Here is a 57,671-nt window from a genome sequence, read left to right as displayed (position 1 = left end):
GCGCACCCTTTCCATCATCAAGCCGGACGCCGTCGCCAAGAACGTCATCGGTGAAATCTACGCCCGCTTCGAAAAGGCTGGCCTGAAGGTCGTCGCCGCCAAGTACAAGCAGCTGTCGCGCCGTGAAGCCGAAGGCTTCTACGCCGTGCACCGCGAGCGTCCGTTCTTCAACGCGCTGGTCGAGTTCATGATCTCCGGCCCGGTGATGATCCAGGCCCTGGAAGGCGACAACGCCGTCCTGGCCCACCGCGACCTGCTGGGCGCCACCAATCCGAAGGAAGCCGCTGCGGGCACCATCCGCGCCGACTTCGCTGAATCCATCGATGCCAATGCCGCCCACGGCTCGGACTCGGTTGAGAATGCCGCGATCGAAATCGCCTACTTCTTCGCCGCGACCGAAGTCGTCTCGCGCTGAGAGTGATGCCGTGAACGAGGTCGTACAGCCAACCGCCATCCCATCCGTGCTCATCCCGAGCGTGGCTGTGGCCAAGCAGAACCTGCTCGACCTCGATCGCCAGGGTCTGGAGCGCTTCTTCGCCGAGACCCTCGGCGAGGCGCGCTACCGTGCCCATCAGGTGATGAAGTGGATCCACCATCACTACGTCACCGATTTCGATGAAATGACCGACCTCGGCAAGGCCTTGCGCGCCAAGCTCAAGCAGCATGCCGAGGTGCTGGTCCCGAACATCGTGTTCGACAAACCCTCCAACGACGGCACCCACAAGTGGCTGCTGGCGATGGGCACCGATGGCAAGAACGCCATCGAGGCGGTCTACATCCCGGACAAGAACCGCGGCACGCTGTGCGTGTCCTCGCAGGTCGGCTGTGCGCTGAACTGCACGTTCTGTTCGACCGCCACCCAGGGCTTCAACCGCAACCTGTCCACCGCCGAGATCATCGGCCAGGTGTGGGTGGCGGCGCGGCACCTGGGCAACATCCCGCACAAGCAGCGTCGTCTCACCAACGTGGTGATGATGGGCATGGGCGAGCCGTTGATGAATTTCGACAACGTTGTGCGCGCCATGAGCGTGATGCGTGACGACCTGGGCTATGGCCTGGCCAACAAGCGCGTGACCCTGTCCACCTCCGGCCTGGTGCCGCAGATCGACCGGCTGTCGGCCGAGAGCGACGTGTCGCTGGCGGTGTCGCTGCATGCGCCCAACGATGCGCTGCGCGAAACCCTGGTCCCGCTCAACAAGAAGTACCCGATCGTCGAGCTGATGGCCTCGTGCGCACGCTACCTGCGTGCCAACAAGCGCCGCGAATCGGTCACCTTCGAATACACCCTGATGAAGGGCATCAACGACCAGCCCGAACACGCCCGCCAGCTGGCGCGGCTGATGCGCCAGTTCGACAACGCCGTGCAGACGTCGCACGCGGGCAAGGTCAACCTGATTCCCTTCAATCCGTTCCCGGGCACCCGCTACGAGCGCTCCGGTGACACCGAGATCCGCGCCTTCCAGAAGATTTTGCTGGATGCGCAGGTCCTGACGATGGTCCGGCGCACCCGTGGCGACGACATCGATGCCGCCTGTGGCCAGCTCAAGGGCCAGGTGATGGACCGTACGCGTCGCCAGGCCGAGTTCAACAAGACGCTCCAGGATGGGAAAAGCCGGGATGCCGCTGCCTGATTTCCGATTGCCAGCCGTTGTCTTCATCGCGCTGGCATTGGTCGGCTGCGGCAAGGAAGGCAAACGAGCACCCAGCGCGCCGCTCGGCGTGGCGCCCACCTACGAAGTCCGTGACAACGCGGCCACGCGTCGGCGATTCAATTACCAGGATCAGATGACCCTGTCAGACCGGGCCTATCAGTCCGGCTCGCTGGCGGCGGCGGAGAAAGGCGCCCGCGCGGCGCTCAAGCTGGATGGCAACCGGCCCGAGGCCTATCTGATGCTGGCCACGCTGGCGGCCCGGCGTGGCGAGGATGCCAACGCCGGCGGGCTCTACCGCAAGGCCGCCGAGCTGGCGCCCGAACGCGGCGATGTCCTCAACAATTATGGCGCCTGGCTATGTACACATGGCCGCGCAGCCGAGTCGCTGGTCTGGTTTGACCGCGCGCTTGCCGCGCCGGGCTATGCCACGCCGGCCTCGGCGCTGGCCAACGCCGGCGGCTGTGCGCTGGAGGCGGGCCAGTCCGAGCGGGCTGCCCGTGACCTGCGTGCCGCCCTCCAGGTCGACCCGGGCAACGCCTATGCGCTGGAGTCGATGGCGCGCAGCGAGTACACCCAAGGCCGCTATTTCGAGGCGCGGGCCTTCTCCCAACGTCGTCTTGCGGCTGCACCGGCCACACGTTCCGTGTTACAACTTGCCTCTGAAATCGAGGCGCAGTTGGGTGACACGGTTGCATCCGGTCGCTATCTGCAGCGAATTCGCGACGAATTTCCGCAGGATGCGGCTCCTAATTCCCGGGGTTGAAGCATTGTGATTGATGACCAGACTGTGAACGCTTTTGATGCCGCTGCCGGCTGTGGGGTCCGTCTCCGCCAGGCGCGGGAAGCGGCAGGGCTGACGCTTGAAGCGGTAGGGCAGCAGTTGCACATGCCGGTCCAGGTGGTGAGGTCGCTGGAAGCCGAGCAGTGGGACCGCCTCGGCGCCCCGGTGTTCGTGCGCGGCCAGTTGCGCAGCTACGCGCGCCTGCTGAAGATCGATCTGGGCGATGTGCTGGAACAGGCCCGGATCGGGCCGGTGGTGCCGCCGCAGCTGATCAGCCACACCCATACCCCGCGGGCCAGGCGCATTGCCGAGAGCCTCGGGCGCCGCGTGCTCTATGTGGGCATCACCGCCGTACTGGCGGTGCCGGTCTGGTTTGCCACCCGGGGCCACTTCGACGGCAGCGCCAACACCCCCAATACTGCGTCGCTGGATGTGATCCCGGCGGCCGTCCCGGTGGGCGGCGGTGCCGTTCCGGCAGAAGCGACCCCGGCGGCGCCGGCGCCTACCAGTGCCACCACCGGCACCCCTTCGGCGCCTTACCTGGCGTCGCTGACCCCGGTGCCGCGTCCGGCCGCCACCGCGGCGGTGCCGACCGGCGCGCTCAACCTGCAGTTCAAAGGCGACAGCTGGGTCGATATCGCCGCCCCCGACGGCAGCACCGTGGAAAAGGCACTGATCAAATCCGGCGAAGCGCGCAGCTTCACGCCGGGCCAGGTGGGCCGCATGGTGCTGGGCAATGCGTCGGCGGTCGAGGTTCAGCAGGCGGGCACTATCGTCGATCTTTCGCCGTACCAGCGAGCCAACGTGGCACGCTTTACGGTATCCTCTGACGGCTCCGTGGCCCCAGTTCCGCACTGAGTCGCGTTTCCCAATCCAATTCAAACAGCTCCTCCTTACGGGCGGGGCGAGAGTACGCATGGCGATCGACGACCTGCTCGACGAGCACGAACAAAGTGAACGCGTCCGCGGCTGGCTGCGGAAGAATGGTGTCAGCATCCTCGCCGGCGTGGCGATCGCAATCGGCGGCATCGCCGGTTGGCAGTGGTGGCAGAAGGACCACAGCAACCAGCTGGCCGGCGCCAACGTCCAGTACCAGGCGGTGCTCAAGCACCTGCAGGACAAGGATCTGGCCCAGGCGGCCAAGGGCGTGAAGGCGCTCGACGACGGCAAGGCCAATATTTACTCGGACCTGGCGGCGCTGCAGCTGGCCAAGGCCCAGGTCGAGGCAGGCAAGAACGAAGACGCGCTGGCAACGCTGCGTGCGATCAAGGCCGACCCGGAATTCCAGCCGGTCATCGAGCAGCGCATCGCGCGGCTGTTGCTGGCCACCGGCAAGACCGATGACGCGATCAAGGCGCTTGGCACCGCCAGCGACAGCACGAGCCTGGAAATCCATGGCGATGCACTGATGGCGCAGGGCAAGCGTGATGCGGCCCGGCAACAGTATGAGAAGGCGCTCAAGACGCTGGACGTGGCAGCGCCGCAGCGGCGCCTGCTTGAAACCAAAGTGATGGATGCCGGTGGCACCGTCACCGATGCTGCGGAGTCGGTGTAATGAAGCATATGGTCATGATCAAGCGCGTTGCCACCCTGGTTCTGCTGGGCGTGGCGTTGTCCGGTTGCACCACCGTCAAGGGGTGGTTCGCCGGCAAGGATGCAGCAGCCAAGAAGGCGCTGGAACCGGCTGAACTGGTGAAGTTCGAGCCGACCGCCAAGGTCGACCGGCTCTGGAGCGTCAACGTCGGCAAGGGCGAGAAGCGCATCGGCGTCCGCCAGGGCCCGACCGTGGCCGATGGCCGCGTGTATGCGGCGGCCATTTACGGCGGCGTGCATGCCATCGACCTGCAGACCGGCAAGAAGGTCTGGACCTGGGAGCCGGCCAAGGAAAAGAAGAAGCCCAAGCTGCGCCTGTCCGGTGGCCCCGGCGTGGGTGACGGCCTGGTGGTGATCGGCACGCTGGACGGCCAGGTGATTGCCCTGGGTGCCGAAGACGGCGCCGAGAAGTGGCGTGCCAAGGTGCCCGGCGAAGTGATCGCCGCCCCGGCAGTCGGCCAAGGCATGGTGTTCGTGCGCAGCAACGACGGTCGCGTGACCGCCCTGGATGCCGACAACGGCACCCAGCGCTGGTTCAACCCGCGTGAGCTGCCGGCGCTGACCGTGCGCGGCAATGCCGCCGTGGTCACCGGCCCGGGCGTGCTGTTCGTCGGCAACGACGATGGCAGCGTGTCGGCCCTGGCGATGACCGACGGCCGCACCGTGTGGGACCAGATGGTCGCCAACGGCGAAGGCCGTACCGAACTGGAGCGCATGTCCGACGTGGACGGTGCCCCGGTGCTGGAAGGCAACACGCTGTTCGTGGGCAGCTTCAAGAACCAGACCATGGCGATCGAAGGCCCCACGGGCCGTCCGCTGTGGACGCGTGATCATGGCGGCGCCGGTGGCGTGGCCCTGACCTCGGGCAATGTGTTTGTCACCGACAACAAGGGTGGCGTGTTCGGCCTGGACAAGAACAGTGGCAGCGCGATGTGGTCGCAGACCGCCTTGGCGCGCCGTTCGCTGACCGGGCCGGCGGTGCAGGGCGACTATGTCGTTGTAGGCGACTACAAGGGCTACCTGCACTGGTTGCGGACAGATAACGGCGAGCTTGCCGCTCGCGCCAAGAGTGGCGGTGACGCGCTCCTGGCGCAGCCGGTAACCGCTGATGGGATTCTGCTGGTGCAGAACGTTGATGGAAAGCTGACCGCATTCCGGTTGGCACAATAAGGAGTTACCGCGATGCTGCCCTTGGTCGCCCTGGTTGGACGGCCGAATGTCGGCAAGTCCACGCTGTTCAATGCGTTTACCCGTACGCGCGACGCGCTGGTCCATGACCAGCCCGGCGTGACCCGGGACCGTAATTACGGTGTTTGTCGTCTTAACGAAGACCACCCGTTCCTGGTGGTCGATACCGGCGGTATCGCCGGTGAAGAAGAAGGTCTGGCCGGTGCTACCGCGCGCCAGGCCCGCGCTGCCGCCGCCGAGGCGGATCTGATCCTGTTCGTCGTCGATGCCCGCGAGGGCCCGATGGACGACGAGATCCTGTCCTGGCTGCGCAAGCTGGCGCGTCCGACCCTGCTGTTGATCAACAAGATCGACGGCATGAACGAAGACACCGTGCGTTCGGAGTTCGCCCGTTACGGCTTCGGCGAAATGCTGACCGTGTCGGCTGCGCACCGCCAGGGTCTGGACGACCTGCTGGACGAAGTCGTGGAGCGGCTGCCTGAAGAGGGCACCACCGAGACCCTCGACACCGATCCGAACCGCATCCGCATTGCCTTCGTTGGCCGCCCCAACGTGGGCAAGTCGACGCTGGTCAATCGCCTGCTGGGCGAAGAGCGCATGATCGCCTCCGAAGTTCCCGGTACCACCCGCGACTCGATCGCGGTGGACATGGAGCGCGACGGTCGCGAGTACCGCCTGATCGACACCGCCGGCCTGCGTCGCAAGGCGCGTGTGGAGGAAGTGGTCGAGAAGTTCAGCGTGATCAAGACGCTGCAGGCGATCGAGCAGTGCCAGGTCGCCGTGCTGATGCTGGACGCGTCCGAAGGCGTGACCGACCAGGACGCCAGCGTGCTGGGTGCGGTGCTCGATGCCGGCCGTGCGTTGGTCGTGGCGATCAACAAGTGGGATGGCCTCACCGACTACCAGCGCGAGCAAGCCGAAGCGCTGGTGTCGCGCAAGCTCGGCTTCGTGCCGTGGGCCGAAGTGGTGCGCATCTCGGCCAAGCATGGCTCGGGCCTGCGCGAGCTGTTCCGCTGCATCCACGCCGCGCATGCCTCGGCGACGCACGAGTTCAGCACCAGCGAAGTCAACAAGGCGCTGGAAGTGGCCTACGAGACCAATCCGCCGCCGGCGATCCGTGGTCACGTGTCCAAGCTGCGTTACGTGCATCCGGGCGGCTCCAACCCGCCGACCTTCATCGTGCACGGCACGCGCCTGAAGGATCTGCCGGAGTCGTACAAGCGCTACCTGGAGAACTTCTTCCGGAAGCGTTTCAAACTGGTCGGCACCCCGGTGCAGTTCATCTTCCGCGAGGGTGTGAACCCGTACGAAGGCAAGAAGAACGTGCTCACCGAACGTCAGGTCAAGCGCAAACGGCGCCTGATCAAGCACGTCAAGGGCAAGTGATCCAACGAAGAGCCGGCGAAAGCCGGCTCTTTTCATTGCGGCGCTGCCGGCAGCTGGGCACGCGCGACGGTAGTGCCGGTCGCTGGCCGGCAACCGCGGCACACCCGCCGCGCGCGCCCCGGTGCGCGATAATCCCGGCATGCGCCCCGTCCCCGAACTCACCCCCGCCCAGGCCCGCGAACGTCTCGCCCGTGGCGCCTTGCTCATCGACGTGCGCGAAGCGCACGAGCGTGCCGCCGGCATGGCCGAGGGCGCGCTCGGCATCGCCAAGGACGCGCTGCTGGCATCGCCCGCTACGCACCTGCCCGCCATCGATCGCGAGGTGGTGTTGATCTGCCAGAGCGGCAGGCGTTCGCTGGATGCCGCAGGCGCCCTGGCCGAACTGGGCTATACGCAGCTCGCGTCCGTCGGCGGCGGCACCACCGCCTGGCGGGCCGACGGGCTTCCCCTGGTGCAACCGCTGCAGACCGACGCCGAGCGCGACTTCAACGAGCGTTACGCGCGCCACCTGTTGCTGCCGCAGGTCGGTGTGGCAGGCCAGCAAACACTGCTTAAATCGCGTGTGCTGGTGCTCGGTGCGGGTGGACTGGGTGCTCCGGCCGCCTTCTATCTGGCGGCGGCCGGGGTAGGGCACCTGCGTATTGCCGATGACGATGTGGTCGAGCGCAGCAACCTGCATCGCCAGATCCTGCACACCGACGCCAGCGTCGGCATGCCCAAGGTGCTGTCGGCACGCGACCGCCTGCTGGCGCTCAATCCGCACCTGGACGTGGACGCCGTGCAGGTGCGTGTCAGCGCCGACAACGTCGATGCACTGCTGGATGGGGTGGACGTGGTGCTGGACGGCTCGGACAACTTTCCGCTGCGTTACCTGCTCAACGATGCCTGTCTCCAGCACCGCATTCCGCTGGTGTATGGCGCGGTCGAGCGCTTCACCGGCCAGGTCAGCGTCTTCGACGCCGGCCGCCAGCGTGGCCAGGCCCCGTGCTACCGCTGCCTGTTCCCGGAGCCACCGCCGCCGGAATTCGCGCCCAACTGTTCGGAAGCCGGCGTGCTGGGCGTGCTGCCGGGGATGGTCGGCCTGCTCCAGGCCACCGAGGTGCTCAAGCTGTTGCTGGGCATGGGCGAGCCGCTGGTCGGGCGGTTGCTGAGTTTTGATGCGCTGGGCATGCGTTTTCGCGAGACCCGGCTGCGCCCCGATCCGGCGTGTCCGCTGTGCGCGCCGGGGAAGGCGTTTCCCGGCTACATCGATTACGCCGCGTTCTGCAGCGGCCCGTAGCGCCGGGCTCTGCCCGGCTGCTTTTCGCGCGTTGCCGGCCAGCCGGGCAGAGCCCGGCTCTACGTGATTGCGGCGACCCCGTAGCGCCGGGCTCTGCCCGGCTGCTTTTCGCACGTTACCGGCCAGCCGGGCAGAGCCCGGCTCTACGTATCGGGTCCGCCAGCCGGGCAGAGCCCGGCTCTACGAGATTTCAGGACGATCCTGGCCGTCACCCGGCCCATCGTTCTGTTTTCGGCACGATCATGCGCAACATGGATGCTATTGCCGCCCGGCGCTTTGCCCTATCGTTGAGCCCTCTATGTAGTCCGGGGAAACAACCGCATGGCGGTCGAAGCAGGTGCCAGTGAGCTGGTGAAAGTCGTGGCGCTGCTGGGCGCGGCGGTGGTGATGGTGCCGCTGTTCAGGCGTCTGGGCCTGGGCTCGGTGCTGGGCTATTTCGCCGCCGGCCTGGCCATTGGCCCATTCGGCTTCGGCTGGTTCTCCGACCCGCAGGCGATCCTGCACACCGCCGAACTCGGCGTGGTGATGTTCCTGTTCGTGATCGGGCTGGAAATGCGGCCCTCGCACCTGTGGGGCCTGCGCAACGAAATCTTCGGGCTCGGCACGCTGCAGATCGTTGTCTGCGGCGCGGTGCTGACCGGCGTGTGCATGCTGTTCGGGTTCCCGGTCAACGTGGCCTTCATCGGCGCCTTCGGCTTCGTGCTGACCTCCACCGCGGTGGTGATGCAACTGCTGGCCGAGCGCGGCGACATCGCCTTGCCGTCCGGGCAGAAGATCGTCTCGATCCTGCTGTTTGAAGACCTGCTGATCGTGCCGCTGCTGGCCGTGGTGGCCTTCATGGCCCCCGTGCAGGCCGACGCCGGCGACAGCTCGCGCTGGCTCAGCGTGGGCATTGGTGCCGGCGCCATCGTCGGCCTGGTACTGGTGGGCCGGTTCCTGCTCAACCCGTTATTCCGCATCCTGGCCGCGGCCAAGGCGCGCGAAGTGATGACCGCCGCCGCGCTGCTGGTGGTGCTGGGCGCGGCGCTGCTGATGCAGCTGGGCGGGCTGTCGATGGCGATGGGTGCGTTCCTGGCCGGCGTGCTGCTCAGCGAATCCACGTTCCGCCACCAGATCGAAGCGGACATCGAGCCGTTCCGCGGCATCCTGCTGGGGCTGTTCTTCCTCAGCGTGGGCATGGCGCTGGACCTCACCGTGGTGGCCAACAACTGGCCGCTGATTGTGTCGGGCGTGTTCGCGCTGATGCTGGCCAAGGGCGTGTGCATCTACATCGTGGCGCGCATCATGGGCAGCGACCACCGCCAGGCGCTGGACCGCGGCGTGGTGATGGCGCAGGGCGGCGAGTTCGCGTTCGTGCTGTTTTCCGCGGCCGCGGCGGCCGGCGTGATCGGGGTGGAGGTCAACGCCAACCTGACCGCGATCGTGGTGCTGTCGATGGCGCTGACGCCGCTGTTCGTGCTGCTGCACGACAAGCTCATGCCCGACCGCGAAGTGTCGCTGGATGGCGTTGAAGAAGCCGATGGCCTGTCCGGCAGCGTGTTGATGATCGGCTTCGGCCGCTTCGGCCAGGTGGCCAGCCAGTCGCTGCTGGCGCGCGATGTGGACGTGACCATCATCGACAACGACGTGGACATGATCCACAACGCCGAGCGCTTCGGCTTCAAAATCTACTATGGCGACGGCACCCGCCTGGACGTGCTGCACGCCTCCGGTGCGGGCTCGGCGCGTGCCATCGCGGTGTGCGTCAACAACGCCCAGGACGCCGACCGCATCGTGGAACTGGTCACCCATCAGTTCCCGCAGGCCAAGCTGCTGGTGCGCTCGTTCGACCGCGAGCATTCGCTGCGGCTGATCCATGCCGGTGTGGACTACCAGATCCGCGAGACCTTTGAATCGGCGTTGCAGTTCGGTCAGGTCGCCCTGATGGAACTGGGCGCCGACCAGGACGATGCGCGCGAGATCGCCGAGCAGATCCGCGAGCGCGATGCCGAGCGTTTCGAGCTGGAAATGGCCGGCGGCAGCCTGCGCGCCGGGGCGCACATGGTGTTCGGTACGGCGCTGCCGGGCGTGCCCACGCCCACGCCGTTCACCGCGCCCAAGCGCAAGGCACGCACGCTCAATGCCGACGAAGTGCCGGAAGAGGAATGACGCGCCGGTGGGCGGGGCGGGCCTAATCGGGGACAATGGCGTCCCCGCCGCCCCCGCCTGCCGCCCTCGATGAGCTCACCGACCCCCGCACCTGCCGTTCCCGCCCGCATCCTGGATGGGCGCCGCATCGCTGAAGACCTGCTGGACAGCCTCAAGGTCCGGGTGGACGCCCGCCTGGCCGCCGGTGGCAGCCGCCCGGGCCTGGCCGTGGTGCTGGTGGGGGGCGACCCGGCCTCGACCGTGTATGTGCGCAACAAGCGCCGCGCCGCCGAGAAGGTGGGCATCGAGGCCTTCGATTACGACCTGCCGGCCGGCACCAACGAAGCGCAGCTGCTGGAGCTCATCGACCAGCTCAACAACGACCCCAAGATCCACGGCATCCTGGTGCAGCTGCCGCTGCCGGGCATTCCCGATGCCAGCCGCCTGATCCACCGCATCGACCCGCGCAAGGACGTGGACGGTTTCCACCCCGAGAACGTGGGCCACCTGGCCCTGCGCGAATTCGGCCTGCGCCCCTGCACCCCGCGCGGCATCGTCACTCTGCTGGGCCACACCGACCAGCCGGTGCGTGGACGCAACGCCACCATCGTGGGGGTCAGCAACCATGTCGGCCGCCCGATGGGCCTGGAGCTGCTGATTGCCGGCTGCACCGTGACCAGCTGCCACAAGTTCACCCCGCGCGACGTGCTCGAGCGCAGCGTGCGCGACGCCGACATCCTGGTGGTCGCGGTGGGCCGCCCGGGCATCGTGCCGGGTGAATGGGTGAAGCCGGGCGCGGTGGTGATCGACGTGGGCATCAACCGCCTGGATGACGGCCGCCTGGTCGGCGACGTTGGCTTCGAGGCCGCCGCCCAGCGCGCCAGCTGGATCACCCCGGTGCCGGGCGGGGTAGGGCCCATGACCGTGGCCACGTTGATGCAGAACACCTTGGAAGCGGCCGAAGCTGCGGTCTGACCGCCCGTGCCGACCCCGGTCGGCGCCTCGCCCGGATGCCCATGCGGCGCGCCACCGTGCCGACCAACGGTCGGCACCTACCGTTGCGGCAATCCCCGGGCGGTACCCAGCGGCAACCCCCGGTAGAGCCGACCGTTGGTCGGCTGCCGTTGGCGCAGTGGCGCATCGCTCCCCGGTAGAGCCGACCGTTGGTCGGCTGCCGTTGGCGCGGTGGCGCATCGCTCCCGGGTAGAGCCGACCGTTGGTCGGCTGCCGTTGGCCCAGTGGCGCATCGCTCGAAGGGCAGCCGACCAACGGTCGGCTCTACCCGTCCGCCGGCGCGACACAGCGTCGCACCGGCCCCCTGCCCAAGCGGGCCGAATCAGGGTAAAATGTCGCGCTTCCCCACATCTCGGGTATGCCGATGCTGCGCATCCAGGCTGAAGCTCTCACCTACGACGACGTCTCGCTCGTCCCCGCACACTCCACGATCCTGCCCAAGGATGTCAGCCTGGAAACCCGGCTGACCCGCGACCTGCGGCTGAAGCTTCCGATCCTCTCCGCGGCCATGGATACGGTCACCGAAGCACGCCTGGCCATCGCCATGGCCCAGCTCGGTGGCATGGGCATCATCCACAAGAACCTGACCGTGGAGCAGCAGGCCGCCGAAGTGGCCCAGGTCAAGAAGTTCGAGGCCGGCGTCATCCGCGACCCGATCACGGTCGGCCCGGAAACCACCATTCGCGACGTGCTGGCCCTGACCCAGGCGCGCAACATCTCCGGCGTGCCGGTGGTGGACGGCGGCGGCCAGCTGGTCGGCATCGTCACCCACCGTGACATGCGCTTCGAGACCGAGCTGGACGATCCGGTCCGCCACATCATGACCAAGAAGGATCGCCTGATCACGGTCAAGGAAGGCGCCGCATCGGAAGAAGTGCTGCAGTTGCTGCACCGCAACCGCATCGAAAAGATCCTGGTGGTCAACGATGATTTCGCCCTGCGTGGCCTGATCACCGTCAAGGACATCCAGAAGAACACCGACTACCCCAACGCCGCCAAGGACACCGCCACGCGTCTGCTGGTGGGTGCTGCGGTAGGCGTCGGCGGCGACACCGATCGCCGCGTCGAAGCGCTGGTCGCCGCCGGCGTAGACGTGCTGGTGGTGGACACCGCGCACGGCCATTCGCAGGGCGTGCTGGACCGCGTGCGCTGGGTCAAGAAGAACTTCCCGAACGTGCAGGTCGTGGGTGGCAACATCTGCACCGGCGAAGCCGCGCTGGCGCTGCTGGACTGTGGCGCGGATGCGGTCAAGGTCGGCATCGGCCCGGGCTCGATCTGCACCACTCGCGTGGTCGCCGGTGTCGGCGTGCCGCAGATCACCGCGATCGACCTGGTGGCCGAAGCGCTGCAGGACCGCATCCCGCTGATCGCCGACGGTGGCATCCGCTACTCCGGCGACATCGGCAAGGCGCTCGCCGCCGGTGCGTCCACCATCATGATCGGTGGCCTGCTGGCCGGTACCGAGGAATCGCCCGGCGAAACCGAGCTGTTCCAGGGCCGTTCCTACAAGAGCTACCGCGGCATGGGCTCGCTGGCCGCGATGGAGAAGGGGTCCAAGGACCGCTACTTCCAGGACGCCTCCAGCGCCGACAAGCTGGTGCCCGAAGGCATCGAAGGCCGCGTGCCGTATCGCGGCCCGGTGGGCGGCATCATCCACCAGCTGATGGGCGGCCTGCGCGCCACCATGGGTTACGTGGGCTGCGGCACCGTCGAAGATATGCGCAGCAAGCCGAAGTTCGTCAAGATCAGCGGCGCCGGCCAACGTGAGAGCCACGTCCACGACGTGCAGATCACCAAAGAGCCGCCGAACTACCGCGCCTGATGCGGCATGAGCAAAGAGGAACGAGGAAGCTGATTCCCGTTCCTCTTTCTCTATAGGTCGCCGGTTTTCGTATTCGTTTCCTGTTTTCTTTCCTGCATCGCCCAGGGCGCCATGACCAACATCCATAACGACAAGATCCTCATCCTCGATTTCGGTGCCCAGTACACCCAGTTGATCGCGCGCCGCATCCGCGAGCTCGGCGTGTACTGCGAAATCTGGGCGTGGGACCACAACCCGGCCGAGATCGCCGCGTTCGGCGCCAAGGGCATCATCCTGTCCGGTGGCCCGGAATCGACCACGCTGCCGGGCGCGCCTGCCGCGCCGCAGGAAGTGTTCGACAGCGGCCTGCCGATCTTCGGCATCTGCTACGGCATGCAGACCCTGGCCGCCCAGCTCGGTGGCGCCACCGAAGCGGCCGACCAGCGTGAGTTCGGCCATGCCGAAGTCAACGTCGTGCACCCCGATGCGCTGTTCAAGGGCCTGAGCGATCACGGTGGCGAGCCGAAGTTGAATGTCTGGATGAGCCACGGCGACCACGTCTCCGTCGCCCCGCCGGGCTTCACCGTCACCGCCGTGACCGATCGCATCCCGGTGGCCGCCATGGCCAACGAAGAGAAGCGCTGGTACGGCGTGCAGTTCCACCCGGAAGTGACCCACACCCTGCAGGGCCAGGCGCTGCTGCGCCGCTTCGTGGTGGACGTGTGCGGCTGCGAAACCCTGTGGACCGCCGCCAACATCATCGACGACCAGATCGCCCGCGTGCGCGAACTGGTGGGCGATGACGAAGTGATCCTGGGCCTGTCCGGCGGCGTCGATTCGTCGGTCGTGGCCGCGCTGCTGCACAAGGCGATCGGCGACAAGCTGACCTGCGTGTTCGTCGACACCGGCCTGCTGCGCTGGCAGGAAGGCGACCAGGTGATGGCGATGTTCGCCGAGCACATGGGCGTCAAGGTGATCCGCGTGAACGCCGCGGACCGCTACTTCAGCAAGCTCGAAGGCGTGAGCGACCCGGAAGCCAAGCGGAAGATCATCGGCAACCTGTTCGTGGACATCTTCGATGAAGAGTCCAACAAGCTGAGCAATGCCAAGTGGCTGGCGCAGGGCACCATCTACCCGGACGTGATCGAGTCGGCCGGAAGCAAGACCGGCAAGGCGCATGTGATCAAGAGCCACCACAACGTGGGCGGCCTGCCGGAACACATGAAGCTGGGCCTGGTGGAGCCGCTGCGCGAGCTGTTCAAGGACGAAGTGCGTCGCCTCGGCGTCGAGCTCGGCCTGCCGCGCAGCATGGTCTACCGCCACCCGTTCCCGGGCCCGGGCTTGGGCGTGCGCATCTTGGGCGAAGTGAAGCGTGAGTACGCCGAGCTGCTGGCCAAGGCCGATGCGATCTTCATTGATGAGCTGCGCAAGGCGGATCTGTACGACAAGACCAGCCAGGCGTTTGCCGTGTTCCTGCCGGTGAAGTCGGTGGGCGTGGTGGGTGATGCGCGGGCTTATGAGTGGGTGATTGCGCTGCGTGCGGTGGAAACCATTGATTTCATGACGGCGCATTGGGCGCACCTGCCGTATGAGTTCCTGGGTACGGTGAGTAACCGGATCATCAATGAGCTGCGAGGGGTGTCGCGGGTGGTTTATGACATCTCGGGGAAGCCGCCGGCGACCATTGAGTGGGAATGAGTTGAAAGAACGAGGGCGCCGAGAGGCGCCCTTGTTGTTTGAAGGGCCGGCCCATCAGTTGAGCCTAATGAGTAGGCCTAACTGGGGCATTGACGACCATCGGGCGCTGATACAATGTGGCGGGTAGCCAGTTCGCTGAGATCCTGCCTCGTAGAGCCACAGCTGCGAAGTATGAAGCCCTTCGCGCTGACAGCCGAGTTCTGGGGAGGGCTGGATTAATGGCATCGAGAACAGGAGGAGGCGCGATGGAACGGATGTGGATGGTTCGCGGCGATGGCGGCACCTTGTATGACGCTTTCCGTGAGCGCGGTGTGGTGGCTGTGGGCTGGAATCAGCTGGCTGCGCATGCCAAACCCGGCGTCGGTCGAAAACAGCTGATCGGCCTCTATCAGGCAGCTGAGCCCCAGGCCAAGCACGGCACGGTAGTGTCAGGCGCTTCTCAGGTCTGGCGCTTCGTCAATGACATCCGAGATGGCGATTGGGTTATTACCTATTCTCCTCCAAATCGCCTGTATTCGATCGGTAGGATTGCTGGTCCGGCTAAGCATCATGCCGACTGGACAGAGCAGGGCATGCCTTTAGCTCGAGACGTTCAATGGGGCGCGCAAGAATTGCCGCGCGATCGTTTGGGCACTGGGACGAAGAACAGTCTTGGTTCCACCTTGACGTTGTTCGAGGTGCCGAGAGTTGCTGCTGCCGAAGTTCTCGCCGCTCTTCAGGGGCGCCCAGCCCCGATAACCGATGATGAGTTTGGGGAGGTAGTGGCAGACCCCTTGGCTGACATCGACTCTCAGGCGGTGGAGCGAATCAAAGATCGCGTCAACGAGCTTGACTGGGACGATATGCAGCAGCTGGTGGCCGGAATCTTGCGCGCCATGGGCTACAAGACCCAGGTCTCTCCTCCCGGTTCAGACCGAGGCAAAGACATCGTGGCTTCGCCGGACGGCTTTGGCTTCGAACATCCGCGCATTGTCGTGGAGGTCAAGCACCGCAAAGGGCAAATGGGGAGTCAGGAAATCCGCAGCTTTCTCGGCGGCCGCCACAAGGATGATCGTGGTCTGTACGTCAGTACCGGCGGCTTCACCAAGGACGCGCAGTACGAAGCGGATCGGGCATCCATTCCGCTGGCCATGTGGACGCTGGACCATGTGGTGCGCGCCCTGATCGAGCACTACGACGCTACCCACGCGGAAACCAAACGAATTGTGCCGCTAAAGCGGCTTTACTGGCCTGCCTGACACTGGAGAAAGAGCAGGTAATTCCCATAGAACGGAATATTGAACAATGCATCGGAAGATCCGGTGTCATTGACGGCCGATAAATGAGGGGCTGCTTGAAGCGCTGAGCCAGCAGGGCAGTATCTTCCAATGCTATACGCGATTTACTTCCGATGATTCGGCGGCCTTGAACGACAACGATTAATCCTTGCACAAACCCGTCGCGAAGCAATCAGCGGCCAACAGGCGAGAGGACAGTGAGACTCCGGCAAGGAAGACAGTCATAACGCAACACGGGACAAAAACATGAAACCCATAGAACAACAATTCTTCAACGATCTGGAAAAGAAGCTCTGGACTGCCGCAGACAAGCTGCGCTCCAACCTCGACGCCGCCGTGTACAAGCACGTCGTGCTTGGGCTGATCTTCCTCAAGTACGTCTCCGATGCCTTCGAAGAGCGGCAGGGCGAACTGCGCGAACAGTTCACCGACCCGGATCATGACTACTACATGGATCCGGGCGAGTACGGCGGCGCAGGCACCCAAGAGTACGAAGAAAACATTGCCGCTGAGCTGGAAGTGCGCGACTACTACACCGAGAAGAACGTGTTCTGGGTCCCGGTGGAAGCGCGTTGGCAAACGCTACGCGATTGCGCGCAACTGCCGCCCAAGGCGGCGCTACCGTGGAGCAAGCCGGGAAAAGACGAGCCCGAGGAAATGCGTTCAGTCGGCTGGCTGATCGACAACGCCATGGAAGCCGTCGAGCGCGAGAACGCCCGGCTGAAGAACGTGCTCAACAAAGACTTCGCCCGCGTGCAGCTCGACTCCAGCAAACTGGCCGGGTTGATCAGCCACTTTTCGGATACCGACTTCAGCGCCAAGGAGTTCAAGGGCCAGCCACTGGACCTGAAATCCAAGGACATCCTCGGCCACGTATACGAGTACTTTCTGGGGCAGTTCGCCCTGGCTGAAGGCAAGAAGGGCGGTCAGTACTACACGCCAAAGAGCATCGTCACCCTGATTGTGGAAATGCTTCAGCCATTCAACGGTCGCGTCTACGACCCGGCCATGGGTTCGGGCGGCTTCTTCGTGCAGAGCGAGGAGTTCATCGAACAGCACGGGGGCAAGGCTGCCAATGGCAAGAGCGGGCAGATCAGCGTCTACGGACAGGAGAGCAATCCCACCACCTGGCGGTTGGCCGCGATGAACATGGCCATTCGTAGTATCGACTTTAACTTTGGCACTGGCCCGGCCGACACTCTGCTCAACGACCTGCACCCGGACCTGCGCGCCGATTTTGTCATGGCTAACCCTCCCTTCAATATGAAGGAGTGGTGGAACGAAAAGCTGGCGGCTGATCCACGCTGGATCGTCGGCACGCCGCCGCACGGTAATGCCAACTTCGCTTGGTTGCAGCACATGCTCTGGCACCTAGCACCGACCGGTAGCATGGCACTGCTGCTGGCCAACGGCTCCATGAGCTCCAATACCAACAACGAGGGCGAGATCCGCAAGCGGCTGATCGAAGATGACTACGTGGAGTGCATGGTCGCTCTGCCGGGCCAGTTGTTCACCAATACTCAAATTCCGGCCTGCATCTGGTTTCTGAGTCGCGACAAGCAGAACGGTTTCGCGCTTGACAAGAAGAAGCGTGACCGGCGCGGTCAATACTTGTTCATCGACGCCCGGCAGATGGGCGGCATGGTAGACCGCGTGCTACGGGACTTCACCTCGGGTGATATTCAGAAGATCGCCGATGCCTTCCATGCCTGGCAACAGGGCGAAGGGTACAAAGATGTGGCTGGCTTCTGCTACTCCGCCACGCTGGACGAAGTCCGTGGGCATGAGCATGTGCTTACGCCTGGGCGCTATGTGGGCGCGGTGGAGCAGGAAGATGACGGCGAGCCCTTCTCGGATAAGATGCGGAGGTTGACGGCTCAACTGGCTGGGCAATTTGTGGATGAAACCAAGCTTGAGGCGGAGATCAAGAGGAATTTGGCGGGATTGGGGTATGGGATTTAACGTGAACTCGAATGGCTGGCCGACAAAAGCACTTATCGATTGTACCGCTGACGGTGTGATCTCATACGGCATTGTTCAGCCGGGCCAAAATACAGAAGATGGCGTTCCAATTGTCCGAGTTAACAACTTCAAACAGGGGCGGCTGGACGTTTCCGATGTACTTCGCGTTGCGGTCAGTATTGAAGAAAACTACAAGCGGACAAGGCTGCGCGGCGGTGAAGTTTTATTGACATTAGTTGGCAGCACCGGCCAGACAGTCATAGCAGCACCAGAGCTTGCTGGCTGGAACGTCGCTCGTGCTATTGCAGTTATTCGTCCTGCTGATGATGTGGGTGCAAAATGGATAAGTATCTGTTTGCAGTCAGTCGAGACTAAGCGGTTTCTGGATGAGCGGGCGAATACTACTGTTCAGAAGACACTCAATCTTGCTGATGTAAAGCGCATACCGATTCCTGTTCCGACGGAACAGGTCAGGCGTCCTATCGAGTCTCTGTTCAGTTCGCTTGACGAAAAAATCGATCTCCATCGTCGCGTCAACCAAACGCTCGAGGCCATGGCGCAAGCCATCTTCAAGTCTTGGTTTGTCGATTTTGATCCGGTCAAAGCCAAGATCGCCGCGAACGAACAAGGCCAAGACCCGCTGCGTGCGGGCATGCGAGCCATTAGTGGCAAGACCGACTCGGAGCTCGATCAGATGCCTCGCGAGCACTACGTCCAACTCGCCGCCACTGCTGCGCTGTTTCCCGATGAAATGGAAGAGTCGCAGATAGGTGAGATTCCGAGGGGCTGGAAAGAAGGAGTGTTGGCCGACGTTTGCCATTTAAATCCTGAAAGCTGGAGCGCCAAAGCTCTACCAAATAAGGTTAATTATGTGGATTTGGCAAACGCCAAGAGTGGCGAGATTCTGGAATTTCAAGAGATAAGCGGAAAAGATATACCTAGTCGTGCTAGAAGGGTGTTAAGGTTCGGAGATACCATTATTGGTACGGTTCGTCCGGGAAATCGGTCATTCGCCTTAATTGGAAGGAATAACCTAACTGGTAGCACCGGGTTTGCTGTGCTGCGCCCGAATGCTGAGGAATGGCTGGAGTTTGTTTATATTATGGCAACCTCTGAATCAAATATTGATCGATTGACTCACCTTGCGGACGGTGGGGCATATCCGGCTGTTCGCCCTGAAGTTGTGGCGCAAGAACGGGGGGGTATTCCGGATCAAATGATCGTGCAGGAATTTCATAAATACGTTCATCCGTTTTTCGTCAAAATTACTGCGAATAGAGAAAGTGCGGAAACTCTAGCTGAGCTCCGGGTGGCGCTTCTCCCGGAATTGCTCTCTGGCAATCTTAGTTTTAAGTGCGAGGAAGGTTGATGATTGATTCGGGCCATCAAGAAGACCTTCTAAGTGAGGCAGTTAAAATTCTCGAAAAGAAATACGAGGAAGGTGATGACTTTAACTCATTCTTCGATGAGGAAGGTCCACTCTATTTGGGAGAGTATGCTTATGAGCGCAGTAGGGCCCTTTTCTGGCTTGATCGTGAGGCGTATGAAAATGAACGAAGAGTTTGGGAGAATAATTCATACCAGGAATTGCACAAGGAAGTAATTGACCTTATCAGTGTTAGTGGGCTTGTTGCGCCATTCCAGGATTTGCTAGCTGCTGTGGAACGTGGGCGAGTCGTTCCATTCGTAGGTGCTGGTATGTCGAGGCCCATGGGGATGCCTCTTTGGGCGGAAGCGCTTGAGAGGCTTGTGGAGCGAGTTCCAGGCGCTGATAAGGATCAAGTGCTAAAACTCATTGAGGACGGATGCTATCTCGACGCTGCTCAATGCCTCTACGAATGCGATTCTGTTCAGGTTAGAAATTTCATCCGCACTGCATATAGAAGGAGTAAATTGAATCCGTCGGAATCAATGAAACTTCTTCCTCGCATTGGTAAGGGGTGCGTAATAACAACTAACTTTGACGATGCGATAGAGCAAACCTATCATCTGGAGGGGATGGAATTTCGTGCATACATGCACGGCACACAAGAGCACAATTTCTTTCCTCGACTAGCTAGGGGTGAGCGTTGTCTTCTGAAGCTACATGGCGATGCAGATGATCCCGCTACGCATATTCTTACGCAGGAGCAATATACCGACGCTTATGGGGCTCCATTTGATTTTCAGAAGCCGCTTCCAAAAGCATTGCGACAAGTGTTTATCTCTCAGTCACTACTTTTTTTGGGTTGCAGTCTAGAGCAGGATCGGACTCTAGAGCTTTTGGAGAATTCAATTGYAACGGAAGAGTATGTGGTTCCAAACCATTATGCAATTATTCCGGGGCTTGCTAATGATCGGGAGAGGGCGATAAAGGAAACTCGCCTGCTTGCATTGAATATTCAGCCACTGTGGTATCCAATTGATCAGCATGAGTATGTGGAGCGATATCTGAAGCTGTTGGTTGATGCGGTGGAAAAGCGTATTTCCTTCGCTGGATAGTGGGTGGGCGTGAATATTTCCGCCGAACTAAGAGCGCCTCGGTAAGGGTATGGTTATGAGTATAAATGAACGGCAGTTAGAAGAGCTTTGCGTAAGCTGGTTCAGCGAGCTTAGCTGGAGCTACAGCAATGGCCCTGATGTTGCTCCAGATGGCGACCGGCCCGCTCGTTCTGACTACGGTCAGACAGTGCTGCGAGAACGCTTGCTGGCTGCTCTTGCACGCATTAATACCCATATTCCCTTGGCCGCCCTGGAGGAGGCAGCGCATGAGCTGCTGACTGTGAGCGAGCCATTGTTGATAGCCCGCAACCGTCGCGTGCATCGTCTATTACTTTCTGGCATCCCCGTCGAATTCTCTGTGGATGACGAAAAGCGCACCGACCTGGTCAATCTGATCGACTTCGCCAATCCTCGCAACAACGACTTCCTTCTGGTCACCCAGTTCACCGTGACCGGCACCAAACAGCCGCGCCGCCCCGATCTGGTGGCTTTCGTCAACGGCCTGCCGCTGGCGGTCATCGAGCTGAAGAACCCGGCCAACGAGCAGACCGACATCTGGGATGCCTTCAACCAGATCCAGACCTACAAGGAAGAGATCGGCGACCTCTTTAACACCAACGTGGCGGTGGTGGTCAGCGACGGTTTCACGGCGCGTCTGGGCTCGTTGACGGCCAACCAGGAGCGCATGCAGCCCTGGCGGGCGATTGCCAATGAGGACAACCGGCCGCTGCTGGAGTTCGAGCTGGAAACCATGGTGCGTGGCTTCTTTGAGCCTGCACTGTTCCTGGACTATGTCCGCCACTTCGTGCTGTTCGAGCAGGATGCCGATCAGATCATCAAGAAGATTGCGGGCTACCACCAGTTCCATGCCGTGCGCGAGGCGGTGAAGGCCACGGTGATCGCCGCCAGCAACCCGAACAAGGGTCTTCTGGAAGTGCAGGAGTCGCGTGCCACCTATGGTAAGGAAGTACAGCCCGGCAGTCGCAAGGCCGGTGTGGTGTGGCATACGCAAGGCTCGGGCAAGAGCATCACCATGGCCTGCTACGCGGGCAAGCTGTTGCAGCAGCCAGAGATGAAGAATCCAACGTTGGTGGTGGTGACCGACCGCAACGATCTCGACGGTCAGCTTTTCGGCACTTTCTGCGCCGCTGAGGACCTCCTTAGGCAGGCGCCGGAGCAGGCCCGCAGCCGCGAGGAGCTGCGCGAGATGCTGGCTTCGCGTGAGGCCGGCGGCATCATCTTCACCACGGTGCAGAAGTTCGCCCTTCTGGATGATGAGGCGCTTCACCCGTTGCTGTCGGATCGCAGCAATATTGTTGTAATCTCCGACGAGGCGCACCGCAGCCAGTATGGCATGAAGGGGCGGTTGGATACCAAGACCGGAAAATACGTGTTCGGCTATGCCAAGCACATGCGCGACGCGCTGGCCAATGCCACCTTCATCGGCTTTACCGGCACGCCCATCGCCCTGGAAGACAAAGACACTCGGGCAGTGTTCGGCGACTACGTCAGTATCTACGACATTCAGGACGCGGTGGACGATGGCGCCACGGTCCCAATCTTTTACGAGAGCCGTCTAGCTAAGCTGGACGTGAACCAGGCCGAGATCGACGCACTCAATGCCCAGGTAGATGAGGTCATCGAGGACGAGGAAGACATCAATGCCCGCGAGAAGACCAAGAGCGATTGGGCGGCGCTGACCAAGCTGGTTGGTGCGCGACCGCGTCTGGATCAGGTTGCTGCCGATTTGGTGCAGCACTTCGAGACTCGCACGGCCACGCTGGAAGGAAAGGCGATGATCGTGTGCATGAGCCGTGACATTTGCGCCGAGCTGTACGATGCTATAGCTGCCCTGCGCCCCGACTGGCACGATGCCGACCCGGAGAGGGGCGTAATCAAGGTAGTGATGACCGGGTCGGCAGCGGACAAGTCCTTGCTGCAGCCTCATCTGTACAGCCAGCAGGTGAAGAAGCGCCTGGAAAAGCGCTTCAAAGACCCGGCAGATCCGTTGAAGCTGGTGATTGTGCGCGACATGTGGCTGACTGGCTTCGACGCGCCTTGCTGTCACACCATGTATGTGGACAAGCCCATGAAGGGCCACAACCTGATGCAGGCCATCGCCCGCGTTAACCGGGTGTTCCGCAACAAGCCCGGCGGATTGGTCGTAGATTACATCGGCATTGCCAACGAACTGAAAGCGGCGCTCAAAACCTATACCGAATCCAAGGGCAAGGGTGATCCTGCGCACAGCGCGGCGGAGGCCCTAGCTGTGTTGCTGGAGAAGCTGGACATCGTGCGCGGGTTGATGCACGGCTTTGATTACAGCGCGTTCGAAACAGGTGCGCTGCAGCTTTTGGTGCCAGTGGCCAACCATATCCTGGGGCTGAAGGACGGCAAGCAGCGTTTCCTCGATGCCATGCTGGCAGTGAGTAAGGCGTTTTCCCTATGCAGCACGCTCGATGAAGCCGCAGCCTTGCGCACGGAGATTGCCTTCTTTGCCGCCGTCAAGGCCGCCATCGTCAAGTTCACCACGGTGGATCGCAAGCGTTCCGATGCGGACAAGAACAGTGCGCTCAAGCAGATTCTTGATAACGCCATCGTAGCCGACGGGGTGGCGGATATCTTCGCGTTGGCTGGCCTGGACAAGCCCAACATCGGCCTGCTTTCAGACGAGTTCCTGGAAGACGTGCGGCAGATGAAGAGCTGCAATCTGGCGGTGGAACTGCTGGAAAAGCTGCTGCGCGACGAGATCAAGGCGCGGACGCGCAACAACGTGGTACAGGAGAAGAAGTACGGCGACCGACTGCTGGAAACCTTGCGCAAGTACCACAATCGGGCGGTAGAGACGGCGCAGGTCATCGAGGAGTTGATCCAGATGGCCAAGGACTTCCAGGCGGCCCTAGACCGCGAGGCGGCACTGGGACTGAGTCAGGATGAGATAGCCTTCTATGATGCCTTGGCCAACAACGAAGGTGCGGTTCGGGAGTTGGGTGACGACACTCTAAAGAGCATTGCCATCGAGATCACGGAGAAGCTGCGCCATAGCACCACGGTGGATTGGCAGGTGCGTGAGAGCGTCCGCGCTAAGTTGCGGATTCTGGTGCGACGCACCCTGAAGAAATGGAAGTACCCGCCGGTAGGTGAGGATGCCGCGATCGAACTGGTACTGAAGCAGGCGGAATCACTGTCAAACGCGTGGTCGAAGTAGGCACACCATTAAAGAAGCAGGGCGCCGATGGGCGCCCTTGTGATCTAGCGAGGGGGAGGGGGCTCACTCCGGCCTCACCTCCCGACAGGCCCACTCAGCCAATCCCCGGTAAGCCAGAAACAGCCCGTCAACGGTCCCCTCATCCAGATGCCGCCCCAGCTCCGCTGCAACCCGGCGGCGGTCCGTTGAGTGCAAGACCTCCAGCACCGTCAGCAGGCCAGCCATTGCGCGCTCGATCCAGGCCCGGCTCACGCGGCGCCTGAGTGACACGTTGTTCTCCGGCCAGGGCTGGCCGTCGGCGCCCTCGCAGCCGCGCATGGCTCGGGGATGCCGAGCAGGGAGTTTAGGTCGGGTAGTGGAGTGTATTTGTCGATGGGCTCAACAACGATGTACGAAGAGAAGGTGTCGGATTCGTTCACGGCGTCGGTTTCCTTGGCTGTGCTTAACAGCGCTACCGAGTCAAGGAGACGCAATCGCCCAAGCCGCAAGCGAATAGCTTGAGGGCCTCCTTTGCACCAGCTTTTGATCGGCGCAGGACCGCAGCGGTCGTTAGTCAGTAGCGCAGCCCAGCCACAGGTTCAAACCCGACACTGCCAGCGAGCATCGCGCACTCAACCAACGCCATCCTCAACCGCACTCGCATTCCTAACCAACAGTTCAATCATCGCCCGCGCCGCCGCCGACTGACGCCGATGCGGCGCATAGATCACCGAGAACGGCCTTGACCGCCCGCGCAGCTGCGACAGCACTTCCACCAGCTGCCCACGTTGCAGCCGCTCGCGCACGATGAACTCATAGCTCTGGCAGATGCCAATCCCCTGTTCGGCCAGCGACACCACGCCCAGCACATCGTCGGAGGTCTCGATGGACGAACGCGGCAGCCAGTCCACGTCGCGCCCACCGTCGCGGAACACCCACGGCGCCAACCGCCCGGTGCGCGGCATCAGGAAGGGCAGGCACAGGTGCTGCTGCAGGTCCTCCAGCGTCTGCGGGGTGCCGCGGCGCCGCAGGTAGTCTGATGCGGCCACCAGCACCAGCGGGGCGTCTTCGAGCTTGCGCGCTACCAGCCCGCTGTCCGGCAGTTGGCCCAGGCGGATGGCCAGGTCGAAACCTTCGGCCACCAGGTCCACGTTGCGGTTGGTGATGTTCAGTTCCACCTGCACCTGCGGGTACTGCTGCGCAAAGCGCGCCAGCACGGGCGGCAGGCGGTAGTGGCCATAGGTGGTGGGCACGCTCAGTCGCACGCGGCCGGCCAGCGCACCGTCCTGGGCCAGTACGTCGCGCTCGGCGTCGTCCAGCAGGCCAAAGGCGGTGCGCACCTGTTCCCGGTAGAGCCGCCCGGCGTCGGTCAGGCCCACGCGGCGGGTGGTCCGCTGCAGCAGCTGCCGGCCCAGCCGCGCCTCCAAGCGGGTGACCGCGCGGCTCAGCACCGAGGGCGTGGTGGACAGCGCCACTGCGCCGGCCGTGAACGAGCCGTGCTCGACCACCGCCAGGAACACCTCCACATCGCCCAGCTAGTCGAACTTGCGGCTCATTTGGCTCTCCGGGGAACAGATGTTTTGCGATGGGGCCAATTTATCGCCGCTGGGGCGATGAATAAAGTGGCGGCCATTCCCCGATAGGAGCTCCCCATGAACCTGATGACCCGGCTGGCCGCAGCGCTGGCCCTGACCCTGGCCGCCAGCGGCGCGCATGCCGCCAACGTGCTGGTGGTGCTGTCCGACGAAAACCACCTGGACTTGAAGGACGGCAAGGTGCTGTCCACCGGCTTCTATCTCAACGAGCTGATGCAGCCGGTCAAGCTGCTGCTGGACGCGGGCCACGAGGTGACCTTCGCCACGCCGCAGGGGCGGGCGCCTACGGTGGATGCGTCCTCGGTAACGGCGGCGTACTTCGGCAACGATGCCACGCAGTTGAAGATGCACAAGGACCTGCTTGAGAAACTGGCCTTGACCTCGCCGACGGCGTCACCTGTGCTCAGCCTGGCGCGCGTCGAGCAGCAGGGTTACGCGCAGTTCGATGCGGTCTACATCCCCGGCGGTCACGCGCCAATGCAGGACCTGCTGAAGAGCCCGGCGCTGGGCCGGTTACTGGCCGATTTCCACCAGCGCAACAAGACTACCGCTCTGGTCTGCCACGGGCCGATCGCGCTGCTGTCCACACTGCCCGATGCGCAGGGCTTCGTAGCGACGCTGGAAGCCGGTGCCCTCCCGAGCACGCCGAAGTGGATCTACAGGGGCTACCAGATGACGGTGATCAGCAACCAGGAAGAAGAGCAGGCCAAGCCACTGCTGGGCGGCGGTGAAATGAAGTTCTACCCGCAGACCGCGCTGCAGCGGGCAGGTGCGCGGTTCAGCAGCAACACCACGCCGTGGACCGCCCAAGTGGTAGTGGACCGCGAGCTGATTACCGGGCAGAACCCGGCTTCGGCGTTGGAGGTAGGGCAGCGGTTGGTTGAGCGGTTGAAGTAAGCCTGTTCGTTCTGAGCGCGTGTGCTTGCGGAGAATTCCGCGCGAACTGCGCGGGATCTCCGCCAGTTGGTGAGGCGCGTATCCCGGACGCCTTCATTGCCGACGGGGGCAAGAGGCCAGGGTGGGGCATGCGCTGATCGGCTTCCCGGCCGCTACACTGACCGTCTACGCCCGATGGAATCTCGCCCATGTTCACTGGAAAAGTCGCGGTGGTTACTGGCTCCACCAGCGGTATCGGTCTTGGCATTGCTACTGCGCTCGCGCGGCAAGGCGCTGACATCGTGCTGAATGGTTTTGGCGATACCGCGGAGATCGAACGCATCCGTTCCCGCCTGGCGACCGAGTTTGGCGTACGGGTGGCGCATGATGGCGCCGACCTTTCCCGTGGTGAGGCGGTGCGGGAAATGATCGCCCATGCCGTTGAGAAGATGGGGCGCATCGACATTCTGGTGAACAATGCCGGCATTCAGCACACCGCCTCGATCGAGGAGTTTCCCGTGGAAAAGTGGGATGCGATCCTCGCGCTGAATCTATCGGCGGTGTTCCATGCAACGGCGGCTGCCTTGCCCTACATGAAGCAGCAGGGATCCGGCCGCGTGATCAACATCGCGTCGGTGCATGGACTGGTTGCGTCGGTGAACAAGTCTGCTTATGTGGCGGCGAAACATGGCGTGGTGGGATTCACCAAAGTGACGGCACTGGAGAACGCGGGCACGGGCATCACGGCCAATGCGATCTGCCCCGGTTGGGTGCGAACGCCGCTGGTCGAGCAGCAGATCACCGCGTTGGCGGAACGGGAGGGAACGGATAACGCGTCCGCCGCGCGCGCACTGCTGGCCGAAAAACAGCCCTCGCTGCAGTTTGTTACGCCCGAGCAGCTTGGGCAAATGGTGGTCTTCCTGGCCTCGGACGCCGCTGCTCAGATTACCGGCACGGCACTTCCGATGGATGGTGGCTGGACAGCCCGCTAACTGGCCGGCTGTGCCCGCCGCTGCAGCATTGGCAGTGCCGCCAAGTTTGCTACCTGTGCCGTAATCCATGCGTATCAGTTGCAGCATCATGCCAATGCCGGCGGCCGAACAGGCTGATGTGACGATGCTGCCTTATAGAATTCCGCCATCAGACGCTACAGTTCGCGGTTCCACCCTTACCTGCAAGGAAGCACGATGCCAGAGCTGGATTACCGCCCCTTCTACCGCTTGTTGGCTGCTGAAGTGCGCGCCTCGAGGGACGTCAGCCGGTCCATGCAGACGCTGTTGGACTGGGGCGACCAGCGCATCCCGCACCCGTCCTGGGCGGCACTGAAGGAACTTGATTGTTCGGTTGAGAGTGCCGGCATGGGCAAGTGGCTCACCCGTGTGCTGCGGCGGGCACCGTGCCCATTCCCGGTGCGCGCGATCTACTTCGGGCTTGGCGAACGTGCCACCCGCGACCGCGTGGAATTTGCGGACCTGTATTTCGGTCTGTTGAGTCACTACGAACCGGAGGACAAGGCCTGCGAGTGGTTGTGGCGCAACCCCAGCCACTATCCCGACAAGGCCTACCTCGGCTCGGCGACCCTGAAAGCGGCCGGCGTGATCTGCAACGAGGACGAGGTCACCGGACTGGGCACGCCCGGCCATATAGTGTTTGCGTTGGCGTTCGCAACGTTGCTGCTCCGGGCTTCGCTGGACGGAGGCATCCATCAGCTGCTGGGTGCGGTGGAGCCGGTGGGCGTGGTCGTGGGCCTCGATTCGGGCGACCTGTTCCGGCTCGGGGAGCTCCATAGCGATGGGTTCCAGCCGACAGAAGGTGCAATGACGTAGTCAACGTGGGGAGCGCGGCCGGCACCGGATCGACACAGCTCTGCGAAGGCGTTGCCGCGTGGTCGCCTGGCTCAGTGGGGCGTATCCCGCGCAGGTCGACAGAACTCGGCATCGTCTGCGCAAGCACCGTGCGCCACAGACGGCCTCTCTGGATGTCAGCGGCCCCTTGACTGTATGCCTACCTACTAGTAGGGTGCGTCCATGAAAGACGCACTCTCCCCCAAAGCCGCCGAAATCGTCAGCCACACCCGCACTCTGCTCGAGACGGGCGGCTACAACGGTTTCAGCTACGCCGACATCGCCGTGCGCGTGAACATCAGCAAGGCCAGCATCCACCACCATTTCCCCAGCAAGGCCGAGCTTGTGCAGGTGGTGGTGGCGCTGTATCGCGCCGAGGCGCGCGAGGGGCTGGCCGTGCTGGACCGTCAATTGGACGACCCGCTGAAGGAGCTCAACGCGTATGTGGACTATTGGTCCACATGCATCCGCGGCGGAACGTCCTCGTTCTGCATCTGCGCCATGCTTGCCGCCGAGCTGCCGTTGCTGCCGGCGCCGATCGTGGAGGAGGTGCGCGGGCACTTCGATGACCTCACGTCTTGGCTGACCGCCGTGCTGCAGAAGGGAGCCGCCAGTGGCCAGCTTCGCCTGCAGGGGCCGGCCGCCGACGAGGCCCGGGCCTTCATGGCCTCGGTGCATGGGGCGATGCTGGCCGCGCGTGGCTTCGGCGATCCACATACCTTCCATACCCTGGGCCAGCTGTCGATAGCCCGGCTGGTCAAGACAGCCTGATTTTTCGCGGGGAACGACGCATTCCGTGTCGTTCCCTTTTATTTGCCTCATTGGCCTACCTACTAGTAGGTTTGCTTTTTCTCCGAATTTCCCGATCACCCGGCAGCACCCTTAGCCACCGACCTCCTGAGGCTTTCCATGAGTCATCCACTTTCGCTCCTCGGCGTCCTCCATACGGCGCTCAGCTTGGTCCCCCTGGTGGCCGGCATCTACGGCTTCATTCGGCATCGCGCCATCGACCCGGCCACGCGCTCGGGCAAGGTGTATCTGCTGGGACTGGTGCTGTCGGTGGTCACCTCGTTCACCGTCTCCAGCACGGGCGGCCTCAATCCGGGGCACGCCTTCGGCGTCGTCATCCTGCTGATCGCCTTCGGTGGGGTGCTGGTACCCCGGCTGGGGTTCCTGGGCCGGCTCAGGCCCTACCTGGCCACCTTTGCGCTGTCCTTCACGTTTCTGCTGTCGCTGGTGCCGGGTATCAACGAAACGCTGACCCGTCTTCCGGTCGGGCGTCCGATTGCAGCTGCGCCGCTGGCGCCAGTGATCCTGCAGACGCTGCTCAGTTTTGCGGGAGTGTTCGCGCTGGGGTTTGCCGCGCAGTGTTGGCGGATACTCGCGCGGAAGCGGGCAGCCTCAGTCACCTAACGGCCGGACCGCCGCCGAGTGAATGGATTCGGTGACTGCGATCCCCATCATGTGCCGTCGCTCGTAGAGGTTTGGTCTGAATGGACTTTCGCCCTTCCGGAAAGCAGGCCTGATGCTTGCAGGATCGAAATTATCTGTGCCGTGACGGCGGCCACATCTGCTGTCGCATCTATCACGTGGCAACGTTTCGGGTCGCGTGCGGCTGCCTCGAGAAGGCCGCGCCGAATGCGATCAAAATCCCGATGTGCTTCGGCCGGGTCTTCGTCACGATGGAATGATTCACCATTCCTTCTGAGTGATGCGGCAATTGGATCGATGTCAAGAATGAAGGTGAAGTGCGGCATGGTAGGACCGATGACGTCTTTGGAAACGACATCAAAAAAACGCTCAGAAACGTCATTCTCGAATGTCTGAAATGCGAATGTTGAGTCGACAAATCTGTCGCAAACGACCCATTTTCCCGCCTCGATCGCCGGGCGAATCACGCTTCTGACATGGTCGTAGCGAGCCGCGCATACAAGCAATGCCTCTTCGTAGGCGGTGAGGCGGTGGGCGCGTTTCGCGACAAGGATAGCGCGGACATCTTTGCCTATCCGACCTCCATCGGGCTCCTTGGCGGCGATCACGGTAGCGCCGGAGGCACGTAGTACCTCAACAAGCCGGGACGCCTGGGTGGTCTTTCCGCTTCCATCGATTCCTTCAAAAGTTACAAAACGCATCACGAATGCCCTATAAGTTCACTTGGTCAATCGCAAGGATTGCATGAAATGTCTGAAGTTGTGGTTTTCGTCTCTGCTGGCATGTCTTCACCAAAAAAACGGGACCACGCTTTGGCAAGACGACAGTTGTATTTGAACTACGGGGCATTGTCCTTGGCGACTACGCTTAGCGCAGCTGGGTACCCAGCCGTGCTCGTGCATGGTGAGCATGAGACACCGGAGAGTGTTTTACGTGGACTCATCAGCTCTGGAAGAATTCCGACCATTTATCCTCTTATGCTGTCCATCCCTAGCTTCTACGCACTCAGTTGGGCACAGGAGTTCTGCAGGCTGCTGCGAAACAAGCTTCCTTCCTGCAGGATCATTGTGGGTGGGCGTTGGGTGGTGGGCCCCGATCCGAACTGGTTACGCACAAAGCTGCCAGAAGCCGATGCCTTTGCCCCAGGGCTTGCAGAGCCATACATCAAAGATCTGCTGACCTCGACGCCTGTGATGGGGCGCCCGCAAGTGCCCCGACCGGATTCGCCTCTTGACCATACGCTGGTCGACGGATTTTTACGGTACCAACCAAGTGTCGAGGCTTCTCGCGGATGTGGCATGCGATGTGGCTTCTGCGAGGAGCGAGACATCCCGGTGGACAAGCTGGGCCCAGCAGGGAAGACGTGGGCGACGATGAAGGCGGTGAGGGAACAGTACTCTGGCGGTGAAATCAGGCCATATCTGCAGGCGTCCATGTTCCTTCCCAGCGTGCGATGGGCCAACGGCCTAGCTGAACAGGTTGTTCGCGATTCTTGCCGAATGCAGTGGCGGACAGAGAGTCGAGTGGACGTACTGATGGAGGAGACAATCGGCGCGCTTGCAGCAGCAGGATTGACTGTGTTGGATCTTGGGTTGGAGACGGCTTCTCCTCGGCAGATCTCCGCGATGAAGAAGTCACCGAGACCAGATCGTTACCTGGAGCGCGCTTCCCGTCTATTGAAGGCGTGCACGCGCTTTGGAGTGCAAGCGAAGGTCAATGTGCTGATCTATGGCGGTGAAACCAGCAAAACACTGGACGAGACAAGAGTCTGGCTGGATGAACATGCAGGAGACATTGCCGGTGTTTCCGTAGGGCCAGTAGTTGCCTACGGCCCGCCCAAGACGGCCGACCCATTTTTGCAGGAGCTGGTTGGGCTGGGTGCTTCTCCCATAGACCCTGATAGTGCACATCAGACTGGGATTACACGCATACATCCCAGTTCGGAGATAGATGCGGATGAAGCTGAGAGTTTAAGTCTGGATATGTCTCGCCGATACATGAATGCTGATCAGTATTTTCGTCTGAAGAGCTTCTCGTACTATGCAAGAGACTACGGGAGGGCAGAATTCGATCAGGACGTAGCCCGCTCGGCCCCTTCGCGGCTTCCATTCCGCAGCTGAGATGGGCAGTTTGGTTCTAAACGGACAACAGGGAGGTACGCATGGACACCAGTAAGACTATCAAGGACCCCATCCACGGGGCCGTCAAGTTTGAAGGCCCCGCGGAGCTGGAGCTGAAGAATTTGCTTTCGGACAAGTATTTTCAACGTTTACGAAGGGTGAAGCAGCTTGGCTTCTCCGATCATGTGTTCCCATCCGCAACCCATTCTAGGTTCGCGCACTCGCTGGGTGTGTACGGTGTAGCCAAGCGGCTGTTGTCGGTCGTGGAGCCAAATGCGAGAAATGGAAAGTGGAGTAGAAAGGGAAAGGCCTGCCTCGCTGCTGCGTTGTTACACGATGTGGGGCATGGGATGTTCAGTCATGCGTTCGAGAGCGCTATGAAGATGTTCATCGACGCACGGCCTACCGTGGGGGCCAAGTTTAAAGATGCGGTTAGCCACGAAAAACTAAGCCGACGAATCGTGACAGAGTCAAGTGTGGCGGACATCCTTCGGCGTATGGAGGACGACGATTTTCCTGAAGAAGTTGCAGCAATGATCGACAAGCGCGACAAAGCCTGCATTTACACATCAATTGTTTCTAGCCAGCTTGATGCTGACCGGCTCGACTACGCTAAGCGCGACCCATATTTCGCAGGGGTTTCGTCCGGCGGAATCGACTTGGACTGGTTGGTAGACCACCTCAGGACGAAGAAGAGCGCTACGGGGCAGTTTTTCTATGTCGATGGCAAGGCATTTATCGCTGTGGAACAGTTCATGGTGACGCTATTTCAGCTTTATCCAACGCTGTACCTGCATCACCGCACGCGTGGTTTCGAGTACATGTTCTCCAAGCTGATGGTGCGTGTCTTCGAGTTGATCGCTGAAGGGGACGCTGGTAAAGCGGGATTGGGCGCCACTCATCCGCTGGTCACATTCTTTGGAGATCCTGGCAATCTTGAGAATGCACTTGTCCTCGATGACTCTCTGTTCTGGGGTTCGCTGCATCTCTTTCAAGGTGCGTCGGATCCAATCGTGCGTGTGATCGCAGATCGATTTGCCGCCCGCCACGCATATCCACGGATTGATGTATGGGCAGCGGCAGAGCTTATTGCCGTCAGAAATGAATGGTACCTAGCCCTTCCAGCTGCCGACAGGGCTCAGGTCCTCCACTGGGCTTGCACGGAAGCCTGCGAGCAGGTGCAGAGCGATCAAGAGGTGTGGCACGATTCCTGCCATTACGATAGCTATCGTCGTCAAATCTACAAAGCAGAAAATATTTCTGGGGGCTACCCTCAGCAAATAAATGTGGAGCATGGCGGGAAGATTGTGGACATCGCGTCTGTGTCCCCGATTGTCGCTAGCGCTGCGACATTTACCACCCACCGGATCTATTTTGATGATGCAGTGGGGGGGCTTGCTGGACGCCTGAAGGCGGCTATCACCCGCAAGCTGAGGTCCACCATTTCTAAGGCCCTAACACGGAAAGCCGCGTCGTGATGAGCGTGCCCGGCACGCAGCTAACCGGCACGCAGCTAAGATGCAGGGAACTCAGCAAACGACTGAGCGGTGTTCAGCGATTCCGCTGCGGTGCTGGTTCCTGTATTCGATCGGGCTTGCCTTGACCATGTAGCGGAAGTGCCTGCGGAATGATTCCTGGGAGCCGAATCCGGCCTGTTCGGCGACCCACTGTACTGGCCGGTCTGTAGTTTCCAGCAGTTCGCGCGCGTAAGCCACGCGTTCGCGGATCAGCCAGTCGATCGGTGACAACCCGGTCGCGTCGAGGAACTGCCGCTGCAGTGTGCGCTGACTGAGGGCGGCCTGTTCGGACAGGCTCTTGAGCGAGTGTTCCTCGCGCAGGTTGCGGCGCAGCCATTCCATCAGCCGGGCAAGCCGTGTGGGTTCACCCACCGGTATCGAGCGCACCACACGCTGGCTGCGCTCGGCGTCCCGCCACGGTGCCAGCACCAGCCGCTCGGCCACCAGGTTGGCCACGCGCGCGCCGTAATCCTTGCGCACCAGGTGCAGCATCATGTCCATGCCGGTGGCCGAACCGGCCGAGGTGATGATGCTGCCCTCGTCGACGTACAGCGCGTTCTCGCGCACCCGCACGTTGGGAAACTCGCGGGCGAGGGTGTCGGTGAGCCGCCAATGGGTGGTGGCGCTGCGGCCGTCGAGCAGGCCGGCCCACGCCAACACGAAGGCACCCGAACAGATCGAGGTGATGCGCGCGCCGCGCTGGTGGGCGCGGATGAGCGCATCCAGCAATACCTGCGGCGGCCGCTCGGCAGGATCACGCCAGCCGGGCACCACGATGGTGTCGGCGTGCTCCAGCGCCTCCAGTCCGTAAGGCAGCTGCACCTGGGTGCCGCCGAGCATGCGCAGCGGCCCCGGCTCGGCGGCGCACACCTGGGTGGTGTACCAGGCCACGTCCAGCTCGGGGCGGATGGGCGCGAACAGGCCGACGGCGCAGCCGAACTCGAACAGGCCCTGGCCATGGCAGGCCGCGATGGCAACGGTGGGCGGTGTGTGCGGGTCATGGGGGGAGGGCATCGTTTGATGCTAGCGGGGTGGGCGCTGCCACGCAGGGCGGGGCGCTAATGACGTCATGACATCGGGATATATGGCCGCCGATGTCGCGCATCGATGCCCGGCGATGGGGGCATCCACGCAGGGCGTGCAGCGGCGTCGGCGTCTAACGACATGCCGAACGGGCATGTGCGTGGCGCGATGTTGCGGGTGGGTGGCGCGTGAACGACTGTTGCGCGCTGCGTGCAGGCCCTTGAATGGAGGCCTGTTCTCGATCAGGCCCCGAGATGTCCTTGCCCTCGCTGTCGCGATGTTGCCGGTGCGCTGCGCCCAACTCCAGCTGATGCCCTGCGACGCACCGTCGCGGACGTGACCGTCCTCCTTCCTTCAAGAGTCCCCATGCCTTCTGCCTTCCGCTCCCTGCCTGCGGCACGCGTGCCGACGCTGACCTCCCTGTCTGTTCTGATCGCGCTTGCACTGGGTGCAGGCGCTGCCCACGCCGCCGGACCGGAGGCACCGCCCGAGACGGTGGTGGCCTCCGGTACCGCAGCCGCGTCCACGCTGGATGCGGTGGTGGTCACCGGCTCGCGCACCAGCAAGCGCACGGTCAAGAACAGCTCCACGCCCATCGATGTGATTTCGGCCGAGGACCTGGCGTCCACCGGGCAGGTGAACCTGCTGGAGGCGCTGCAGCGCAGCCTGCCGTCGCTGAGCCAGATCGGTGGCTACCAGAGCGACCAGGAGAGCCTGATCCGTGGCTACCAGCTGCGCAACCTGTCGCCGGGGTACACGCTGGTGCTGGTCAACGGCAAACGCCGCAACGCCAGCGCCTATGTCAGTGGCGCCAACGGGGGCGGTTACCCGGGCCATGCCTGGACCGACCTCGCGTTGATTCCGGTATCGGCCATCGACCATATCGAAGTGCTGCGCGATGGTGCGTCCGCGCTGTATGGCTCCGACGCGATCACCGGGGTGATCAACGTGATCCTGAAGTCGAACGCGCACGGCGGCGATGTGTCGGTGGAGAGCGGGCAGAGCATCGATGGTGATGGCACACGCACCAGCGTGCGTGCCAACATCGGGCTGCCGTGGGGGCAGGACGGGTTCGTCAGCCTGTCCGGCGAGACCACCCGCCAGCACCATGCGATCCGCACGCGGCGCTACATCGATGGCTACCTGAGCTACCCGGCGGTGGACGCCAGCGGCAATCCGGTGGCGCTGCGCCCGAACAACCGCCTGCCTGCCGGCGCCACGCCGAACCCGGCCGAGGCATCGCGCGATCCGGAAGCCAACACGATCCTCAGTTCGCCGTCCTATGCGCTCACCGCGCTGGCGGTGAATGCCGGTCATGGGCTGGGCGAGAACGCGCAGTTCTACGCCACGGCGACGGCCAGCGACCGCACCGCGCAGGCCATCCAGAACTTCCGCCTGCCGGCGACGATCTTCGGCACCTACAAGGCGCCGAGCGTACTGAACGTGTGGCCCGACGGCTTCCTGCCGGTGCTGGAAACCAAGGAGAAGCAGTACACCGGCACCGCCGGGGTCAAGGGTCACTGGGGGGGCTGGGACATCGACGGCAGCCTCACCGGCAACCGCAACACGGTGCGCACCTTTACCCGCCACTCGGCCAACTTCTCGCTGGCCTATCCCGGTGCGCCAACGGATTTCTATGACGGCAAGTTGGACTACCAGCAGGGCATCGCCAACCTGGATCTGCGTCGTGGCTTCGAGGTGGGCGCGTTCGCCTCGCCGCTGGAGGTGAGTGCTGGCGCCGAATACCAGCACGAGCGCTACGAGCGTGGGGCCGGGCAGTGGGAGTCGTACACCGGCTTCGGTGCGGCCGCCTTCGTGGGCTACTCCACCGCCGATGCGGTGGAGGCCACGCGCAACAGCAAGGCGGTATACGTGGGGGCGGCGACCAACGTGACCTCGCGCTGGTACTTGGATGCCGCGGCGCGCTGGGAAGATCACTCTGATTTTGGCAGCGTATCGACCGGGCGGCTGACCACGCGCTTTGATGTGACCGACGCGTTCGGCGTACGCGCCACGGTGAGCAACGGTTTCCATGCCCCGAGCCTGGGCGCGCAGTACTACCAGGCCACCGGCAGCTGCCCGTGCGGCACCACGCTGGTGGCGCAGGTGTCCTCGCCGGCGGCGCTGGCACTGGGTGCCACGCCGCTGCAGCCGGAGAAGGCCGACAACTACAGCTTGGGCGTGACCTGGGATCCGAGCGCGGCGTTCCACCTGGCGCTGGATGCCTACCAGATCGACATCCGCGGCCAGTTGGGGCAGTCCAGCCAGATCGGCTACAACGCGCAGGATCCGGCACGCGTCACCGACAACAGCGGCACGGTGCTGAGCGTCGCGCAGAAAAATACGATCGATGCGCTGCTGGGCACGGCGGGTATCAGCATCCTGCCCGGCGATGCGTTCTACGCCAGCTACTTCACCAACGTAGGCGATACCCGCACGCGGGGTCTGGAGCTGACGGTGGAGGCCAACCAGGAAACCGCGTGGGGCAAGCTGCGCTGGAGCTACGCCGCCAACGTGGGCCGCACCACCATCCAGAAAGTGCGAGACATCCCGGCGGTGCTGCAGGGACTGCCCAACATCAACTTGCTGACGAAATCGAGCGAGTACGCGCTGCGTTTCCGCACGCCGGCGTACACGCAGGTGGCCGGGCTGGGCTGGCAACACGGGCGCTGGCGCTCGAATGTGGATGTCACCTATTACGGGCCGATCAAGCGCCTCAACAACGGGGTGGAGTACAAGCAGCCGCCGGTGCTGGTGACCAACCTCTCCGGCAGCGCCGAGCTGGGCGGTGGCTGGAGCGCGGCGCTGGGCATCAACAACGTCTTCGACAAGCGTACCCGCAAGGTGCCCGAGTACGCCCGCAGCGCCACCGACGTGGCCAGCATTGAAACCACCTGGGACACGGGCGATGTGCTGAGCACCATCGGCGCGTTCTGGTATGGGCGCGTCAACTACCGGTTCTGAGCAAACGCAGCCGACCAACGGTCGGCTCTACCGCAGCCGACCAACGGTCGGTTCTACCGCAGCCGACCAACGGTCGGTTCTACCGTAGCCGACCAACGGTCGGTTCTACCGCAGCCGACCAACGGTCGGCTCTACCGTAGCCGATCAATGGTCGGTTCTACCGCAGCCGACCAACGGTCGGCTCTACAGGGAGCATTGGGATGTCATCTGCATTGAACGTGGTTGCGCTGATCGGCTCGCCGACCAGCTCGGCCAACTCACGCACGCTGTTGCTGGTACGGCAGGTGCTGGACCAGCTGCGGCACCGGCTGCACATTGATGTGCAGTGGGTGGAACTGGCGCCGATTGCGCGTTCGTTGGGGCAGGCGCTTATCCGCGAGGAAGTGGAACCGCGTATCGAACAGGCGCTGCAGCGGATTGAAGCGGCCGACCTGCTGATTGCCGCCGCACCGGTGTACCGCGGCTCGTATCCCGGCCTGTTCAAGCACCTGGTGGACTTCATCGGGCTGGAGGCACTGGTGGATGTGCCGGTGCTGCTGGCGGCCACCGGCGGCAGTGAGCGCCACGCGCTGGTGATCGACCACCAGCTGCGCCCGTTGTTCAGTTTCCTGCAGGCGCATACGCTGCCGATCGGCGTGTACGCCACGCCGGCCGATTTCAGCGGTGACCAGGTCAGCAGTGCCGCGTTGCAGGCACGGATCGTGCTGGCTGCCGAGCGTGCCGCGGCCCACCTGTCACCGACGGCCGCGCCGCTGCCGTTGCGCCGCATCGCCTAGGCATCGGCGCATGCAGCTGCGGCATCTGGCCTTTCTCACCCCCGGCAGCTACCGGCCCGACGATCCGCGTAGCGGCCTGGACGATGCGTTGGCGCTGATCGCCTTTGCCGAAGCGCTCGGCTACGACGGCGCGTGGGTCCGGCATCGGCACCTGGAGCCGGGTATCAGCTCGGCGGCGGTGTTCCTGGCGGCGGCCAGCCAGCATACCCGGCGTATCGAACTGGGCACGGCGGTGATCCAACTCGGCTACGAAACGCCGTTCCGCCTGGCCGAGGATCTGTCACTGCTGGACGTACTGTCCGGCGGCCGCCTGCAGGTGGGCGTGAGCGCCGGACCCCCGCCGTTCGCGGACCTGGTGGGCCACCTGCTGTTCGATAGCGATCCAGCGCGGATCGACTTTTCGCATGCGCGGGTGGGGCGTTTGATCGAGGCGCTGCACGGACATCCGCTGGGCGACACTGATACGCAGGTGGGCAACGCCGTCTCACAGTACCGCCCACGGCTGCAGCCGCATGCGCCCGGGCTGGCACGTCGGCTCTGGTATGGCGCCGGTTCGCTGACGTCGGCACGCTGGGCGGCCGGGCAGGGGCTGCACCTGCTGCTGGGCAACGTGGCGCGCGCTGAAACCCATGCGGATTTCGTGAACACCCAGCGCGAGCACCTGGCGGTGTATCGCAGCGGTCTGCCGGATGGCGCCATCCCGCGCGTTGCCGCTGGACGCGTGCTGGTGCCGCTGGACGGCGCCGACTTCGCCACCCGCCAGCGGCTGCTCGCGTTTGCCGCGCAGCGCCATGCGCGCACGCTGGAACCCCAAGGACCGCGGCGCACGTTGTTTGCCGCAGACATGGTGGGCAGCGCGGCGCAGATCGTGGACCTGCTGCAGGCCGACCCGGTGCTGCAGCAGGTGGACGAGCTGCGCGTGGAGCTGCCCTATGAACTGCCCGCCAGCGACTACCGGCGGATTCTGCAGATCGTGGCCGAACAGATCGCGCCGGCGCTGGGGTGGGCGGGCGCTGCCGCTGCGCCGCGGTTGCGAGCGGCCCCATAACCCCAGGCGTTTTGCATATGGCCAACGCGCATTTGCGTGGCCGGATCCGACCGCTGATTGTCGAGTTACGACGCAGGCCCACGCGGCCACGTCTCTAGCATCAAGGTTCCAACGGCGCGCTGCTGCCGGCCACGACGAGGAACGTATCCGTGTCTGCTTATCCCCCGAACAAACCCATCCTGTTCCTGCTCGACCGCGAATTCGAAGACGGCCAGCTGCCGGGCCAGCGTTTCTTCTGCCGGCACAGCCTGCTGCTGGAAGGCGCGCTCTCCAGCATCGATGGCCTGGATGCGCAGCTGGACGTGCGCCGGATCGGGTTTGCCCGGCCGCGCCGCGAAGTGATCGCCGAGATCGGCGAACAGGACCAGTCGCTGCCCAAGCTGGTGCTGCCCCAGGGCGTGCAGTCGGCGCATGCCAGTGGCGCGCATGACGACCGCCAGTACATCTCCGGTGCCGAACCGATCCTGGCCGCACTGAACGGGTTGCTGGGCATTCCCGTGGCCCATCCCTGAGCAAGGAATACACGATGAGCTACCTGACCAGCGTGCTGGACAAAAGCCCGATCCGCGATGGCGGCACGCCCGAGCAGGCGCTGCGCGACAGCCTGCGCCTGGCCCAGCATGCCGAGAACTTGGGCTACCACCGGTACTGGTTCGCCGAACACCACGCCACCCCGCAGCTGGCCAGCTCCGCGCCGGAAGTGCTGGCGGCCTGGGTGCTGGCACAGACCGCGCGCATCCGCGTCGGCACGGGCGGGGTGATGCTGCGCCATTACGCCCCGTACAAGGTAGCCGAAACCTTCAACCTGCTGGCCAGCCTGGCCCCGGGCCGAGTCGACCTGGGCATCGGCAAGGCGCCCGGCGGACTGCCGGCCTCCACCGCGGCGCTGGCGGCCGGGCGTACGCCGGCGGGCGCCTTCGAGCAGCAGCTGCACGATCTGGAAGGCTTCCTGTCCAGCAGCCTGCCCGCCGACCACCCGCATGCCGCCGCACAGGCGCGGCCGCTGCCGCGGACGCCGCCGGAGCGCTTCCTGCTCGGGGCCAGCCCGCAGAGCGCGCACCTGGCGGCCGAGCTTGGCTGGCGTTTCGTCTATGCGGCGCATTTCGATGGCGACCCGCGGAGCATCGAGGCGGCATTCAACGCCTACCGCGCGGTGTCCTCGCACGCCCCGTTGCTGGCCACGGTGGCCTTCGCTGCGCCCACTGCCGAGGCGGCCGCACGCCATCTGGGCGCGTTGCGCATCTACAAGCTGCACCTGGGGCCGGGGCAGACCGTCAACCTGCCCAACCCGGAAGCGGCCGCCGAGTACGCGCGACAGGTGGGCGTGGCCGACTACCGCATTGAAGAGACCCATCCCAGCGTGCTGTCGGGCGATGCACAGCATGTGCGCCGCGCGCTGGACGACCTGCACCAGCGCTTCGGTGTGGGCGAATTCATCCTGGATGCGCCGGTGGCCGATCTCGACGCACGCCTCACCTCACTCGAACTGCTGTCGCCCGCGCCCCGCGCGGCGGTGGCCTGATCCCCAGGAGAACGCCATGAGCAAGACCCCGCGTCCCATTCCGTTCGGCATCATGCTGCAGGGCCCCGGCAGCCACATGCACGCCTGGAAGCATCCCTCCAACGTGGCCGATGCCAGCGTCAACCTCCAGTACTACATCGACGTGGCCCGCACCGCCGAAGACCACGGCATCGCATTCGGCTTCGTTGCCGACGGCCTGTACATCAACGAGAAATCGATTCCGCATTTCCTCAACCGCTTCGAGCCGATCACGCTGCTGTCGGCGCTGGCCACGGCCACCACGAAGATCGGCCTGGCTGGCACCTTGTCCACCTCCTACAGCGACCCCTATACGGTGGCGCGGCAGTTCGCCTCGCTGGACCTGATCAGTGGCGGGCGCGCGGGCTGGAACGTGGTGACCTCGCCGCTGGAAGGCTCCGGGCGCAACTACGGCCGCCCGCATCCCGAGCACGCGCTGCGCTACCAGATCGCCGACGAATACCTGGAGGTGGTGCAGGGCCTGTGGGATTCCTGGGACGACGACGCCTTCGTGCGCGACCGCGACAGCGGCACCTTCTTCGCGCCTGAGAAATTTCGCCGGCTGGACCACAAGGGCCGGTTCTTCCAGGTGGAAGGCCCGCTCAACATCCAGCGCTCGCCGCAGGGACAACCGGTGATCTTCCAGGCCGGCGCGTCCGACGATGGCATCGCGTTGGCCGGCAAGTACGCTGATGCGGTGTTCACCCACGCGCCGTCGCTGGAAGAAACCCGCGCGTTTACCCAGAAGGTGAAGAATGCGGCGATCGCACACGGTCGCAGCGCCGCTGACGTGAAGATCTTTCCGGGCATCGGGCCGATCGTCGGCGCCACCGCGGAAGAGGCCGAAGCCAAGTACCAGACCATCGCCGCGCTGGCCGGGCTGGACGATGCACTGGCCTACCTGGGGCGCTTCTTCGACCACCACGATTTCACCCAGTACGACCCGGACGGCCCGTTCCCGGAGCTGGGCGACATCGGCGCCAATTCCTTCCGTTCAACCACCGACAAGATCAAGCAGGACGCCCGCGCGCATGGCCTGACCCTGCGCCAGGTGGCGTTGCAGGCGGTCAGCCCGCGCCCGAACTTCATCGGCACCGCCGAGCATGTGGCCGACGAGCTGATCCGCTGGTTCGAGGCCGGTGCCAGCGATGGCTTCATTCTCGGCTTCTCGGTACAGCGCGAGGGCCTGGACGACTTCGTCAGCCAGGTACTGCCGGTCCTGCAGGCACGTGGTTACCACCGCGGCACGTTGGAGGGTGGCACCTTGCGTGACCACCTGGGGCTGCCGCGCAAGGCCAGCCGCCATGCCGGCGACACCGCACCCGTGCGCAAGGCGGGCTGAAGGAGCATCACGATGAACATCCTGCACCGGCCCCCGGTTGATATCGTTCCCCTGCACGGCGGCGTGCTGCCCGCCATTGCAGCGCGCAACGCCGACGCCATCGCGATCCGCCACGACCTGCACCAGCACCCCGAGCTGGCCTTCGAAGAGCACCGCACCAGCGCCCGCGTGGCCGAGCTGCTGCAGCAGTGGGGCTATGCGGTGACCACCGGCGTTGGCGGTACCGGCGTGGTGGGCACGCTGCAGCGCGGGCAGGGCAGCCGTCGCCTGGGCCTGCGTGCCGACATCGACGCACTGCCGATCCATGAGGAATCCGGGCTGGGCTATGCCAGCCAGCGCGAGGGATTGATGCATGCCTGCGGGCACGATGGCCACACCGCCATCCTGCTCGCGGCCGCGCACTACCTGGCCCACCACGGGCGCTTCGACGGCACCTTGCAGCTGGTGTTCCAACCGGCCGAGGAAACCGGCTCGGGCGCAACGAAGATGATTGCCGACGGCCTGTTCGAGCGCTTCCCGGTGGATGCGATCTACGGGTTGCACAACTGGCCCGGCGTGCCGGTGGGCCATTTCGGGTTCGTCGACGGCCCGGCGATGGCGTCGGTGGATTGGGGGAAGGTGCTTGTGGTGGGCAAAGGCGGCCATGGTGCCGAACCGCAGGGCAGTGTCGACCCGATCCTGGCCGCCGCGCATATCGTGACCGCGCTGCAGAGCGTGGTGTCGCGCAATGTCGATCCGCGCCAGATGGGCGTGGTCACGGTGGGCTCCATCCATGGCGGCAAGGCCGCCAACGTGATTCCCGATGCGGTCGAGCTGACCCTCACCGTGCGCGCCTACCTTCCCGAGGTGCGCGACACCCTGCGCCGCCGCGTCACCGAGATTGCCGAACACACCGCGGCCGCCTTCGGTGCGCGTGCCGAGGTCGAGTTTCCGCGTGGTTTCCCCAGCGTGATCAACCATCCCAAGCAGACCGCGTTCGTGCGCCAGGTGGCGCTGGACGGGTTCGGTGCGCAGCAGCTGGTGGACGGGTTCGCGCCGCGCACGGCCAGCGAGGATTTTGCCTTCCTGCTGCAGGCCCGGCCGGGCAGTTTCGTGTTCGTGGGCAACGGCGACAGTGCGCCGCTGCACAGCCCGCGCTACGTGTTCAACGATGCAGCCATCGCGCCGGCGGCCAGCCTGTGGGCGCGGCTGGCCGAGCGTTACCTGGTGGAGGATGCGGCATGAGCGACCTGTTCCTGTACACCTCGGTGCACGACCCGCTGGCCAAGCCGCTGTTCGATGGATTGGAGCAGGAGTACGACAGCCGCTACGCAGACGTGCGCGGGCGCATCGGTGGCAGCGCCCGCGAAGAACTGCAGCGTTACCCGGCCGATGCCTTTGCCGCACCCGTAGGGGCGTTCGTGCTGCTGCTGCGCGACGGCGTGGCCATCTCCGGTGGCGCCTTCATGCCGCACCGCGATGCCGACACCGCCGAGTTCAAGCGGATCTGGACGTTGCCGGGTCTGCGTCGCCAGGGCATCGCGCGACGCGTGCTGCAGGAGCTGGAGGACCAGGCCGTGCGGCAGGGCTACCGGCGCGTCTACCTGACCACCGGGTTCCGCCAGCCCGAAGCCGTGGGGCTGTACCTGGGCCATGGCTACCGGGCGCTGTTCGACCTGCAGGCCGACCCGGAAACCGTGGCCCACCTGCCGTTTGAAAAGCACCTGCCGCTACCGCACCCGGCTGCCAACGCCGCGCCGCCGCAGCGGCAGGGAGTCCACGCATGAGCACCCCATCCAGCACGCTGCCGGGTATCGTCGCACCCGCCACGCCATCGCCTGCGCTGCGCATCGTGCCGGCGCGGCATCCGCTGCAGCTGGCCGGTACCGTGGTGGCGCTGGCCCTGATCCTGTTCGGCCTGCAATCGGTGCTGGGCAACCCGCGCTGGGGCTGGGGCACGTTTGCCGAATGGTTCTTCGCCCGCCCGGTGCTGGAAGGGCTGGCCCGCACGCTGTGGCTGACCGCGCTGGGCACGGCGCTGGGCTTCGGCCTGGGCACCGTGCTGGCCTTGGCGCGGGTGTCCGGCTCGCCGCTGCTGGCGGCGGTGTCGTGGGGCTACGTATGGCTGTTCCGCTCGATCCCGCTGCTGGTGCTGTTGCTGCTGCTCAACAACCTGGGCTATCTGTACAGCACCATTGCGCTGGGCGTGCCGTTCACCAGCATCACGCTGTTTTCGTACCCGACCACGCAGCTGATCGGGGTGTTCACCGCGGCGGTGCTCGGGCTCACCCTCAACCAGGCGGCGTTCTCGGCCGAGGTGATCCGCGGCGGCATTCTCTCGGTGGACCACGGCCAGTACGAAGCGTCGGCGGCGCTCGGGTTGCCGCGTGGCCGGCAGATCCGCCGCATCATCCTGCCGCAGGCCATGCGTTCGATCCTGCCGGCCGCGTTCAACGACGTGATCGGGCTGGCCAAGAGCACCTCGGTGGTCTACGTGCTGGCGTTGCCGGAGCTCTTCTACACGGTGCAGGTGATCTACCGGCGCAACCTGGAAGTGGTGCCGCTGCTGATGGTGGCCACGGTCTGGTACCTGGTCATCCTCACCGTGCTGTCGCTTGCCCAACATCGCATCGAGCGACGTTTCGCACGCGGCCAGCTGCAGCGCGAACGTACGGTGTCCAAGCTGCCACCGCGTGCGCCTGCAGCGGGCAGCGCTGCCCGTGCCGGTTCGCGCCCGTCGATCGCCCCGGTGCTGCAGGGCAACGGCGCCACGGTATCGCTGCAGGGCGTGGGCAAGGTGTTCGGCGACCAGACCGTGCTTGACGACGTGCACCTGGAGGTGAGCGCCGGCAGCGTCACCGTGCTGATCGGCCCGTCCGGCGCCGGCAAGTCCACCCTGCTGCGCCTGATCAACCACTTGGAGCGTGCGGATCAGGGCTTCGTGACCGTGGGCGGGCAGCTGGTGGGCTACCGCCGCGAGGGCGACACGCTGTACGAGTTGCCGGAAGGCGAAATCCGCCGTCGGCGCGCCGACGTGGGCATGGTGTTCCAGGGCTTCAATCTGTTCCCGCACCTGACCGCGCTGGAGAACATCGTCGAGGCACCGATCGCGGTGCGCGGCATCGCCCGCGCACACGCCGAGCAGCAGGCATACGACCTGCTGGAGCGGATCGGCCTGGCCGACAAGGCGCATGCCTATCCGCGCGAGCTCTCCGGCGGCCAGCAGCAGCGCATCGCCATTGCCCGCGCGTTGGCGCTGCAGCCCAAGGTGCTGCTGTTCGACGAGCCGACCTCGGCGCTGGATCCGGAGCTGGTGGCCGAGGTGCTGAGCGTGATCGAAGAGCTGGCGCGCTCGGGCACCACGTTGGTGATCGTCACCCACGAGCTGGGCTTTGCCCGCCGCGTGGCCGACCACGTGGTGATGATGGACCAGGGCCGGGTAGTGGAGCAGGGCCCGCCCGAAGTGGTGTTCGACCGGCCGCGCCAGCCGCGCACCGCCGAGTTCCTTGCCAAGACGCTGTAACCCCCTTTTCACTTTCAGCAGGGAAACCGCATGAACGCCCCCCACAAACGACGCGTCTCCACCGGCAGTGCACTGGTTGCCGCGGTGCTGGTGATCGGTGTTGCCGGCATCGTCTACTCGCGCGTCGAGCAGGGCAGCGACGCGGCACCGGCGGCGCGCGCCACCCTGGCCGGTGATGCCGCGCCGGCCTTGAACGGCACGCCGGATCCGAAGGCGGCGGCTCTGATCCCGGCGGGCTTCACCTTCGTCACGCCAGGCACGTTGACCGTGGCCACGCATCCGGCGCAGCTGCCGCTGGCCGATTACGGCGCCGACAACAAGCAGATCGTGGGCGTCGAACCGGACATCGCCCGGCTGATCGCCGACGGCCTGGGCCTGAAGCTGGTGCTGGTGCCGGTGGCGTGGCCCGACTGGCCGCTGGGACTGCAGTCGGGCAAGTACGATGCGGTGATCTCCAATATCACCGTGACCGAAGCGCGCAAGCAGAAGTTCGACTTCTCCAGCTACCGCTACGACCTGCTGGGCATCTACACCCGCACCGATGGCCCGATCCAGAAGATCACCACGCCCGCCGATGTTGCCGGGCTGAAAGTGGTGGTGGGGGCCAGTACCAACCAGGACCAGATCCTGCGTGCGTGGGACCAGCAGAACATCGCCGCTGGCCTGAAACCGGTCGAGTACCAGTACTTCGACGACGCGGTGGTGGGCCGCCTGGCGGTGATCACCGGGCGCGCGGATGTGTCCTTCGAGCCCAACGCCACCGGGGCGTATTCGGCGCGCGACGGCAAGGTGCGGCGGGTGGGGCTGTTCCCGGGCGGCTGGCCCGATGCGGCGGCGATTTCGGTGACCACGCGCAAGGGCAGCGGGTTGGCTGAACCCATCACCCAGGCCTTGAACACGCAGATTGCCTCGGGCACCTACGCCCAGGCGCTCAAGCGCTGGAATGTGAGCGAAGAAGCGGTGGCGCAGTCGCAGACCAATCCGCCGGGGCTGCCGAACCTGTAAGCGTCAGGACGCCAGCCAGACGATGCCCTCGGGCCTGTCGCCACCACTGTGGAGAAAGGTGGACACGGCACTGAAACACTGCTCGACCGCCACGCACCAGGAAAGCGGGTAGGTGTCCACCTGCCCGTTGCCGAGCACGTAGTCGGCCGATCCGATGCGCGTGGCATCACCGCAGGAACGCACCCCGGCATCGCCTTCAACCGGGATGTACATCAGCCAGGCATGGACACCGTTGCGCAACATGCACAGGGTGGCGCCGGTCGGCGCAGTCGCCCATAGCTCGAAGGCCGGCAGGGTGTTCGCCCGCGCGAGGGCTGCGTCCACCTGTGCTGGCGTTGTAGCGGCCACGCTCTGGCCGTTGAGGTCCATCTCCATCGTGCTCGCGTTCCTTTGTTCGTCTGTTGCGTTCACCAGCGCGCTTCAAGCGTGCGGAACGGCTGCGCCAGCCGCACCCCGTCGGCATCGTAATCGCGTACCGCGCGCCCATCCACGCGCACGCTGGCCGGGCGCGTGCGGGCCGGCCACCACACGCGCACGGCATTCTGCTTGCGCAGGCCCGGACCAAGGGTGACCCGCAACGTGCCATCGTGCTGCCGCGCCTCCATCTGCAGCGTGCCATAGGCGGTGGGCAGGCGATCAACCGCCAGTCCTTCTCCGGCCACCCACGACGGTGGGGCGCCCGGCAACAGCGACAGCGCATCGTCGTCCTCGCGCATCAGCATGCCGAACAGCGTGCGCCCGTACTCCGCGCCGATCCAGGTGTGCGGCATGTCGCCCAGGTAGCGCGGGAAGCGCAGCCGCGAATGCACCACTTCGGCGAGCACCTGCCATTCCAGCGGGCGACGGTCCTGCAGCAGGCCCTGCAGCAGCTCGTCGGYGGCGTCGGGCTGGTTGAGATGCACGTAGCTGAGCACGTTGCGGATCTCATACGGCGTGTAGGCATACAGCGCCCCCGGCTCGTTGCGCTTGCGCACGTCCGCCAGGTAACGCGCGAACGTGGTGCGTAGCGCCTCCGCGGGCAGCACGTCCTGCGCGCCGGTGGGGTCCAGTGCGATCGACACGCCGGTCGGATCGCCGTCGCCCAGGTCGGCCGAGGAGGGAATGAAGTCGATGCCCTTCCACGCCATGGTCGCGCGGATCGAGGCGGCCAGCGCATCGTGCAGTGCGGTGTACTGCTCGCGCGCCCAGCGGGCGGTGTCATGATCGCCCAGCGATTCGGCCAGCCAGGCACCGTCGTGCCAGCCCTTCAGGCCCCAATAGTCATCCCAGTAGCTGTGCGTGGGCGAGGGGTAGCCTTCGTGGCTGATCGACGGGGCCAGGATGCCGGCGAAACGTTCCGGCGACGGTTGGCCGGCCATGTAGCCCGGCACCAGCGTGCGTTCGCGCAGCGCCTGCAGGAAGCGCAGCGCCGCCTTCACCTTGGGCAGGTACGCGCGCACCGATTCGGGACCGCCGTCCAGCCGCGCCACATCGGCGACCAGCGAGACGTACTGGCCCTGGCTGTCATATTCGATGTCCGAGCCGAAGCCGGTGTTGACGCTGCCGTCGTCGTTGAGGATTGGCGAAACCAAGCCGTTGGCGTGCACGCCGTGCGCGCTGTACCAGGCCAGGTAATCGCGTGCGACCTTGGCCTCGCCCATGCGCAGCAGCACCGCCGAGGTGGCCATGCCGTCGCGGATGAAGGAGCGGTTGTAGTTGCGCGGCCCCGGTTGCATCGCCGGACCGGTCTGGTTGATGAGCATGTACGCGGCCTGCGCGCGCAGCATGTCCACCAGCGACGGGTCGGGCAGGCGCAGCCCGACCTGGCCCAGCCGCGCCTGCCAGTCGGCCGACACCTCGGTGGCCAGTGCGTCGTAGGCGGCGTCGGGGTCGGCTGGCAGGTTGGCCAGGTCCAGCGCCGGTGCATCGGGCAGGCTGCCGTTGGCGGCGGTGGGCGCGGTGCCCAGCGGGAAAGCCAGCACCACCGAGCGGCTCGCGCCGGGCGCAAGCTGCACGCGGTAGGCCAGCGCGGCGGCCGCAAGGCCGTCGGCGTCGTCGGCGTGTTGGGCGGCGGGCAGCATGCCGGTGGCGATGGCCGTGGTGATCTCGCTGCTGCCTTCGTTGCCGAACGGGGCCGCACCGGCGGCATCGACCGGGGTCAGCGACAGCAGCAGCGGTCGCCCGTTGATGCGCACCGCGCGGCCCTCGATGGCCACCTCGCGGATCGGCGACAGGCCGCCGTTCTGCCACGGCGGATTCATCTGCATCGGGCGTACTGCCAGCGTCAGCATGCCCGCCACCGGCGTGGTGCCGGTATTGCGCAGCCGGTGGCGCACGAACGTGACCGGTTGGCCGCCACGCTCGATGGCGAAGGTTTCGCTCTGTAGTTCGAGCCCGGGTTGCGGCGTCCAGGTGGCCGACGGCATCGGTTTCCAGCCATCGCGCAGGGCATGCGCTACCGGCGCTGCGGCGGCACCGGCCGTGGTGCCATCGGCGTTGCGCCAGATCGGTTGCACCAGCGGCGCGCCCTTGAACGCTTCGAGGTTGCCGTACTCGTCGAAGATCGATTTCTGCCGACCGGCATGCACGCCCACCGCCGTCCAGTAGGTCTGCTGCAAATGCAGTGAGGCCGGGAACAGGGCGCGCTGCGCGCCGCTGGCGGCCACTTGATAACGCTTCATCGGGGTCATCACCGCGGCCGGCCCCAGCAGACGCAACCGTGCGATCCGCGGGGCACTGCCGGCCACTCGCAGGCGCAGCGCCGTTGCGGTCACGGCGGCGGTGCCGGCCAACCAGCTCTGGGTGCGGCTGCCGGCCTGCGGGTCGCGGGCGAGGTCGACCCAGCGGCCGTTTGCGTCCTGCGCCTGCAGGCGCGCGGCACCGTGACCACCGGCCCAGTCGACGGCGAGCCCGGTGGTGGGCTGCGCGCGCGGCAGGGTGATCTCCAGCTGCGATTCGACGCCGGCGTGTGCCGGCAGGGGGACGCTTGCATCGCCCTGCCACAACGCCGCCGCCTGCGCCGGATCCAGCCCGGCCACGCGTGCCGCTGCCGTGGTATCCAGCGGCTCAAGTTCGAAGATCGACACACCCCAGTCGGAGGTCTTTTCCGGGCTCGCCAGGCGCAGGTAGCGGGCCTGCCGCGGGGCGAAGAACAGGGTTTCGATCCCGCCCAGCGAATCGCGCATGGTGTAGGCAGGCTGCCAGTGCGTGCCGTCCATCGACGTCTGCAGGGTGTAGCCCTCCGGGTTGGAGACATCCCAGGTGATCCGCGCGCCGCCCAGCTGGGCGGGTGCGCCCAGGTCCACCTGGAACCAGTGGCCCGGGCTGAACGCACCGCCGGTGACGGTCTTCGGGTCGCCATCGATCAAGTGACTGACCGCCATCGCCGGCACCTGCTGCGAGGAGCTGCTGGCCTGCCACTGGGTGCGGGGCGGCAGGTTCTGCGCCAGGCCGGTGGCGGCCAGCGCCAGGGCGGGGAAGAGCAGGGCACGTGCCAGATGGCGGGGCGTGGGCCGAACAGTCCAGCGTTGAACATGCAACCGCATCGACGCGCTCCCGATCCTCTGGCCCCAACGGCGGGGCAGGGCACACGCTAGCAGGCGTTGTAACCGTTTACATGACGCGTCGCAATATCACGGTTCGATGGTCTGGGCCCGGTTGCATCAGCCCATCGCCGCCGCGATCTGCTCGCGCAGCCAGCGGTGGGCCGGGTCCYGGTGCACGCGCTCGTGCCACAGCATCACCATCTCGAAACCAGGTACATCGATGGGCGCTTCCACGGCCTTCAGGGCGGGGTCCTGGGCCACAAGCCGCGAAGGCATCATCGCCACCAGGTCGGTGCGCAGCAGCACGCTGCGCAGGAACAGGAAGTGGGGCACCGACAGCACGACGTTGCGGCGCGCGCCCACGTGGGCGAGCGCGGTATCGGTATTGCCGTGAAAGCCGCCGCCATCGGGCGAGACGATCACATGGTCCAGTGCGCAGAACTGCTTGAGCGTGGGCCGCCGCTTGAGCCTGGGGTGGTCGTGGCGGCCAGCCAGCACGTAGCGTTCCTGGAACAGCGGCCGATGGTGCAGGCCGGGCGGTGCCTCGGAGGTAATGTGGATGGCCAGGTCGATGTCACCGCGCTCGCTTTGCGGCACCATCTGCGCCGGCACCAGGCCGATCACGGCCAGGCGCACACCGGGTGCGGCACGGCGCAGGGCAGGCAGCGCGGGCAGCACCACGGTGGTTTCGCCGAAGTCCGATGCCATCACCCGCCATGTGAGCCGCGCCTGGCCCGGGTCGAACGCCTGCACCGGGGCCAATGCGCGCTGCAGTGCTGCCAGCGCCTCTGCAAGGGGCGCGCGCAGGGCATCGGCACGTGCGGTGCTGCGCATCCCGCGCGGACCCGGCAGCAGCAACGGGTCGCCGAACAGCTGCCGCAGTTTGGCCAGTTGCACGCTCACCGTCGGCTGGGCCAGATGCAGGCGCTGGGCGGCGCGGGTGACGTTCTGTTCGTCCAGCAATGCCTGCAGGGTGACCAGCAGGTTCAGGTCGATGCGCCTCAACATATTGTCCATGGCAATGCCTTGAATTGCAGGAATTCATTTCAACTATAACCAATCACGGCGCAGCATCACCGCATTCCCTCCCTGGTCTGCCCATGAACGTTCTGCTTGTTTACGCCCATCCCGCATCCACCTCACTCAACGGCGCATTGAAAACATTCACCGTCGACCGCCTGGAGCGGGCTGGTCACACCGTCCAGGTCTCCGATCTCTACGCCATGCAGTGGAAATCCCAAGTGGATGCCGACGACCATGTCGGCCGCGATCCCGCGCTTCCGTTCCACGCCTCGCTGGATTCGCGCAAAGCGTTCGCCAGCGGCAGGCAGAGCGCGGATATCGCGGCCGAGCAGGACAAGCTGCGCTGGGCCGACGCGGTGATCCTGCAGTTTCCGCTCTGGTGGTTTTCGATGCCGGCGATCCTGAAGGGGTGGGTCGATCGCGTGTATGCCTACGGTTTCGCCTACGGTGTCGGCGAGCACTCTGACAGCCACTGGGGCGACCGCTATGGCGAAGGCGCCATGAGCGGCAAGCGCGCCATGCTGGTGGTCACCACGGGCGGCTGGGCATCGCACTACGGCCCGCGTGGCATCAACGGCCCGATCGACGACGTGCTGTTCCCCATCCAGCACGGCATCCTGTTCTATCCCGGGTTCGACGTGCTGCCGGCGCATGTGATCTACCGCAGCAGCCGCGTCGATGCGGCCTCGTATCCGCACGAACTGGAGAAACTGGGCGCGCGCCTGGATGGGCTGGCCAGCGATCCGGTGATTGCCTATCGGCGCCAGAACGGCGGTGATTACCAGATTCCCGAGCTGAGCCTGCGCGATGATCTTGCCGCGGGCCAGGCCGGCTTGGCGGTCCATATCGCCACCTGAGCGTCACCTGCGGCGGCCGGCCCCCTTGCATTTGATACGGACGGCCGCACGATGCACGCATGCCATCTTCCACGATCATCCCTGAGCCAGCGGGCACCCCCCTTCTTCCCCACGTGTGGCACCAGCGCCTCACCGGCTGCCGCATCGAGGCCCAGGCGATCGGCGCCTCACGCGCGGATGTGTTCCGGGCGCACGGCGGGGACGGCCCGGATGTGTTCCTCAAGCGCGAGCCGGCCGATGATCCGTTCGGTGAACTGCAGGATGAAGTGGCGCGCCTGCGGTGGCTGCAAGGGCAGGGCGCGGAGGCGGCGCAGGTGCTGGATACGCACGACGATGCCAGTGGGCGCTGGTTGCTGATGGGCGCAGTGCCCGGCCGTGACCTGGCATCGTCGCCGGACCTCGCCCCGCTGCAGGTCGTGCACCTGGTGGCGGATGCCCTGCAGATGCTGCACAGGCTGCCGATCGATGACTGCCCGTTCGACCATCGGCTGCCCCATCGCCTGGCGGCGGCACGGGCACGCATGGAGGCCGGTGCGGTGGATGCTGACGATTTCGATGACGCGCGCGCGGGGCAACCGGTATCACAGGTCTTCGCGGCGCTGCTGGCGAGCGTGCCGGCGCAGGCGGACCTGGTCGTGACCCACGGCGACGCGTGCCTGCCCAACCTGATGGCGGCACAGGGGCGCTTCACCGGGTTCATCGACTGCGGGCGGTTGGGCGTGGCCGATCGCCACCAGGACCTCGCGCTTGCTGCGCGCAGCATTGCCAGCAACCTCGGCGAGCAGTGGGTGGCGCCGTTCTTTGCGCGCTACGGCACCGTGCCGGATCCTGCGGCGGTGGCGTTCTATTGCCTGCTCGACGAGTTCTTCTGAGCCCGCGCCACTTGACGCATCGTCAAGCGCTTTGCCGGGCAACGTGACGCGCTGCGGGTTCAACCGCCGACCGCCCTTGGCCAGACTGTCCCGGTGCCAGCGCAGTTCCGCTGCTGGCGATCACATTACCGGGGCCTTTGATGATCAGCATTCCTGTGTCGCACCGTTCGCACGCGCGCATCCGCCGCTTTTCCCTCTGGCTGTGCGCCCTCGGCTATGCCGCGCTGGCCGTCGGCTTCGCGTGGACGGCACTGAGTGGCCACCGCAACGCCGAGGCCATCCTCAAGGACGCGGTGACGGTGCAGGCACCGGTGCAGTTGGACCGCATCGACGAGCACCGGCGCAAAGGCCGGGTGAGCCATGAATACCAGTTCCAGTATCGGTTCAACGTCGATGGGGTCGCGCACACCGGCACGTTCGCCACCAGCGAAGACAGCGCCGCGCCGTATCTTGAAGAAGGCGCGCTGGTGCGCGTCGCCTACTCGCGCGCGCAGCCGGCACGTTTCGATCGTCTGGAGCGGCTGCAGAGCCAGCAACGGCTCGGTGCCGTGCTGGGACGGCTGTCGGTCGGGATACTCCTGCTGGGTGTGCTGGCCTTCGTGGTGTACCTGCTGCTGACCCGAAAACTGTTCGTGCCGCGTGCGCCTGCCGCCGTGCCCGCAGCTTGACGCCGGCCATGCACGGGCAGGGTAGGCAGGTGGTTGACAGTGCAGGCGGCCACGGTAGGGTGGCCGCTTCCCCACCGTTCTGGTCGCTTCCGATGGCTGTCCCCGCGTTCGCCGAGCTGCTGTCGCGCCACATGCGTCGTATCCGCGCCAGCGCCGGTGGCGTGGCGGCCGAGATCGGCATCAGCCGCGAAGCAGTCAACAACTGGCGCTCGGGTGCGTCGCTGCCCAGCCGCCGCCATCGCGACCGGGTATTGGGGTGCTGCAACTACCTGCGCCTGACCGAAGCGGAAAGCAACGCCCTGTTGTGTTCGGCCGGTTTCGAGCCCGAGTTCCCGGTGGAGCCTGCCGTCGCACTGCCCCTGCGCAGCGCGACCCCGCCCACGGTGCTGCACCTGCTGGACCGTCTGCAGCAATTGCGCCCGTATCCGGTCTGCCTGTTGCTGACCCAGGCGCACTGGGGGCAGCCGCCCGAACGCGAGGCGATCCTGGCCGAGGCAACCGCACGCTATGGTCACGACCGGGTGCTGCACCTGCAGCCGCCGTTCCGGGCAGGCGAGGGCGACGCGGATTACTTTGCACGGCTGGCCGAACAATGCGGGCTGGAAGGGGTGTCATCCGATGCTGGCTTTGAAGCAGCGCTGGCACGCCGACTGCAGCAGCCCGGCAGTCTGTTCTGCCTGGTCAGCCGCTTCGAGCAGGGGGCCGCCGGTCCGCGCGATGTGCTGGCCGGCATCCTGCGCAGCCTGAGCGAGATGTACAGCGGCAAGTTGCACCTGCTGATCTGCGGCGGTGCCGCGCTGGCGGACCTGAAGTACCAGGGCGGCGACCTGTCACTGCTCAACATCGCCGCCAGCCAGCAGTGGCCGGAGCTGGTGGTGGATGACCTGCAGCGCACTGCGCCGGACGTGCCCGACTACCTGCTGTCGCGCGCGCTGCACCTGTCCGGCGGCCATCCGCTGCTGGCCCAGGCTGCCGTCACCTTGTTGACCACGTCCTCGCCAGAGGCGGTGCTGGACGACGAGGCCGTGATCACCACCCTGTCCACGCATCCGCGGCTGTGGGAAGCGCTGTTGCCGCTGTTGCGTGACGCCCAGGCACGCGCCGCGATCGGCAGTTGGCTGGACCGGGCGCGGCTGGCGCCCGCACGGCCGTACCTGGTGGACCCGCTGCTGCGCCAGTTGTACTGGGACAACCTGCTGGCGGTCCGCGTGCATGCCGATGGCGCGTGGCTGGAATGGCGATGCGACGCCGTGCGGCGGTGCGCGCGCCATGTCATCGACAGCCTTGCCGAGCTGCCCGCATGAGTGCGGCGGCAAACGTGCTGCTGCGCTGGCGTACCTGGCGGCTGCTGCTGATCGCGGCAGTCACGTGGTTCGTGGCCAGCCTGTTCGTCGCACCGATGCTCAATCCCTGGGTGGCGTGGAAGATCACGCACGACGGCGAGAGCATGATGCTGATGCAGCGTGCCCGCATCGATACGATGTTCCTGCGTGAGGAGGCGCAGGGCCATTGGGAGCGCGAAGGCGAATGGCCCACCGCCGTCGCCGTGCCGGGTGTGCATGACCCGGCCGAAGCGGTCGTAGTGGCCGAGGTGCCTGCACCGTTCGTGCTGCGGCTGCGCTTCACGGGTAAATTCCCCGCCAGCGCCGGCCTGGCCGGTACCGTGCTGGAGTACACCCTGGACCCCGCCAGTGGACACTGGCGCTGCCAGCCGGGTACGCCGGCGCCGCCCTCGCGGTGGCTGGCGCCGGACTGCCAGTCCAGCGCGCCGTGGACCATCATCGAATGGCTGGGCCTGCTGCTGGGTGTCACCACACTGTTGCTGATGGTGCTGGGCCTGATCTGGTTCCGCGCGCGGCCCGCCGTTGCCAGCATCCTGCACGCGCCGCGAGAACTGCTGCTACAGCCGCTGCAGGGCTTGCCCGCACTCGACCGCCAGTTGGGCTGGCTGCGACTGCGTGCACGCGTACTGGCCGACGTGGGCGTGGCCGGTGTGCGCTGGCGCGAAACCTTGCGCCACGTACAGGCGCCCGCCGACGCCCAGGCCGCGCTGCTGGCCGCACGCATCGGCGCGGAGGACACACCGGCCCAGGGCTGGACGCTGCCCGGCTGCGTGCGGGAGTGGCGCCTGCCCGACACCCTGCCGGTGGCGCTGGAGCGCCTCTGGGTGTACCTGCCCGATCCGGAGATGACCGGCCAGGCTATCGTGCAGCAGCTGCGCGGCATGCCTAACGGCCAGGACGTGGTGCTGCTGGTCAGCCCGTCGGTGCAGGCCGAGCCAGCCCTGGTGGCCTATGCCGACGACCCGGCCAATCTGTGCGCCTGCCTGGACCAGGCGGCGCAGACGCGGTGGCTGCTGCAGCCGGGCGCCGTGGCGCTTCTGCTCGCGCTGCTGGCGCGTCAGCTGAAAGTGACCCGCATATCGCCCTACCAGACCCATGGCGGCATCACCCGGCCGGCGGCGTTCTTCGGGCGTGAATCGCTGCTGGCGCGCGTGCTCAACCGGGAGCCGGGCAACTACCTGCTGGTGGGCGGGCGGCAGCTGGGCAAGACCAGCCTGATGAAGGCGATCGAGCGCCGCTTCGTTGGGCATCCGCACGTGCACTGCCGGTATCTGTCCCTGCGTGACCATCGCCTCGCCGTGCGGCTGGCCGTGGAGCTTGGCCTGCCCGAAGACACCGGCATCGACGCGCTGGTCGCGGCGATGTCGGCCCGTGCCGAGGGGCGGCGGGTGCTGCTGTTGATCGATGAAACCGACCTGTTCCTGCGTGACGAGGCCCAGCATGGCTACCCGCAGTTGTCCGCGTTGCGCGCCATCAGTGAAGAGGGGCGCTGCCACTTCATGCTGGCCGGTTTCTGGGATCTCTATGAGGCGGTGACACTGGATTTCGCCTCGCCGCTGCGCAACTTCGGCGAGGTCATCCATGTGGGTGGCCTGGAAGACGAGGCCTGTCATGCGCTGGCCACCGAGCCGATGGCACGTCTGGGCGTGCACTTCGCCGCATTGGACCTGCCGCGCACGCTGGTGGCCGCCTGTGGACGGCGTGCCAACCTGGTGGCGATCGTCTGCCAGCAGCTGCTGTCGCAGTTGGGGCGTGGCGAGCGGGTGATCGATGCCCGTCAGCTGCATGCGGCTCTTGGGTCGGAAGCGGTTTTCGATGCGCTGGCGGGCTGGGCACGGTTGACGCCCGATCCATTGGCAAACCGGATCGACCGCATCGTGGTGTACCGCCTGGCATGCGCGCAGTTGGGGCCGGGCGCAGAGCGCGGAGTTCGCCTGGAGGACGTACTGGCCGACTTCGATGCGGCCGGCGTGGCGGTGGAGGCTGAAACGCTGCGGCGCGCGCTGGCGCGGTTGCAGCTGGCGTATGTGATCCGGCGAGACGACAGTGGTGCACGTTTCGTGTTCGCGGTGCCGGTGTTTGCCACCCAGTTCCAGCTGGAGGAGGCGCGTGCGCTGCAGCAGCGCGAACTGCAGGCGATGGTGTTGGCAGAACCGTCCGCGTGACTGCGCGGGGCGGGTGCGTGCGTGCCGCAGCGCGTGCGCGCATGCTGTTCCGCCCGCGACGGCTTTGTGCAAGACTCGCTCCCTGACCCCGGCGTTGCAAGGATGGGAAGCGCATGCAGTTTTTTGCCCTGGACAATTTTGCAGGACTGGTGAACCAGACGTTCGAGGTTGCGCTGGGCGATGTGGGAAACACCGCGTTCGTGCTGGTCGAGGCGCGCCCGTTGCAGCCGGGTGAGTCACTGCCGGGGCAGGTACGCGCACCGTTCTCGCTGCTGTTCCGCCACGAAGCGGCGATCGTGTTCCCGCAAAAGACCTACCCGATGCAGCATGAGGCGCTGGGTGAGTTCGGCATCTTCCTGGTGCCGATCGCGCGCGACCGCACCGGGTTCATCTACCAGGCGCTGTTCAACTGAGGGGCAGGCACATGCCGATGCGGCTGTCATCCGCACTGCTCTGGATGAATCCCAGACGGTGATACAGGCGCTGCGCGGCGGTGTTGTCGCGCAGCACGCTGAGCTGGATGCGGTGGCAGCCACGCAGGTGCGCCAGTTGCTGCACGTGGCCGAGCAGGGCGGTTCCCACGCCCTGGCCACGCACGGTGTCCAGCAGCAGGATATCCACGATGCACAGCGCATCATTTTCGGTATGTAGGTACAGGCGCCCCAGCGCGGCATCGTTGCGGGTCACGATCAGGAATTCGGGCTGCCGGTAGTGACTCACATAGTGGCAATGCTGAAGTTCGAACTGGCTGTCAAGGAAGGCCTGCCGGGACGGCGGTGGCCACGGCACTGCGGCCAGTTCGGCGTGGCGTGATTGATGATAAAGCGCGCGCAGGAAGGTCAGATCAGCTGCCTCGGCGCAACGCAGGGTTACCCCACAGGCATGCAACGGGGAGGTCGCCGCCACGACCGGTGGCGGCGACAGGGGAAACCCGGGCAGTGCCAGGTTCAAGGGCGTTGCGGGAACACCCCGCTCAACGCAATGCAGAAGTTCACCGTCAGGTAGGGCTGCCGGTTTTCATGCGGTTGGCTGCCGCCAGTGGGCACCACCATGGTCGGTGCAAAACTGGCATTGGACGGCGTGGTGTCGGCAAAGGGCGAGGTGGTGGTTGGAATGGTCACTGCATCGCCCTGCGCGGGTGTGCCGTGCAGCTTGGCTGGATCGCGTTGCGCGTACACGTTCATGGCGTGAGTGTGCGGTGGCATTTCCG

48 protein-coding genes (2 of these 48 cut by a window edge) are annotated in these 57,671 nt (G+C 64.9%); 40 read left to right on the top strand and 8 right to left on the bottom strand.

From position 1 onward, the window contains the following. The 17 genes from ndk to AC1DCJ_RS00410 all read left to right on the top strand — a co-directional run. Positions 1 to 415, top strand: partial view of a nucleoside-diphosphate kinase gene (gene ndk / locus AC1DCJ_RS00490; RefSeq protein WP_038688788.1) — the 3' portion only. It extends 11 nt beyond the left edge of the window; the window shows 415 of its 426 coding nt (coding positions 12-426); its start codon lies beyond the left edge, outside the window; it ends in the stop codon at positions 413 to 415. A 10-nt stretch (positions 416 to 425) separates the two neighbouring features. Further along, positions 426 to 1,631, top strand: coding sequence for a dual-specificity RNA methyltransferase RlmN (gene rlmN, locus AC1DCJ_RS00485; protein WP_478069840.1), 1,206 nt, complete (start codon positions 426 to 428; stop codon positions 1,629 to 1,631). Beyond that, positions 1,618 to 2,415 carry a tetratricopeptide repeat protein gene (locus AC1DCJ_RS00480; protein WP_478069839.1) on the top strand — a complete coding sequence of 266 codons (798 nt, stop codon included), beginning with the start codon at positions 1,618 to 1,620 and terminating at the stop codon, positions 2,413 to 2,415. Before rlmN ends, AC1DCJ_RS00480 begins: the two co-directional genes overlap by 14 nt. Positions 2,416 to 2,421: 6 nt before the next feature. Beyond that, a complete protein-coding gene (locus AC1DCJ_RS00475; RefSeq protein ID WP_478069838.1) occupies positions 2,422 to 3,291 on the top strand; it encodes a RodZ domain-containing protein in 870 nt (289 codons plus the stop codon). A gap of 58 nt (positions 3,292 to 3,349) precedes the next feature. After that, a complete protein-coding gene (locus tag AC1DCJ_RS00470; protein ID WP_137189277.1) occupies positions 3,350 to 3,988 on the top strand; it encodes a YfgM family protein in 639 nt (212 codons plus the stop codon). Beyond that, positions 3,988 to 5,196: an outer membrane protein assembly factor BamB gene (bamB, locus tag AC1DCJ_RS00465; protein WP_137189278.1), complete on the top strand. Its 1,209-nt coding sequence runs from the start codon at positions 3,988 to 3,990 to the stop codon at positions 5,194 to 5,196. The genes AC1DCJ_RS00470 and bamB overlap by 1 nt, the downstream gene beginning before the upstream one ends. 12 nt (positions 5,197 to 5,208) lie before the next feature. Beyond that, complete coding sequence (gene der, locus AC1DCJ_RS00460; protein WP_038688776.1) at positions 5,209 to 6,600, top strand: ribosome biogenesis GTPase Der; 1,392 nt, start codon at positions 5,209 to 5,211, stop codon at positions 6,598 to 6,600. A gap of 139 nt (positions 6,601 to 6,739) precedes the next feature. Then, positions 6,740 to 7,879: a molybdopterin-synthase adenylyltransferase MoeB gene (moeB, locus tag AC1DCJ_RS00455; RefSeq protein ID WP_478069837.1), complete on the top strand. Its 1,140-nt coding sequence runs from the start codon at positions 6,740 to 6,742 to the stop codon at positions 7,877 to 7,879. A 321-nt stretch (positions 7,880 to 8,200) separates the two neighbouring features. Beyond that, positions 8,201 to 10,027 carry a monovalent cation:proton antiporter-2 (CPA2) family protein gene (locus tag AC1DCJ_RS00450; RefSeq protein WP_159496548.1) on the top strand — a complete coding sequence of 609 codons (1,827 nt, stop codon included), beginning with the start codon at positions 8,201 to 8,203 and terminating at the stop codon, positions 10,025 to 10,027. A 69-nt stretch (positions 10,028 to 10,096) separates the two neighbouring features. Then, positions 10,097 to 10,981 (top strand): bifunctional methylenetetrahydrofolate dehydrogenase/methenyltetrahydrofolate cyclohydrolase FolD, encoded by an 885-nt coding sequence (gene folD, locus AC1DCJ_RS00445; protein WP_038688770.1) that lies wholly within the window; start codon positions 10,097 to 10,099, stop codon positions 10,979 to 10,981. A 403-nt stretch (positions 10,982 to 11,384) separates the two neighbouring features. Continuing rightward, the gene (gene guaB, locus AC1DCJ_RS00440; protein ID WP_038692289.1) at positions 11,385 to 12,842 is read left to right on the top strand and encodes an IMP dehydrogenase; all 1,458 of its coding nucleotides are present in this window, start codon (positions 11,385 to 11,387) and stop codon (positions 12,840 to 12,842) included. Between the two features lie 111 nt (positions 12,843 to 12,953). Next, positions 12,954 to 14,519 carry a glutamine-hydrolyzing GMP synthase gene (gene guaA, locus AC1DCJ_RS00435; RefSeq protein ID WP_038688768.1) on the top strand — a complete coding sequence of 522 codons (1,566 nt, stop codon included), beginning with the start codon at positions 12,954 to 12,956 and terminating at the stop codon, positions 14,517 to 14,519. 245 nt (positions 14,520 to 14,764) lie between these two features. After that, positions 14,765 to 15,757: a restriction endonuclease gene (locus AC1DCJ_RS00430; protein WP_478069836.1), complete on the top strand. Its 993-nt coding sequence runs from the start codon at positions 14,765 to 14,767 to the stop codon at positions 15,755 to 15,757. Positions 15,758 to 16,042: 285 nt separating this feature from the next. Continuing rightward, positions 16,043 to 17,758 carry a class I SAM-dependent DNA methyltransferase gene (locus AC1DCJ_RS00425; protein WP_478069835.1) on the top strand — a complete coding sequence of 572 codons (1,716 nt, stop codon included), beginning with the start codon at positions 16,043 to 16,045 and terminating at the stop codon, positions 17,756 to 17,758. Then, positions 17,748 to 19,127: a restriction endonuclease subunit S gene (locus tag AC1DCJ_RS00420; protein ID WP_478069834.1), complete on the top strand. Its 1,380-nt coding sequence runs from the start codon at positions 17,748 to 17,750 to the stop codon at positions 19,125 to 19,127. Before AC1DCJ_RS00425 ends, AC1DCJ_RS00420 begins: the two co-directional genes overlap by 11 nt. Then, the gene (locus AC1DCJ_RS00415; RefSeq protein ID WP_478069833.1) at positions 19,127 to 20,239 is read left to right on the top strand and encodes an SIR2 family NAD-dependent protein deacylase; all 1,113 of its coding nucleotides are present in this window, start codon (positions 19,127 to 19,129) and stop codon (positions 20,237 to 20,239) included. Before AC1DCJ_RS00420 ends, AC1DCJ_RS00415 begins: the two co-directional genes overlap by 1 nt. Positions 20,240 to 20,288: 49 nt before the next feature. Beyond that, the gene (locus tag AC1DCJ_RS00410; protein ID WP_478069832.1) at positions 20,289 to 23,447 is read left to right on the top strand and encodes a type I restriction endonuclease subunit R; all 3,159 of its coding nucleotides are present in this window, start codon (positions 20,289 to 20,291) and stop codon (positions 23,445 to 23,447) included. Between the two features lie 611 nt (positions 23,448 to 24,058). Here the strand turns inward: AC1DCJ_RS00410 and AC1DCJ_RS00405 are convergent. Continuing rightward, on the bottom strand, positions 24,059 to 24,961 hold the full coding sequence (locus tag AC1DCJ_RS00405; RefSeq protein ID WP_478070114.1) for a LysR family transcriptional regulator: 903 nt from the start codon (positions 24,959 to 24,961) through the stop codon (positions 24,059 to 24,061). 117 nt (positions 24,962 to 25,078) lie between these two features. On the opposite strand from AC1DCJ_RS00405, the gene AC1DCJ_RS00400 reads away from it, so the two are divergent. From AC1DCJ_RS00400 to AC1DCJ_RS00380, 5 genes are all read left to right on the top strand, one after another. Then, positions 25,079 to 25,918: a type 1 glutamine amidotransferase domain-containing protein gene (locus AC1DCJ_RS00400; protein WP_478069831.1), complete on the top strand. Its 840-nt coding sequence runs from the start codon at positions 25,079 to 25,081 to the stop codon at positions 25,916 to 25,918. Between the two features lie 188 nt (positions 25,919 to 26,106). Further along, positions 26,107 to 26,889 (top strand): 3-hydroxybutyrate dehydrogenase, encoded by a 783-nt coding sequence (locus AC1DCJ_RS00395; protein WP_478069830.1) that lies wholly within the window; start codon positions 26,107 to 26,109, stop codon positions 26,887 to 26,889. Positions 26,890 to 27,084: 195 nt separating this feature from the next. After that, complete coding sequence (locus AC1DCJ_RS00390; protein ID WP_478069829.1) at positions 27,085 to 27,723, top strand: hypothetical protein; 639 nt, start codon at positions 27,085 to 27,087, stop codon at positions 27,721 to 27,723. A gap of 201 nt (positions 27,724 to 27,924) precedes the next feature. Continuing rightward, positions 27,925 to 28,512, top strand: coding sequence for a TetR/AcrR family transcriptional regulator (locus AC1DCJ_RS00385; protein WP_478069828.1), 588 nt, complete (start codon positions 27,925 to 27,927; stop codon positions 28,510 to 28,512). A gap of 138 nt (positions 28,513 to 28,650) precedes the next feature. Continuing rightward, positions 28,651 to 29,154, top strand: a complete 504-nt coding sequence (locus AC1DCJ_RS00380) for a hypothetical protein (protein WP_478069827.1) — start codon at positions 28,651 to 28,653, stop codon at positions 29,152 to 29,154. Positions 29,155 to 29,201: 47 nt separating this feature from the next. On the opposite strand, the gene tmk is transcribed toward AC1DCJ_RS00380, so the two are convergent. Further along, positions 29,202 to 29,873 (bottom strand): dTMP kinase, encoded by a 672-nt coding sequence (gene tmk / locus AC1DCJ_RS00375; RefSeq protein WP_478069826.1) that lies wholly within the window; start codon positions 29,871 to 29,873, stop codon positions 29,202 to 29,204. A gap of 48 nt (positions 29,874 to 29,921) precedes the next feature. Between tmk and AC1DCJ_RS00370 the strand changes: the two genes are divergently transcribed. Continuing rightward, entirely contained in the window at positions 29,922 to 31,292 is a 1,371-nt protein-coding gene (locus AC1DCJ_RS00370) for a B12-binding domain-containing radical SAM protein (RefSeq protein ID WP_478069825.1), read from the top strand. A 41-nt stretch (positions 31,293 to 31,333) separates the two neighbouring features. Beyond that, positions 31,334 to 32,770 (top strand): HD domain-containing protein, encoded by a 1,437-nt coding sequence (locus tag AC1DCJ_RS00365; protein ID WP_478069824.1) that lies wholly within the window; start codon positions 31,334 to 31,336, stop codon positions 32,768 to 32,770. A gap of 51 nt (positions 32,771 to 32,821) precedes the next feature. Here AC1DCJ_RS00365 and ftrA read toward each other — a convergent pair whose 3' ends face one another. Continuing rightward, positions 32,822 to 33,823, bottom strand: coding sequence for a transcriptional regulator FtrA (gene ftrA, locus AC1DCJ_RS00360; RefSeq protein WP_478069823.1), 1,002 nt, complete (start codon positions 33,821 to 33,823; stop codon positions 32,822 to 32,824). 396 nt (positions 33,824 to 34,219) lie between these two features. Between ftrA and AC1DCJ_RS00355 the strand changes: the two genes are divergently transcribed. From AC1DCJ_RS00355 to AC1DCJ_RS00310, 10 genes are all read left to right on the top strand, one after another. After that, positions 34,220 to 36,796, top strand: a complete 2,577-nt coding sequence (locus AC1DCJ_RS00355; protein WP_478070113.1) for a TonB-dependent receptor plug domain-containing protein — start codon at positions 34,220 to 34,222, stop codon at positions 36,794 to 36,796. Positions 36,797 to 36,996: 200 nt separating this feature from the next. Further along, positions 36,997 to 37,572 carry an FMN reductase gene (msuE, locus tag AC1DCJ_RS00350; protein ID WP_478069822.1) on the top strand — a complete coding sequence of 192 codons (576 nt, stop codon included), beginning with the start codon at positions 36,997 to 36,999 and terminating at the stop codon, positions 37,570 to 37,572. 10 nt (positions 37,573 to 37,582) lie between these two features. After that, positions 37,583 to 38,620, top strand: coding sequence for an LLM class flavin-dependent oxidoreductase (locus tag AC1DCJ_RS00345; RefSeq protein WP_478069821.1), 1,038 nt, complete (start codon positions 37,583 to 37,585; stop codon positions 38,618 to 38,620). Between the two features lie 149 nt (positions 38,621 to 38,769). Continuing rightward, the gene (locus AC1DCJ_RS00340) at positions 38,770 to 39,132 is read left to right on the top strand and encodes a DUF3088 family protein (protein ID WP_141058406.1); all 363 of its coding nucleotides are present in this window, start codon (positions 38,770 to 38,772) and stop codon (positions 39,130 to 39,132) included. Positions 39,133 to 39,146: 14 nt separating this feature from the next. Then, entirely contained in the window at positions 39,147 to 40,142 is a 996-nt protein-coding gene (locus tag AC1DCJ_RS00335) for an MsnO8 family LLM class oxidoreductase (protein ID WP_478069820.1), read from the top strand. A gap of 16 nt (positions 40,143 to 40,158) precedes the next feature. Continuing rightward, a complete protein-coding gene (locus AC1DCJ_RS00330) occupies positions 40,159 to 41,502 on the top strand; it encodes an LLM class flavin-dependent oxidoreductase (protein ID WP_478069819.1) in 1,344 nt (447 codons plus the stop codon). 12 nt (positions 41,503 to 41,514) lie between these two features. Then, on the top strand, positions 41,515 to 42,726 hold the full coding sequence (locus tag AC1DCJ_RS00325) for a M20 aminoacylase family protein (protein ID WP_478069818.1): 1,212 nt from the start codon (positions 41,515 to 41,517) through the stop codon (positions 42,724 to 42,726). Beyond that, positions 42,723 to 43,268 (top strand): GNAT family N-acetyltransferase, encoded by a 546-nt coding sequence (locus AC1DCJ_RS00320; RefSeq protein WP_478069817.1) that lies wholly within the window; start codon positions 42,723 to 42,725, stop codon positions 43,266 to 43,268. The genes AC1DCJ_RS00325 and AC1DCJ_RS00320 overlap by 4 nt, the downstream gene beginning before the upstream one ends. After that, positions 43,265 to 45,004 (top strand): amino acid ABC transporter permease/ATP-binding protein, encoded by a 1,740-nt coding sequence (locus AC1DCJ_RS00315; RefSeq protein WP_137189300.1) that lies wholly within the window; start codon positions 43,265 to 43,267, stop codon positions 45,002 to 45,004. The genes AC1DCJ_RS00320 and AC1DCJ_RS00315 overlap by 4 nt, the downstream gene beginning before the upstream one ends. Positions 45,005 to 45,034: 30 nt before the next feature. Next, positions 45,035 to 46,009, top strand: a complete 975-nt coding sequence (locus AC1DCJ_RS00310) for an ABC transporter substrate-binding protein (protein ID WP_038688743.1) — start codon at positions 45,035 to 45,037, stop codon at positions 46,007 to 46,009. A 3-nt stretch (positions 46,010 to 46,012) separates the two neighbouring features. On the opposite strand, the gene AC1DCJ_RS00305 is transcribed toward AC1DCJ_RS00310, so the two are convergent. The 3 genes from AC1DCJ_RS00305 to AC1DCJ_RS00295 all read right to left on the bottom strand — a co-directional run bounded on the left by AC1DCJ_RS00305 (position 46,013) and on the right by AC1DCJ_RS00295 (position 50,550). Next, positions 46,013 to 46,384, bottom strand: coding sequence for an Imm1 family immunity protein (locus tag AC1DCJ_RS00305; protein ID WP_478069816.1), 372 nt, complete (start codon positions 46,382 to 46,384; stop codon positions 46,013 to 46,015). A gap of 32 nt (positions 46,385 to 46,416) precedes the next feature. Continuing rightward, positions 46,417 to 49,533, bottom strand: coding sequence for a discoidin domain-containing protein (locus AC1DCJ_RS00300; RefSeq protein WP_478069815.1), 3,117 nt, complete (start codon positions 49,531 to 49,533; stop codon positions 46,417 to 46,419). A 117-nt stretch (positions 49,534 to 49,650) separates the two neighbouring features. Then, positions 49,651 to 50,550, bottom strand: coding sequence for a LysR family transcriptional regulator (locus tag AC1DCJ_RS00295; protein ID WP_478069814.1), 900 nt, complete (start codon positions 50,548 to 50,550; stop codon positions 49,651 to 49,653). Between the two features lie 14 nt (positions 50,551 to 50,564). Between AC1DCJ_RS00295 and AC1DCJ_RS00290 the strand changes: the two genes are divergently transcribed. The 6 genes from AC1DCJ_RS00290 to AC1DCJ_RS00265 all read left to right on the top strand — a co-directional run bounded on the left by AC1DCJ_RS00290 (position 50,565) and on the right by AC1DCJ_RS00265 (position 56,874). After that, on the top strand, positions 50,565 to 51,413 hold the full coding sequence (locus tag AC1DCJ_RS00290) for an NAD(P)H-dependent oxidoreductase (protein ID WP_478069813.1): 849 nt from the start codon (positions 50,565 to 50,567) through the stop codon (positions 51,411 to 51,413). 59 nt (positions 51,414 to 51,472) lie between these two features. Then, positions 51,473 to 52,285, top strand: coding sequence for an APH(3')-II family aminoglycoside O-phosphotransferase (locus AC1DCJ_RS00285; RefSeq protein ID WP_478069812.1), 813 nt, complete (start codon positions 51,473 to 51,475; stop codon positions 52,283 to 52,285). Between the two features lie 140 nt (positions 52,286 to 52,425). Then, positions 52,426 to 52,953, top strand: coding sequence for a DUF3592 domain-containing protein (locus tag AC1DCJ_RS00280; protein ID WP_313243988.1), 528 nt, complete (start codon positions 52,426 to 52,428; stop codon positions 52,951 to 52,953). 92 nt (positions 52,954 to 53,045) lie between these two features. Next, entirely contained in the window at positions 53,046 to 54,257 is a 1,212-nt protein-coding gene (locus AC1DCJ_RS00275; protein WP_478069811.1) for a hypothetical protein, read from the top strand. Further along, positions 54,254 to 56,461, top strand: a complete 2,208-nt coding sequence (locus tag AC1DCJ_RS00270; RefSeq protein WP_478069810.1) for a hypothetical protein — start codon at positions 54,254 to 54,256, stop codon at positions 56,459 to 56,461. Before AC1DCJ_RS00275 ends, AC1DCJ_RS00270 begins: the two co-directional genes overlap by 4 nt. Positions 56,462 to 56,574: 113 nt before the next feature. Next, complete coding sequence (locus AC1DCJ_RS00265) at positions 56,575 to 56,874, top strand: DUF6916 family protein (protein ID WP_038688735.1); 300 nt, start codon at positions 56,575 to 56,577, stop codon at positions 56,872 to 56,874. Here AC1DCJ_RS00265 and AC1DCJ_RS00260 read toward each other — a convergent pair. Further along, the gene (locus tag AC1DCJ_RS00260) at positions 56,867 to 57,412 is read right to left on the bottom strand and encodes a GNAT family N-acetyltransferase (protein WP_314402564.1); all 546 of its coding nucleotides are present in this window, start codon (positions 57,410 to 57,412) and stop codon (positions 56,867 to 56,869) included. The genes AC1DCJ_RS00265 and AC1DCJ_RS00260 overlap by 8 nt on opposite strands. Next, on the bottom strand, positions 57,409 to 57,671 hold the 3' end of the coding sequence (locus AC1DCJ_RS00255) for a phage tail protein (protein WP_137189310.1). 271 nt of this gene lie beyond the right edge of the window; 263 of the gene's 534 nt are visible here — the last part of the coding sequence; the start codon falls outside the window, past its right edge; it ends in the stop codon at positions 57,409 to 57,411. Before AC1DCJ_RS00255 ends, AC1DCJ_RS00260 begins: the two co-directional genes overlap by 4 nt.

Source organism: Stenotrophomonas sp. 10N36, assembly GCF_056395005.1.
Note: the sequence above shows the minus strand (reverse complement) of the source record. Positions and strands in the feature narration are given on the sequence as shown.

Bases quoted from the DNA above. Each gene is read 5' to 3' on its own strand.
- AC1DCJ_RS00480 (WP_478069839.1), top strand. From the start codon at position 1,618: ATGCCGCTGCCTGATTTCCGATTGCCAGCCGTTGTCTTCATCGCGCTG.
- AC1DCJ_RS00470 (WP_137189277.1), top strand. From the start codon at position 3,350: ATGGCGATCGACGACCTGCTCGACGAGCACGAACAAAGTGAACGCGTC.
- bamB (WP_137189278.1), top strand. From the start codon at position 3,988: ATGAAGCATATGGTCATGATCAAGCGCGTTGCCACCCTGGTTCTGCTG.
- der (WP_038688776.1), top strand. From the start codon at position 5,209: ATGCTGCCCTTGGTCGCCCTGGTTGGACGGCCGAATGTCGGCAAGTCC.
- moeB (WP_478069837.1), top strand. From the start codon at position 6,740: ATGCGCCCCGTCCCCGAACTCACCCCCGCCCAGGCCCGCGAACGTCTC.
- AC1DCJ_RS00450 (WP_159496548.1), top strand. From the start codon at position 8,201: ATGGCGGTCGAAGCAGGTGCCAGTGAGCTGGTGAAAGTCGTGGCGCTG.
- folD (WP_038688770.1), top strand. From the start codon at position 10,097: ATGAGCTCACCGACCCCCGCACCTGCCGTTCCCGCCCGCATCCTGGAT.
- guaB (WP_038692289.1), top strand. From the start codon at position 11,385: ATGCTGCGCATCCAGGCTGAAGCTCTCACCTACGACGACGTCTCGCTC.
- guaA (WP_038688768.1), top strand. From the start codon at position 12,954: ATGACCAACATCCATAACGACAAGATCCTCATCCTCGATTTCGGTGCC.
- AC1DCJ_RS00430 (WP_478069836.1), top strand. From the start codon at position 14,765: ATGGAACGGATGTGGATGGTTCGCGGCGATGGCGGCACCTTGTATGAC.
- AC1DCJ_RS00425 (WP_478069835.1), top strand. From the start codon at position 16,043: ATGAAACCCATAGAACAACAATTCTTCAACGATCTGGAAAAGAAGCTC.
- AC1DCJ_RS00420 (WP_478069834.1), top strand. From the start codon at position 17,748: ATGGGATTTAACGTGAACTCGAATGGCTGGCCGACAAAAGCACTTATC.
- AC1DCJ_RS00410 (WP_478069832.1), top strand. From the start codon at position 20,289: ATGGTTATGAGTATAAATGAACGGCAGTTAGAAGAGCTTTGCGTAAGC.
- AC1DCJ_RS00400 (WP_478069831.1), top strand. From the start codon at position 25,079: ATGAACCTGATGACCCGGCTGGCCGCAGCGCTGGCCCTGACCCTGGCC.
- AC1DCJ_RS00395 (WP_478069830.1), top strand. From the start codon at position 26,107: ATGTTCACTGGAAAAGTCGCGGTGGTTACTGGCTCCACCAGCGGTATC.
- AC1DCJ_RS00390 (WP_478069829.1), top strand. From the start codon at position 27,085: ATGCCAGAGCTGGATTACCGCCCCTTCTACCGCTTGTTGGCTGCTGAA.
- AC1DCJ_RS00385 (WP_478069828.1), top strand. From the start codon at position 27,925: ATGAAAGACGCACTCTCCCCCAAAGCCGCCGAAATCGTCAGCCACACC.
- AC1DCJ_RS00380 (WP_478069827.1), top strand. From the start codon at position 28,651: ATGAGTCATCCACTTTCGCTCCTCGGCGTCCTCCATACGGCGCTCAGC.
- tmk (WP_478069826.1), bottom strand. From the start codon at position 29,873: ATGCGTTTTGTAACTTTTGAAGGAATCGATGGAAGCGGAAAGACCACC.
- AC1DCJ_RS00370 (WP_478069825.1), top strand. From the start codon at position 29,922: ATGTCTGAAGTTGTGGTTTTCGTCTCTGCTGGCATGTCTTCACCAAAA.
- AC1DCJ_RS00365 (WP_478069824.1), top strand. From the start codon at position 31,334: ATGGACACCAGTAAGACTATCAAGGACCCCATCCACGGGGCCGTCAAG.
- ftrA (WP_478069823.1), bottom strand. From the start codon at position 33,823: ATGCCCTCCCCCCATGACCCGCACACACCGCCCACCGTTGCCATCGCG.
- msuE (WP_478069822.1), top strand. From the start codon at position 36,997: ATGTCATCTGCATTGAACGTGGTTGCGCTGATCGGCTCGCCGACCAGC.
- AC1DCJ_RS00345 (WP_478069821.1), top strand. From the start codon at position 37,583: ATGCAGCTGCGGCATCTGGCCTTTCTCACCCCCGGCAGCTACCGGCCC.
- AC1DCJ_RS00335 (WP_478069820.1), top strand. From the start codon at position 39,147: ATGAGCTACCTGACCAGCGTGCTGGACAAAAGCCCGATCCGCGATGGC.
- AC1DCJ_RS00330 (WP_478069819.1), top strand. From the start codon at position 40,159: ATGAGCAAGACCCCGCGTCCCATTCCGTTCGGCATCATGCTGCAGGGC.
- AC1DCJ_RS00325 (WP_478069818.1), top strand. From the start codon at position 41,515: ATGAACATCCTGCACCGGCCCCCGGTTGATATCGTTCCCCTGCACGGC.
- AC1DCJ_RS00320 (WP_478069817.1), top strand. From the start codon at position 42,723: ATGAGCGACCTGTTCCTGTACACCTCGGTGCACGACCCGCTGGCCAAG.
- AC1DCJ_RS00315 (WP_137189300.1), top strand. From the start codon at position 43,265: ATGAGCACCCCATCCAGCACGCTGCCGGGTATCGTCGCACCCGCCACG.
- AC1DCJ_RS00310 (WP_038688743.1), top strand. From the start codon at position 45,035: ATGAACGCCCCCCACAAACGACGCGTCTCCACCGGCAGTGCACTGGTT.
- AC1DCJ_RS00305 (WP_478069816.1), bottom strand. From the start codon at position 46,384: ATGGAGATGGACCTCAACGGCCAGAGCGTGGCCGCTACAACGCCAGCA.
- AC1DCJ_RS00285 (WP_478069812.1), top strand. From the start codon at position 51,473: ATGCCATCTTCCACGATCATCCCTGAGCCAGCGGGCACCCCCCTTCTT.
- AC1DCJ_RS00280 (WP_313243988.1), top strand. From the start codon at position 52,426: ATGATCAGCATTCCTGTGTCGCACCGTTCGCACGCGCGCATCCGCCGC.
- AC1DCJ_RS00275 (WP_478069811.1), top strand. From the start codon at position 53,046: ATGGCTGTCCCCGCGTTCGCCGAGCTGCTGTCGCGCCACATGCGTCGT.
- AC1DCJ_RS00270 (WP_478069810.1), top strand. From the start codon at position 54,254: ATGAGTGCGGCGGCAAACGTGCTGCTGCGCTGGCGTACCTGGCGGCTG.
- AC1DCJ_RS00265 (WP_038688735.1), top strand. From the start codon at position 56,575: ATGCAGTTTTTTGCCCTGGACAATTTTGCAGGACTGGTGAACCAGACG.